The following is a 57,287-nucleotide window of genomic DNA, read 5'->3' on the forward strand; positions in this document are numbered from 1 at the left end:
GGTAGAGAAAGATTATTAGATTTGTATAAAAAAGCCATAAAAGAAAAATTTAGATTTTTCTCTTATGGCGATGCTATGTATATTTCACCAGATTCATTACTGGAGAAAAAATAGATTTAGGCTTTGACTGGTTCTTGAATGATTCCGCTTGGAACTTCAGTAAACATAATTGATGATAAATACCTCTCTGCTAAATCAGGTAGAACAACTACAATTGTCTTCCCAGCGTATTCATCTTGTTCAGCTAATCTAACAGCAGCAGCAGCAGCAGCTCCACAAGATATTCCTACTAATAGACCTTCCTCTTTAGCTAATCTAAGAGCCATCTCTATTGATTCGTCATTTGTTACCTGTTCAACCTTATCAACAATTGATAAGTCAAGGTTCTTAGGAATAAATCCTGCTCCAATTCCTTGAATTTTATGTGGTCCAGATTTAACCTCTTCTCCATTCATTGTCTGTGTAATAACAGGACTATGTGATGGTTCTACCGCTACAGAAGTAATATTTTTGCCCTTCTCTTGCTTAATGTATCTTGAAACTCCTGTAATTGTGCCACCAGTTCCAACTCCTGCAACTAGGACATCAATTTCACCATCGCAATCATCCCAGATTTCTGGTCCAGTAGTTTTGAAATGAATTTCAGGGTTTGCTGGATTATCAAATTGACCTGGCATGAAGTATTGAGAAGGATTACTTTCTGCAATTTCTTTAGCCTTAGCTATTGCTCCAGGCATACCTTTAGAGGCCTCTGTTAAAACAATTTCAGCACCCAACACTGCCATAACCCTTCTTCTTTCAATTGACATGGATTCTGGCATTGTAAGGATGAGTTTATAACCTCTTGCTGAAGCAGTAAAAGCTAGAGCAATTCCTGTATTTCCAGAAGTTGGCTCAACAATAGTTTTGTCTTTTGTAAGCTTCCCACTTTTCTCTGCATCCCAGATCATGTTTGCGCCAATCCTACATTTGACACTATAAGCAGGGTTTCTACCTTCAATTTTTGCAAGTACTGTAGCTTTCGCGTTTTTAGTAACTGATTTTAATTTTACTAATGGAGTGTTTCCAATAGCAAAACTGTTGTCCTCATAAATTTTTGCCATTTATATTATTGAGAAAATATATATTAATATTAACTATTATTCAGAAAAAGAGTATATAAGTTTCTATACGGTAAATACTAGGAATTTAGAAATTATTTAGTGCTTCAGAAAAGCTTTTCCATAATTGATCTTGGTCTTCTAATCCAACTGATACTCTAATAAGGTGCGAGGGTATACCAAAACTTTCAGCCCAATCCAACTCGTCATAATGAGCTAGTAAAACATAAGGACAAACTAGAGTAAATTTTGTACCTAAACTAGGTCCTTTAGATACTTTTAGAGAATCATAAAATTTCTTAGCTTTGTTCAATCCTCCATTTAATTCAAACGATAATAAGCAGCCATATCCTCCATCAGAAGTGAGCAAAGAATTAAAATTTGGACAATTTTCAGGATGGAAAATATTTTTAATCTCGCTATGGGTCTCTAATCTTTTTTTTAATTCTAAACATGCTTTATTTTGTTCAAAAACTCTTTGATTTACATCTCTACTAACCTTCTCTAGATAAACTGTATCTCCATCGGAGAGTGTTGGAAGATTAATCTCGTTTAATGCATTTCTAAATTGATCAATCCATTTGCTTTTTGGATTTAGTATTAATGATCCTGCAAGAATATCACCACTACCTGAAAAAATTTTTGTAAGTGAAGTAAAAACTATATCAGCATGTTCTGGGGAATTTATATTTAAATTTGAACCAATTGTATCGTCAACAATTAAGGGAATATTTAACTTTTTTGCTATTTTCGCAATTTTTTTAATGTTTACACATTTGAGCATTGGATTACTCGGTAGTTCAATAATTAATGCTGATGGATTTATTCTTTTGATTTCTAATTCAATATCAACGCAATTTTCTTCTGTAATTAACTTGGCTCCATGAAAGATATTCATTGGTAATTTAAGTACATCTACATATGGAAAACCAATTTGGAGTGTTGGTTTAGCTGGAAATAATTTATATATGATTTCTAATGATGTATGCAATGCAGACATTCCAGATGAAGTTAAGTGAATATCATTAGAGTTAATTTTTGTAGATTTAGAAATTCTATTTTTTATTCTTTGAGAACATTCATTTACGTAAGATTTTGGAGGGCAATCTTCAAGACCAAGTTCTATAGCAGCAGCCCTTGAAGATATGCCAAGACCAGTATGTTGCCAAAAATATTTTGCATAAATACTTCCTTCTTTTTCAGTTATTAAGAGAGCTATATTATCTCTTTTTTCTATTAATGAGAATTGTTCAGAAGTATTTCTATCAATGTATTTTTTTGCTTTAAAAGCTATGCTTTCATTCGGATATGGCCAGATACTTGTATTGTTGTAGTAATTTTCCTTTTTTATTTTTTCGCATAATCTTTTCACTATGGGGTTTAGCCCGAATCTTGGGTAAATGGACTTTAATAAATTCATGCATTCTTGATTTTTTTCCTCGTAATTTATTACATCATTCCAAGTTGGTAATGCTACAGACACAGCATGAATACTTTCAGGAATAGAATATCCCAACTCTAAATTTTTCCATATAGGGTTTTTAAGTAAATCTCTCAATTTTCAGAATTTATTTAAAGCAAATAATATGTCTGAGATTAAATCGTTTGTTTCTTCACATCCAATCGATAATCTGACAAGAGCATCATTAATCCCTAAAAGATTTTTTGTTTCATCATCAACAGAAGCATGAGTCATTGTTGCGGGGTGACAAATTAAACTTTCAACTCCTCCAAGGCTTTCTGCTAGAGAGAAATATTTGAGAGATTTGCAAAATTTAAAAGTATCCTCTTTTTTAAGATTTAATTTTATGGTGATCATAGAACCTCCAGATCTCATTTGCGATTTTGCTAAATTAAATTGCGGATGTTTTTGATTAAAAGGATAAATTACTTTATTAATTATTTTATGATTCTCTAATTCTTCAGAAATTAATTTTGCACTTTGCGTTTGTTGTTCGATTCTTAAAGGAAGAGTTTTTACTCCTCTCGTAATGAGCCAACTATCAAAAGGAGATGGTTGAAGCCCTAGAGCTTTTTGAGAGAAAAGCATCTTACTATTCCATACCTCATTATTTGTCAGTACTGCTCCACCAAGTGCATCACTATGTCCATTAATGAATTTTGTTGTGCTTACGAGTGATAGTGTTGCACCAAGGTCCAATGGTTTTTGAATAAGTGCCGTAGAAAAGGTATTGTCCACAACTACTGGGATTTGTAGTTTATTCGCTTCATCACAAATCGCCTTAATATCAAGTATCTTCAAAAGTGGATTAGTTGGACTTTCTAGCCATATCAAGGTTGGCTCGAAGTATGAAATCTTTTTGATATTATTTTCGTTTGTAAAATCTGTGTATAAAACTTCTAGTCCAAATTTCTTGAAAACTTTTTCGAACATCCTCACTGTACAACCATAGAGATTTGACTCGCAGAGTATCTTGTCACCTGATTTTAGTGTTGATGAAATTGCAGTTACCGCGCTAATTCCAGATCCAAAAACTGTACAGTATTTAGAATCTTCTATTGATTTAAGGACGCTTTCTAGAATTCTAAAGTTTGGATTGCCTGATCTTGTGTAGTCGAAATTATCTTTATTTCCATGTTTGAAAGTAGATGTAGAAAAAATAGGAGGCATAACGCATCCAGTTTGTTCTGCAAATGTTTCCCCATGGTGAATAGATAAGGTCTTAAAACCTGGCTTTTTTATATTATTTTCCTTATTTCCCATTATTTTTAAAAATAAGAATTAAATTAAATCTCTCTTTTAAAAAATGAGAGATTTAATAATCCAAAGAAAATTAGTATTAAACTTTTCTTGAATAATACTCAACAACTAGTAGTTCGTTTATTTCAAGAGCCACCCACTCTCTATCGCATTTCCCATTTATTTTTCCCGTTAATTTAGGTTTGTCTAAATCAAGATGAGGTGGGACATTTGCTAAACCAGGGAATTCTATATTACCTTCTACAAGTTTTTTGCTTGCTTTGTTTTCTTTAATTCCGATTACATCGCCTGATTTGCATTGATAACCAGCAATATCAAGAACCTTTCCATTAACGGTTACATGGCCATGATTTACTAATTGTCTTGAGCCTGGAATGGTACCTCCAAAACCTAATCTAAAACAAACATTATCAAGTCTGTTTTCTAAAAGTCTTAGTAGGTTAGTTCCTGTAGATCCTTCTTGAGCTCTAGCTTTTTTTACATAACGTACTAGTTGTTTTTCAGAAACTCCATAATTAAACCTAAGTTTCTGCTTTTCTTCTAGACGAATTGCATATTCTGATCGCTTGCGACGGGCTTGGCCGTGCTGACCTGGAGGATTAGACTTCTTTGAAGCTTTCCTGGTGAGACCTGGTAGTTCTCCCAAGCGACGCGTAACCCTTAATCTGGGGCCGCGGTATCTTGACATAATTTTAAATTAAATAGAAATTTGCAATAAATTTGGATAATTGATTAAATTCAATTAAACTAATTACTACTGGAAATATTATTTTACATCATTAAAGTGTTCAAAACTATTAATAAATCAATTACTTCTATACTTCTTTTTATGATTTCGTTTTATCAAAAGTGGTTTTCTCCTTTTTTTGGACCAAGATGCAGATTTATTCCAAGTTGCAGCTCTTATGGATATGAGGCAATTACTAGACATGGTCCTTGGAAGGGAGGGTCGTTAACTTTAAGAAGATTAAGCAGATGTCATCCTTTAACTCCCTGTGGATGTGACCCTGTGCCTGACTAAATGAATGAAAATATTTATTTTTGTTAGGGAGGGATGTTGCCTTTGTGATTCATTAAAAAACAAACTGGCAAAAATAAATCTTAATGAGTTATTCCCTAATCTAGAGGAGCTCATAGAAATTGATATTGATAGGGTCGATTTATATAAAGATAAATATAAAAAATATGATTATGAAGTACCTGTTATTGCTGTTGAAGGAATTAGGTCAGAGGAGATTATAGAATTGCCCCGCATTTCTCCAAGATTAAAAGATGATCAATTAAAGAATTGGTTTCAAAAAAATATTAGTACCATTCTAAAGAAATAATTTTTTTATATGAGATCTATAAAATTACATAAACTTTTAGATTTGGTAGGAATTATTCCTTCATTAGATTTAACCGATCATGAAATCAATAATATTTCTTTTAACTCTAAAGAAGTTCAACAAGGAACTTTATTTTTAGGTATGCCTGGTTTAAATGTTGATGGAGGAAAATATTGTATTGAGGCAATTGAAAATGGCGCGGAGGCTGCCATTATTGGGTCTGCTGCAAAAGAGAAAATTGGATCTATTGATCGAGAAAGGATTTTGGTTATAGAGGATAATTTAGATTATATTTTTGGTCAAATAGTTGCTGAGTTTTGGAATAGGCCTTCAAGAAAACTTAAACTTATTGGTGTTACGGGTACAAATGGAAAAACGACAATTACTTTTTTATTGGAATATCTTTTAAAAAAATCAGGGAAAAAGACTGCATTATTTGGGACCTTGCTCAATAGATGGCCTGGCTTCTCAGAAGTGGCTTCTCATACAACTGATTTCGCCGATAAACTTCAAAAGAAATTAAATGCTGCTGTTGAGGTAGAATCTGAATTCGCAATATTAGAGGTAAGTTCTCATTCTATTGCTCAAAACAGGATATCAGGATGCGAATTCGAGGCAGCTATTTTTACTAATTTAACTCAAGATCATCTTGATTATCACTCAGATATGGAATCATATTTTCAAACAAAAAGAAAATTATTTTTCCCACCTTACTTAAAAGAAAAAGTTGGAATTTGTGTATTAAATCATGATGACCATTGGATATCTAAATTATCATCTGATCTTGAAAAAAGATCTTCATTAGTCTCTACAAAGATTACTGAAAGTGAATTTGAAAATGATGATTTTTTTTTCGTAACAGATAAAAAATTTACTGAAAGTGGTTCCACCTGTATTTTTCATACACCTAGGGAAAAAATTAAACTGTTTGTTCCACTTGTTGGTGAATTTAATTTAATGAATGCAATTCAAGCAATAACAATTTTGTATAAACTTAATTTTTCTTTAAAAGATCTATCAAAGTTAATACAATCTTTCCCTGGTGCTCCTGGGAGAATGGAGAAAATACAAATTGATAATGACGTCGTTTTAAGATCACTTCCAACAGTAATTGTTGATTATGCCCACACTCCTGATGGATTGAAAAAAGTTTTGCAATCAATTAAAAAACTTTGTGAAGGGAAACTCATAACTGTTTTTGGCTGTGGCGGAGATCGAGACCGTAGTAAAAGGCCTTTAATGGGATCAATAGCTGAAGAGTTTTCTGATCAACTTTTTATAACTTCAGATAATCCAAGATCAGAAGAACCCCAAAAGATAGTAAATGATATTTTGATGGGTATAAAAAAAAGAGAAAAAATAACAATTGAGATTGATAGATTTAAAGCAATAAATGAATCTATTAAATTTGCTAATAAAGAAGATATTGTTTTAATTGCAGGAAAAGGACATGAAGACTACCAAATTCTCAAAGATAAAGTTATAAATTTTGATGATAGAAAAATAGCTCATAAATTATTAAAAGAAAAAAATAAATCTCAATAAAATTTCTTAATTAAATAAGAAAGCTCTTTACGCAAATCACAAGAGAAGCTTCTTAGAATCAATGAAGTTATTTTTAATAAAATGAAAGGCTTAGCCTTAGTTGTAGGCGCAGGTGGAATTGGAACACGACTAGCTAAAGATCTGCATGAAAGTGAAAAAGATTTAGATGTTGTTTTGTGTGGAAGAAAAAGTGAATTTAATTCTTTTTGGGAATTAGATATAGAGGATTCTCAATCCCTTTTGCAGTTGAAAAATAAAATATCAAATCATCCTTCAAAATTAAGGCTAGTTGTTAATGCTACAGGTAGACTTCATAGTGATTCTCTTCAACCAGAAAAAAGATTACAAAATCTTGATAAAAAAAATATGATGGAAAGTTTTTCAATAAATGCCTTTTCTCCTATTTTATTAGCTAAAGCGATTGAAGAATTTATACCAAAAGATTTTGATTTTAATTTTGCAAGTATAAGTGCAAGAGTGGGTAGCATTGGAGATAATCAAACTGGAGGTTGGTATTCATATAGAGCTGCAAAATCTGCGCAAAATCAGTTTTTTAAATCTTTAAGTATTGAATGGGCTAGACGTTTCCCAAAGGCTACTATCACATTGCTTCATCCAGGAACAGTAGATACTGATTTATCTAGACCTTTTCATAAATTTGTTCCAGAACATAAATTATTTAGTAAAGAAAAATCCTCCCAATTCTTGATCAATATTATTAAAAATCAATCACCAGAATCTACAGGAAAATTTATTGCATGGGACAACTCGGAGATACCTTGGTAGACTAAAATTTTTTTTATTTCAATAGATCTTTAAGTCAATATTTTTTTTATTTCTTTAGCAAGTAAATTAATCTCAGCTTCTGTAGTCATTTGATGTACGCATGCTCTAAACCATTTTGGATCTTCTAAAACTCTAATCCAAATTTTCTTTTCTCCAAGTTTCTTTACAAATTTATCCTTATCTTTAATATTTTCGATATTCAAACTAACAATCCCATTTAAATATTTTTTTTCTAAAACTAATTCAACACCCTTTAATTGATTTAATTCATCCCAAAGTTTTCCACTTAATTTTCTGATATATTTGTTTTTTTCTTTTTCATGGCAGTCTTTATCCAAAAGATATAATGAATTCCTGAGCCCAGCAAGTAAAGGAATACAAGAGGTAGCTATTTCAAATTTCCTTGCATCATCATGAAAAAGATTATCTGAAGGCTCATAAATGCCTTGTTCTTTTTTTAATGATTTCCAACCAATTATTGTTGGATCTGTTTCATGAATAAATCTATCTGAGACATAAATGGCTCCAAGTCCTTCTGGTCCGCATGCCCATTTATGAGAAGTTATTGAATATAAATCAGAATAAAAAACTTCTTTTTCAATATTTATGTGCCCAAAGGTTTGAGCACCATCAACAAGTAAATAAGAATTTTCTCGATTATTTTTTAATTCGATAGAAATTTGTTTTAAAGGTATTTTATATCCAAAGTTCCATAAAATATGAGACATAATTAGGATCTTAGTCTTACTATTTAGCTTTTTCAAAATCTCTAAAATTATATTTTCGTCGTTTAGATTTTTAATTTTTTGGATTGGCAAAATTTTGAATATTAATTTATTTCTTCTGCAAAATTCTCGACTTGCAGCCACTACTCCAGGATGTTCACAGTCACTTATTAACAACTCTTCTCCCTCTTCTACTTTTATTCCCCAAAAGGGCAAAATCATACCGGAAGAGATATTTTCGGTTAAAGCTACATTCTTTGAATTGACACCTAATTTTTGCGCAATGATTCTTTTTGTGGTCAATATTTCTTTGTAAATAAAAGGCCACATATCATTGGTAAATGGTCCTAAATCTTGGATAATTTCCCAAGTTTTAACTATTGCTTCTAGAGAAGATTTTGGTAATGGTCCTTGACCGCCATAGTTGAAATAATACTTATTTTTTAATGCTGGTATTTGATCTCTTAGATTATTTCTCATGGAAATTTATATTATATTTTTAACTCTTGAATTTTTTTAAATATTGCCCACTAAAGTTACTGTTCTAAATTCAATATCCTCAATTACTTTCCAAGGTTCAACACTCCTTTCTGCAAATTCTAAATTTTTAAATCCTAGTTCTTTAAAATCACTTATAAACTCTGGCTCGTACCATGCTCCACTAATACATCCAGTCCATAGATCATGATCATTTTGCAATCTTAAAGGAACTTTTTTGTTAGAGACGATATCGCTAATGGCAATTCTTCCATTATCGTTTAAAACTCTTTTTATATTATTTAGAAGTTTATTTCTAGATTCTGGACTTACCAAGTTTAAAACGCAATTACTTAAAATAATATCAACTGATTTATCTGCAATTAATGGATTTAAATCTTTATCTAATTCATCAAGTTTTTCAATTGAACCTTCTAGAAATTCTGTATTGTTGAAGCATATATTTTTTGTAACTTCTTTAGAGGCTGATCTAGATAAAGAAAGCATTTCAGGATTCTGATCAACTCCAATAACTTTCCCTTCTTTCCCAACAATTTGGGCACAAATAAAAGCATTTTTGCCACTACCACTTCCAAGATCTAAAACTATATCATTTTTTTTAACATATTTTGTTGGATCACCACATCCATAGTCTCTCTCTATGACCTCTTGAGGAATTGCTTCAAGTAAAACGGGATTAAACCCAACTGGTGTACAAAGACAACTTTCTTTTTCAAGTGCGGCTGAGCCATATCTTTCTTGAATCGAATCTTTATGATCAAACTGATTAGGTGCTTTATTCGATGAGTTTGTATTACAGCAACTTTCAGACATATTTTTAAAAGAACTCTTGATAAATATAGCCAAAAAAAAAAGCCCCTGAAAAAGGGGCTTTTAATTTGTTTAATTAAATTATTTAGTGTAATTAACACCTCTGTAATTTAATTCTGCTTTTTCATTACTAGAAGAAGCGTCATCCATTCTGTTGGTGTATACGTTTCTTCTGTAGGTAAGTTCAACAAGTTGCTTTTTAGCGGCTTCTTTGTTTTGAACGTAGTTTTTACCTCTGTAAGTTAAAGTAGTCATGTTTCGATGTGACAACACGGCCATCCCCCGTTCCATGGTATGACTCGAACTGCGCCCTCAATTGAGGGTGAACGAAAAAGTAGCGATTGCTACCAAATTATTATAAGCTTATTTTCCAAGGGATGTCTAGCTTTTACAAATAGAAACGAAGATTTAATATTTTTTTAATTATTATCTTAGGTAAATTTTTTTATAAATAGTCTCTAAAAAGGATTATGTTTATATTTGGTTTAATCTTCATGTAACTATTTATTTATGACAGGTTTTTTATATTTCTTGGGAAATACTTTAAGGTGGCCAGTTCTAAAGCCAAAAGAATTTTTTTCACTACATGCATATTTTTCAATCATTTATTTGATAACTTTTACTTTGAGTAAATATGATGTAAGCCAATCAAATTTAGTTTTTACTTTAGGAATTCTTGCACCTCTTTTAATCGCTATTGGTCAAGGACTTCCAATTGATTGCCTTGATATGGAATCATCTTTGTTGAAGGAATTAAAAACTAAATAATATATCAGTTTAAAATTTTTATAAAACCTGTACAACTTCACTTATTTCAGGAATCATTTCTTTTAACTTTCTCTCAATTCCCATTTTTAGGGTCATAGTACTACTTGGGCAACTACCACATGCCCCTTGAAGTCTGACTTTGACAATTGGACCATCTATTTCTGCAATCTCTACATTACCTCCATCAGATATTAAAAAAGGTCTTAGCTCGTCAAGCACTTTTTCTACATTTTCGTTTGTCAGCGAGAGTGTTTCAGTACTCATAATTTTGTATTAACTTTATAATAAGCCTAGAAAGAAATTTGATTAATTGCAAAAAAGATAATTTTCTGTTGTGACTTCATTTCAAAATTCCACTAACGATAATAGCTACTTTGACGCAGTCTTAGTAGGAGCAGGGATAATGAGCAGTACTTTAGCCCTCTTGATTTCAGAAGTTTTACCCGATATAAATATTCTTATTGTAGAAAAATTAAATGCTCCAGGAAGTGAAAGTACTGGCGCTTTTAATAATGCAGGTACAGGACATGCTGCTAATTGCGAATTAAACTATACTCCTTTAGATGAAAAAGGGAATATAAAAGTAGATAAAGCGCTCTCAATAAATCGATCCTTTGAAAAATCCATGTCTTTATGGGCCTCTTTGTATGAAGCAGGGAAAATTGATATTAAAAATTTTTTAAAATTTATTCCTCACATTAGCTTTGTGTCTGGTCAGGATAATATTTCTTTTTTAAAAAAAAGATTTCAAAAAATGACCGAAAATTCTGAATTTATTGATATGGAATTTTCTACATCTTTTGATGAAATTTCATCATGGGCTCCTCTAATAACAAAAGATAGGAATCCATTTACTAAAATTGCTGCTACCAAAATAGGTAGAGGAACAGATATTAATTTTGAGGCTCTCACAAAAGAGTATTTGTCATTAGTTTCTTTAAATAAAAATGTTGAAATTAGATACAAAACAGAATTAGTAGATTTAAAGAAAATTGATAAAACAAAATGGGAACTAGAAATTAGTTCAGAGGGTAGAAAAACTTCAATTAGAACTGGCTATGTTTTTCTTGGTGCTGGTGGAAAAACAATTAATTATTTGCAAAAATCGAAAATTCCAGAAGCAAAGAGTTATGGTGGATTTCCTGTTAGTGGGAAATGGCTTATTTGTGAGAAAAAAGATCTAACAGAAAAACATAACTCAAAAGTTTATGGTAAAGCTGATATTGGGTCGCCACCAATGTCTGTGCCTCATTTAGATACCAGATGGATTGATAATAAAAAACTTCTTTTATATGGACCTTTTGCTGGATTTACAACGAAATTTCTAAAGCAAAGTTCATACTTTGACTTATTTAGTTCAATTAAAAAGAATAATGTTTTTTCTATGTTAGACGTTGGTTTCAAGAACAACGATTTAATTAATTACCTAATATCACAATCATTAAAGAACCATAACTCAAGAGTTGAAAATTTAAAGAATATGATGCCATCAGCTAATCCTTCTGATTGGTATTTAAAGAATGCTGGTCAAAGAGTCCAAATAATTAAAAAAACTGAAGGTGGTGGTTCTTTGAAATTTGGAACGGAGATTGTAAATGCATCTGATGGATCATTATCTGCTTTGTTGGGAGCTTCTCCGGGAGCAAGTACTGCGGTTTCAATTATGGTTGAGGTTCTAGAAAAATCTGTTTTATTTTTAAACGATAAGCATAATCTTCAGAAAAAAATAAATGACTTAATTTATCCAGAACTATCAGTCTCTGAAAATTACAGTACCTTCATAAAAGACATTAAAAAAAGAAATAATTCCATTTTTGGTTTCCATCCATAATTCTAATTAGCTAGTATTAAACAAGATGTAATAAGAGGAGAATTTTTCTTTCTATATGACTGATATATCGGTTTCGAAAATTAGAAATTTCTGCATAATCGCTCATATTGACCATGGTAAATCTACCCTTGCAGATAGGTTGCTTCAAGATACTGGTACTGTGCAGCAAAGGGATATGCAAGAACAATTTTTGGACAGTATGGATCTTGAAAGAGAGAGAGGAATTACTATCAAGTTACAGGCCGCTAGGATGAAATATAAAGCTGACGATTCCCAAGAATATGTTTTGAATTTAATAGATACTCCAGGACATGTTGATTTCTCTTATGAGGTTAGTAGATCTCTTCAAGCTTGTGAAGGCGCTTTACTCGTTGTTGATGCAAGTCAAGGAGTAGAAGCTCAAACCTTAGCTAATGTTTATCTTGCCTTAGAAAATAATCTTGAAATAATTCCTGTTTTAAATAAAATTGATTTGCCAGGTGCTGATGCTGAAAAAATAAAACAAGAAATAGAGGAGATTATTGGACTCGATACATCTAATGCAATAAATTGTTCAGCAAAAACTGGAGTTGGTATTAAAGATATTTTGGAAGCAATTGTAAGAAGAATTCCTCATCCTCAAGATGAAATTAAATTACCTACAAAGGCACTGATTTTTGATTCTTATTATGATCCGTACAGAGGAGTTATTGTTTATTTCAGGGTGATATCTGGGTCTCTTAATAAGAGAGAAAAAATATTATTAATGGCAAGTAAAAAAAATTATGAACTAGATGAGATAGGAATAATGGCGCCTGATCAGCAGCAAGTTGATGAATTACATGCAGGAGAAGTTGGTTATTTAGCTGCTTCTATAAAATCAGTTGCTGATGCGAGAGTGGGAGACACGATTACTCTTTTAAATTCACCTGCCAATGATCCTTTGCCTGGTTATAAGACAGCAAATCCTATGGTTTTTTGTGGCTTATTCCCTACTGATGCTGATCAATTCCCAGATTTAAGAGTATCACTTGAAAAATTACAATTATCTGATGCAGCTTTAAAATATGAGCCCGAAACCAGTAGCGCAATGGGCTTCGGATTTAGGTGCGGATTCCTAGGACTTCTTCATATGGAGATTGTTCAAGAAAGATTAGAAAGAGAATATGACTTGGATCTAATCGTAACGGCACCATCAGTTATTTATAAGGTTAATCTAAATCAGCAGGAACATATCCTTATTGATAATCCTTCTACAATTCCTGATCCACAACTTAGAGAATCAATAGAAGAGCCTTATGTGAAAATGGAAATTTATGCACCCAATGAATTCAATGGAACATTAATGGGTTTATGTCAGGAAAGAAGGGGAGTATTCATAGATATGAAATACCTAACAACAGATCGAGTTACTTTGATTTATGAAATTCCATTAGCAGAAGTAGTTACAGATTTCTTTGATCAAATGAAAAGTAGGACCCAAGGTTATGCATCAATGGAATATCACTTGATCGGCTATAGAAAGAATGACCTTGTTAGATTAGATGTTCTAATAAATTCAGAAAGAGCAGATCCATTAACTTCGATTGTTCATAAAGATAAGGCTTATGGAATTGGCAGAAGTTTAGTTGAGAAATTAAAAGAACTTATTCCAAAACAACAATTTAAAATACCTATTCAAGCTTCAATCGGTAGCAGAATTATTGCAAGTGAAAGTATAAGTGCTTTACGAAAAGATGTTTTATCTAAATGTTATGGAGGAGATATTTCTAGGAAAAAGAAACTTTTAAAGAAACAAGCTAAAGGTAAAAAAAGGATGAAGGCAATGGGTAAAGTTGAAGTCCCTCAAGAAGCTTTTATGGCAGTCCTAAAATTAAATCAGTAATTTCTTAAAATTTAAATTTAATAACTATTTTTTTTTTAAGAATTGGGTATATTTCAGTCATATCTCTAAAAAATATTTTGGATATTAACTCAATCAATCGTGTTGGCGCAAATATCAGAAAAGCTGGATTTTTAATTGTACTTTTTTATCTTCTTGTTGTTTTAATAATGAAATTTTTACAGGCTAATAATTTTTTTGGTTATTCATTTTCAATGTTAAGCAATGATATCTTTGCACCTCCTTCGCTTAATCATTTCTGTGGTACAGACAGATTAGGAAGAGATGTTTGCTTAAGAACTTTGCAAGGATCATCTTTAGCGATAGAAGTTGTTTTCTTAGCTATTCTTTTTTCATTAAGTTTGGGTTTGCCATTAGGATTATTAAGTGGTTATTTTGGTGGTTTTTTTGATAAATGTTTATCACTAATAATGGATACTATTTTTTCAATACCTGTAATTTTGCTTTCAGTTGTTGTGGCTTTTGTATTGGGTAAGGGTATCCTTAACGCAGCTTTGGCATTGTCTATTGTTTACTCTCCTCAATATTTTAGATTAATCAGAAATCAGACAATATTGGTTAAATCCGAAACTTATGTGGAGGCAGCTCAAGTTTCAGGAGCTGATGTTAAAACAATTATTTTTAAATATATTCTCCCAAATGTAATAACACCCTTGCCTATTTTGCTTACCCTAAATGCTGCGGATGCTGTCTTGGTATTAGGAAGTTTAGGATTTTTAGGTCTTGGTGTTCCTGCAGATGTCCCAGAGTGGGGAAGTGATTTAAATCTTGCTCTTGCCGCTTTACCTACAGGTATATGGTGGACGGCTTTGTTCCCTGGTTTGGCAATGTTTTTTTTAGTTTTAGGTCTTTCTTTTATAGGAGAGGATCTTGAAGAAATTTTTGATAGTCAAAATTCTGAATAAATTTAGTTATCTGTAATAGGGTCAAGTTCTCCTTGATCATTCAACTTTGGATATTCTTTAGCTGATTTTTTATACACCGCAGCTAATTCTGGGTAACACCATTCAAAAAGTGTTTTTTGATATTCATCTATATTTAACCCTTCTCCATTAGCTGGCAATATACCTTTATTTTTTCTTTGGCGAATAGCTTCAAATAATAATATGGAAGCAGCAACTGAAACATTCAGAGATTGAACCATACCTCTCATAGGTATAAAAATTGATTGATCAACCATTGATATAAGTTCATTACTTAGTCCCCATTTTTCTGCTCCTAAAACAAAACATGTGTTTTGAGAATAATCAAAATTTCTATAATCTACCGATTCACTATTAAGAGTCGTTCCATATAATTTAAAACCCTTATTCTTTAAATCAGATATTGCCGTGATAGTGTTTTCATGATTATTCAGGGTTACCCATTTTTGACTTCCTTGAGCAGTACTATTAAAAGTCTTAACGGCATTAGTTTTGCTAATAAAATTTGCTTCGAAAACTCCCGCTGCATCACATGTCCTTAATATCGCAGATAAATTATGTGGTTTATTGACATCCTCAACTAAAACAGTCAAGTTTTTCATTCTGCAATCTAAAACACTTTTGATTCGTTCAAATCTTCTTGGCAAAATTGACATTTATAATTTTTTTACACTTTTAAATTATATTCAAAAAATTTTGATTACCTATTAAATCTCCTGGTTTATAATATTTTGGTAGTTTGAATTAACTCAATGGCATACATAGAATGGGATTATACAGTAATAACAAGTATGGTAGAAAAACAAGGCTGGAATTTACCTGAGCGAGAATCGGAAGAATGGAATAAATTTAACGATGAATTAGGAGAAAAAATGAGAGGTGTTGGGCTTATTTTTGAAAAATATTGTAAATTTACTCCTGATGTAGGAGAAGGGGTTCATCTTCTAGATGACTAATCATAAATAGTTTTAAACCATTGATGTATCCCTTAGTCAATGGCTTATTAATTTATAAGATAATATAATTTCACTAAATTAGAACTGGCAATTATTAAGGCTTTATAAAGCTTGTACTCTAAAAAAATTTTTTTATTCCACAAAAAAGTTATTTAATTTCTATATTTGAATACAATTATGAAAAATAAATTAACCTTTTTATTCGATGGTGGTTGTCCACTTTGTTTGAGAGAAACAAATTTTCTAAAAAAAAGAGATATCTTAAATCAAATTGCATTTATAGATATTAATATTAAGGATTATGATCCCAGTCTTTTTAATGACATCTCATATTCAGAAGCTATGTCAAACCTGCATGGGATTATGGAAAATGGTGAAATTATTAGGGGACTAGATGTACTTGCATATTCTTATGAATTAGTTGGTTTAGGTTGGGTTTATTATCCCTTGAAGATTAAGCTCTTATCTCCATTATTGAGACTGGTTTACAGATATTGGGCAAAATATAGACTTCAAATTACAGGAAGATCCAAGATTGAAAAACTTTGTACCTCTCAATGTGAACAATAAATATGGAAAGTATCGAAATAGATAGAATAATAGAAATGTGTTGGGAAGATAGAACACCCTTTGAAGCAATTGAGTATCAATTTGGTTTAAAAGAGGAAGATGCTATAAAAATTATGCGTCAAAACCTTAAACCTAAATCCTTTAAAGTCTGGAGAAAGAGAGTTTCGGGAAGAAATACAAAACATATGGCGCTTAAAGATTCAACTAGATTTAAATCTACTCATAAAAGAAAATTATAAATTTTGAAAAATCTTTCTACTAAAACTTGTCCTGTTTGCAATAGGCCGTTTGAGTGGCGTAAAAAATGGAAAAACTGCTGGGATGATGTTATCTACTGTTCAAAAAGATGCAGTAACAGAAAGTCGCAAAGATGAAACAAGTATCAATTATTTTCCCGAATCAACTTTTTAGAGAAAGCCCAATCTTAAAAATAAATTGTGAAATTTTGATTTTGGAAGACTCATTATTTTTTGGAAATGATAAATTTCATAAATTAATTAACCATAAAAACAAATTAGTTTTTCATAGATCATCTATGCTCGCTTATAAAAATTATTTAGAAAAATCTGGCTTTAAAGTTTTATATATTGCAAACAAGAATAATATTTCTACAGTTGACCACTTATCTGAATTTATTAAAGATAAATATCAGAAAATAAATCTCATTGACCCTCATGATTTTTTAATAATGAAGAGGATTAATAATTTTGTTGAAAGTAATAATTTAGCTTTAAATATTTTGGCTTCTCCTATGTTTATGAGCAGTGAAGATATAAAAGAGTTATTTGCATCAAATACAAAAAAACCTCTTATGGGTAGATTTTATGAGAATCAAAGAAAGAGCCAAAAGATATTAGTTAATCCTGATGATACACCTGAAGGTGGAAAATGGAGTTTCGATGCAATGAACAGAAAAAAATTACCAAAAGAAATAAACATACCTGATACACCTAAATTGCAAAAAAATAAATTTGTAGTTAATGCAGAAAGGTCATTAGCCAATAATCATATTGAGTTTATTGGAGAAAGTAATAACTTTTTATATCCAACTAATTTTGATGAGGCAGATCAATGGTTAAATGATTTTTTTAAACATAGATTTTTCTTATTTGGAGATTATGAGGATGCTATTTCTAGAGAAAATTCTTTTTTATGGCATAGTTTACTTTCTCCTCTTTTAAATAGTGGCTTATTAACTCCAGATGTAGTAGTAAATAAAGCATTACTTTTTGCAAAAAATAATAATGTTCCTATTAACTCTTTAGAGGGTTTTATTCGTCAAATTATTGGATGGAGAGAATTTATTTGCCTCGTCTATAAAAAGTATGGAACAAAGATGCGAAAAAGTAATTTTTGGAATTTTGAAGATAAGCCAATTCCAGAATCTTTTTATCAAGGAAATACAGGAATTGAACCAGTAGACGTTGTTATAAAAAATATTATTAAATATGGTTATTGTCACCATATTGAGAGGTTAATGATTATTGGTAACTTCATGCTTCTATGTAGAATTCACCCCAATCAAGTTTATAAATGGTTTATGGAAATGTTTATTGATTCCTATGATTGGGTTATGGTCCCAAATGTTTACGGAATGAGTCAGTTTAGTGATGGAGGTATCTTTTCAACAAAACCATATATATCAAGCTCTAATTATGTAAAAAAAATGTCTAATTTTAAAAGTGGACCCTGGTGTGAAATATGGGATGGCTTATTTTGGAAATTTATTAAAGATAATGAAAGCTTTTTTAGAAAGCAATATCGTCTGGCAATGTTAACGAGAAATCTCGATAAAATGTCAGAGGAGAAATTAAATAATCATCTAAAAACGGCCGATAAATTTTTAAGATATATTCAATAAATTAGGACTTAAAATCTATAGTTAAGTTTGAAAAATTAAAAGAATATTATATTATTACGAAATATTACATCCTAATGCTAAATTAAAAAAACATAAATTCAAAATGAATATTGGAATCCTTTTTTTGAAAAGTAATTTAACTGGTATCATCACTTTTTCTGAATTAGATTGGGTAACTTCCCATCAATCTAATTTTACAAGGTTGGAGGAATCTTTAGCTATTAAGTTAGGAAGAATGCTTGATGCAGGATCTATTAACATAGGTTGCCGTTTGAATTCCTGATTAATTTTTTATTTTATTAATGAAGCATCAAAAAGAGAAAAAATTATTTTTTCGGGAAAGAATTCATTCTTTAAACATCTTTCTTTTTTTAGGATTTAATCTTACACTTATCTCTATATTAGGATTTATTTGGTTAAATAATTCAGTTGAAAAAGTAGTTTAAATTCATAAATTTTTTGTATATTAAAGTTATCTTTAAAAATAAATTATATTTTGAGCATAGGATATCTACAAAGAAAAGCAGCTTGGGAAATTTTATTAAAAGTTAGTTATGGTGATTTTTCTGATCATGCCCTTGAAAAGGTTTTAAGAAATTATCAATTTAATCCTCTTGATATAGCTTTTATTACAGAATTATCTTTTGGATGTATAAGGTATAGAAAATTTCTTGATCTTTGGACGGATCATACATCAAAAATTACTCATAAAAAGCAGCCTCCAAAATTAAGATGGCTTTTACATATAGGTTTATATCAACTATTGAAAATGGATAAAATTCCATTTCCTGCAGCTATTTCTACTACTGTAGAAGTAGCTAAAAAAACAGATTTAAAGGGTTTAGCAGGAACTGTAAATGCCATATTGAGAAATGCATCAAGAAAATTAGAAAAAGAAATTTTTCCAAAATTATCTTCTGATAGAAAAGAAAGAATTTCATATCTTGAATCCTTGCCATTATGGCTTGTGAATGATCTCTATAAATGGGTAGGAAATAATGATGCTGAAAATATCGTTAAGGCATTTAATAAAAAACCTTCAATTGATTTGAGAATTAACAAACTAAAGACTGATATAGATGAATTTTTGAAAGTACTTTATAAGAATAAAATTAATGCTGAACCTATCAAAGAGTTAAATAATGGAATTACTTTAAAATCTAATCCAAGATCTATTAAAAACTTACCGGGATATAGTGATGGACTTTGGACAATTCAAGATAGATCTTCTCAGTGGGTAGCACCTCTTTTGAATCCAAAAGAAGGTGAAAAGATTTTAGATGCTTGTGCAGCGCCAGGAAGTAAGTCTACTCACTTAGCAGAATTAGCAAACGATAGTGCTGAAATACTGGCTGTAGATAGATCAGAAAAAAGATTGAAAATACTTCAATCAAATTTAGACAGGTTAAATTTACAATCTGTAGATACCCTCAAGGCTGATGCAGCGAGTTTGAGTGAATTGAATCCTAAGTTTATATCTTATTTTGATAAGATTTTGTTAGATGCTCCCTGTTCTGGGATTGGAACTTTGTCCAGAAATCCAGATTCTAGATGGTCTTTAAGTAAAGAAAAAATAAAAAGCTTAACTTTATTGCAGGAAAAACTATTAGAAAGTATTTTTCCTCTTCTGAAAAAAGATGGAACTTTAGTTTATTCAACATGTACGATCTGTCCTAATGAAAATAATCTTTTAATTGAGCGATTTATTGAAAAAAATAAAGGTTTAAAATTGGATAGCCAAAAGCAAATTTTACCTCGCCTTGATTATCCTGGAGATGGATTTTATGCGGCGATAATTTCTTATAAAGATTAAAGAATAAAATTTATTTTTTAATTGAGATTTTATAAATTTCAGCTATAAATTTCTTCCATAAATAAGCTGCATTTCCACTAGATAATTGAGATTCTTTATTATCGTCATAACCTATCCAAATACCTGTTGTAATATTATTAAGTGAACCAATAAACCAAAGATCTTTATTGCCATCGGATGTTCCTGTTTTTCCATAAATTTTCTTTCCTTCTATAAAGGCTGCTTTCGAAGTACCCTCTTTTACTGATTTCTCAAGAAGTTTATTTATTTTTTTGGATACTTTAAAATCTAAGATTCTTTTGGAAATAAATTTGTTTTCCCAAATAGATTCATTATTAAATGATTCTAATTTTTCTAAAATACTGGGTCTTTGAATCTCTCCATTATTATTTATTGCAGAATATGCATTTGTAATGTTTAAAAGATTATCTCCATAAGAGCCAATAGCTAATGATGGAAATTCCTTTAATTCTTGTTTATAACCTAGGCCAAATGCATTTGCTAGATTAATAATTTTTTTTAGGCCTATTTTTTTTGCTATTGATATTGGAACGATATTGGATGAACTTTTAAATGATTCAATCAAAGATACTGAACCTTTATATTCTTCTGAAAAATTTTTTGGGCAATAACTTTCCCAGCATCTTGGTAAGTCTTGAAATTTATCACTTAATTTTATCCCTTCTATTAATGCAGCAGTATAAGGAATTATTTTAAAAGTAGAACCTAAAGGTCTTACAGATGAAATAACTCTATTATATTCATTAATTGATGGATTTTTGCTGGTTACCATTGCCCTGATTAGTCCTGTGTTTGATTCAATTGATAACAGAGCAAACTCAATTTCTTTAGGGCCAACATATCTTGAAATTTTTTGGGCTTTTTCTTGCCAATCTTTATTGATAGAAGATTTAATCCTTAAAAACTTATAATCATTTTTATTGTCAATTCTTTTATCTGTTTCCTCAAGAATAAAATTTATTAGTAATTTATCATCTAAAAAATTATCAGCTTTTTGATAATTTAAGTTTATTTTCTCTTTAATAGCCTTATTCTTATTTTCAAGAGAAATATATCCATCAATATACATTGATTCAAGAACTTGATTTCTATTTTTAATAGCTAGTTCTATATTTTGATAAGGTGAATAAATTGATGGAGCTGGAGCTAATCCTGCAATTAATGCGATCTCTGATAATGTCAATTCTTCTATAAGTTTTCCAAAATAAACTTGAGAAGCCTCGTTAACCCCGTATGCTCCTGATCCTAAATAAATATTATTTAAATATAATTTTAAAATTTGATTTTTGTCATATCTAAATTCAAGTATGAGTGATATAAATATTTCTTTGATTTTTCTTTGGAAACTTAAATCATTATTTAGAAAAAGTAATCTAGCAACTTGTTGAGTAATCGTACTTCCTCCCTCTTTAACATAACCACTTCTAATGTTTTGAAAAAGGGCGCGTGAAATACTTTTTAAATCTATTCCATTATGTTTATAAAATCTTTTATCTTCCGAAGATATAAAAGAATGTTTCAGAAAAAATGGAATTTTATTTTTACTATTATCTATTTCAAATTTTCGGCTTAATTTGCTTAGGATCTTATTATCAGAAGATGAAATTATATAAGAATATTTGGTTGGACGAGACCTTTTATTTTTAGATATGTCAAATTTTAATGTAGTAAATATTAGACTATAAATATAAAAAGATATTCCAGAAAAAATTAATATTGGAATTATTAAAACAAAAGATTTGGATTTAATCTTTTGCACCTTAAGCAACTAAAAAACTATGTCCTATCGCTAAAGCCGTAACTAACATTCCAGTTATAAGAAACGGTTGGGCACTTGCTTGATATTTGACATCAAACTTTAGAGGATCTCTTAGTAACCACATATCTTGAAATGTGATTTGTGGAATTACCAATAAAACCAAAATTACAGAGGCTAAGTGTTGCCCAATAATGACTAATACTATAACCATTGCTAATTGAAAAATATCAATCAGCCCTGCACTTATTCTACTTGCATTTTTAATTCCAAATACTACTGGTAAAGAATTCAAGCCTAGCTTGGAGTCTCCTTCAACGCTTTTGAAATCATTGATAACAGCAATACCAAGTCCAGAAAGACTATAAGCAAGTGTTAGTAATGCAGTTATGATAGTTAGTTTTCCAAATAAAGCTTGTCCTGCCCACCAAGGTAAAGCTATATAAGATGCACCTAATGCATAATTTCCAAGCCAACCATTTTGTTTTAATTTTAGAGGTGGAGCAGAATATATATAACTAACAAAAGATCCTCCCAATGCTAAGAGGAAGACGGAAGGAAAGTTGTGCTTAGCGTATAAATCTAATAGAAAAGCAACGATTAAGCCCGCAATAAGTAATACCCAGATTTGTATTTTAACCTCTTTAATTGAAATTTTTCCAGAAGGAATTGGTCTATTTGGCTCATTAATCGCATCAATTTCTTTATCAAAAAAATCATTGATGGTTTGGGTATAACCAGCTAGAAGTGGCCCACTCATTAACATGCACGCCAGTGAAGCTAAAACATTACTAAATGTCCATTCAAAATTCCCACTTGCAGCTGCTCCACAAATAACTCCCCATATCAAAGGGATCCATGTTATGGGTTTCATTAACTGTATGCGGAGTTTCCATATACTTGATGTTTCAGAGGCACCCTTAATACCTAACAGTTGTTTTGGATCATTCACTTTACTCTTTAACCCTTCTCAATTTCTTCTGGGAAAAACCAGTTTTGCTGACCATCCTGAAATTTTGCAGTGATTCCAATACTCCCTCCGTCAGCCATTTTATAGCCTGTTATTACGACTTTAGGATTAGAGGATATTTGATCAATTAATTTCGCTGGTAGTCTATCTTTTACTTTGTTAATGTTAATTTTGATTTTACTACCGATTTTGGGTAAAAATTTTGTTTCAGCCATAAGAGGTAAAATGGAAGCTATTATGCAAGATTAACAGTATTTGGACAATTTTTACTAAAATGGTAGCTCTTCGTTTAATTCCTTGTTTAGATGTCGCCAATGGCAGAGTCGTAAAAGGTGTAAATTTTGTTAACTTGAGAGACTCAGGTGATCCTGTTGAATTGGCTTGTAGGTATTCTGATGAAGGTGCAGATGAATTAGTATTTCTGGATATTAGAGCAAGTGTGGAAAATAGAAATACATTAGTTGACCTAGTCTCTAGGACTGCAAAATCAGTAAAAATCCCTTTTACAGTAGGTGGCGGTATAGATTCTGTTTCTTCTATTAATGATCTTTTAAGAGCAGGAGCAGATAAAGTGAGTTTAAATTCTTCTGCTGTTAGAAATCCTGATTTAATTTCTAAAAGTTCTAAAGAATTTGGTAATCAATGCATCGTGATAGCAATTGATGCTAGAAGAAAACTTAATAAAGTTGATCAATGGGAGGTATATATAAAGGGAGGGAGAGAAAATACTGGAATAGATGTATTGAGTTGGGCAAAGAAAGTTGAGGAATTAGGGGCAGGGGAAATCTTGCTAACTTCTATGGATGGTGATGGCACACAGAATGGATATGATTTGCATTTGACGGCATCTGTTGCGAATGTTGTTAACATCCCAGTAATTGCTTCTGGAGGAGCAGGCTGTCTAGAAGATATCTATGATGTTTTCAAAGAAGGTAGGGCATCTGCAGCACTTTTAGCATCATTACTGCATGATAAGAAACTTACTTTACAAGAAATAAAAACTTTTCTCCTCGAAAAGAAACTCCCCATTAGACCTTATGAATGAAAATTTAAATTTATTCCAAAAAGAAATTATTTTAAAATTTAAAAATGAAATTTACAAAAACTATAGAAGTCAAAAATATATTTAATAAAATTTCCTATAAATATGACTTTTTAAATAATCTATTAAGTTTTGGACTACACAAATTATGGAAAAGGAAATTAGTTAATTTATTAGAACCTTTAAATGGTGAAGATTGGGCTGATTTATGCTGTGGCACTGGAGATTTAGCATTCTTAATTTCTAAGAGAGTAAGTCCAAGGGGCTCAATTACTGGGATTGATAGTGCAAAGAGTATCATAAATATTGCAAAGAAAAAATCAGAGATAAAAAAAAATAAATTTATTAAGTGGGAAATGAAAGATGTTTTAGAAATTGATGATTGTTCAAAAAATTTTGATGGGATTTGTATGTCATATGGATTAAGAAACTTGAATAATGTTGAAGAAGGAATCAAAAAAGTTTTTTATCTTTTGAATGATAAAGGAAGGGCAGGATTCCTAGATTTTAATCACTCATCAACAAATTCTTTATCTAATATTTTCCAGAAAATATATTTGAGGCTTATTGTAGTAACCATTTCGCGGATTTTTAATTTAAGTAAAGAGTACGCATATATTGAAAATAGTATTAGAAATTTTCCAAAGAAAAATGAGCTTATAAAAATTGCTAAGGAAGTTGGATTTAAAAAAGCTGAATATAGAACTATTTTTTTTGGTCAAATGGGAATATTAATTTTAGCTAAATAAAGAATTTACTTATTTATTTTTTCTCCAACAAAAAGAACACTTTCCCCAACGTTTGATTTCGCCTTCGGGAGTTGGGGAATTACATAGATTACAAATTATCATGTTATTTTGATTGATTCTACTTGGATGTTTAGCCCAAACTATCTTTTCATTAGTAGTTTTAATATTTTTATTTTTAAGTTCATAATTTTGTATTATTTTTATTTCATTCAAAGTTATTCCAATCTTTTCAATTCTCTCTTTTAATTTATGCTTGTTATAGATTAGTGCTTGGCGCCACTGTGGATTATTTACTGCAATTGTAAGTATTTTTTTTTCAATATTTAATGGTTTGCATTCTTGAAATAATTCAGAACCGATTAATTCTTTCCAGTTTTCGTTGATTTTAGAAAGTTGATCTAAGTCCCCCCATGATTTTTTGAAATTATCAAGACAATTTTTTAATGGAAGTGGATTCCTTCTATTCACTATTGGCAAATACTTTTTATCCAATTTGTAAAATTTACTTATTAAGACTAAAGTTAATCTAATCTTCAAAAAGATGCTTGCTGTTTTAATAAAGAATTTGTGAAAGTTTTTGGATCTGCAGCTAAGACAGTTTTTTATTTAAAAAAAATTCAGGGTCAATATCCAAGTTGGAGACTTCAGTACAAAATAAAATGCAAAAGCACTGAAAATGAATTAACAAACTGGCTTGGATATTCTGAAATAAAGAGAAACCAGCCAGTAGCAATAATAGCAAGAGAACAGTTCTCAGGTTTTGGCCAAAACTCAAAAACTTGGGTTTCTCCAAAAGGAGGGATTTGGTTAAGTGCAGCTTACCCAATATTTTCAAAAGAATTTACAAGCCAAATTTTTAATTTGTCTTTAGGAATTAAGATATGTGAAATGCTTAGAAAAGAGAATATAAATGTTTGTTTGAAATGGCCAAATGATATTTTCTTTGGTTCGAAAAAGTTGATTGGATTTTTACCAAGGGTGATAACTAGAGGCAAGGAAATTATTTATGTAAGAATAGGTCTTGGCATGAATGTTTTAAATTACACTCCATCAGAAGGTATTTCATTATCAAAAGTACTTCAAACTAAGAATATTAATCAACATTATTGGACAGCTAAAGTTCTTAAATCTTTTCATGATTCAGTTGAATGTAATAACAAAAGAGAATATGTGATCAAATCGGCAAATAAGTTCCTCAATAAAAGATTTTTACCAAGTGGTTTTTGTCCTAATACATGGGAAATTAAAGATATTGATTCGAATGGGAATTTAAGAATTGCAAATGAAACTCAACTGAAAGTAATTAGAAGGTTCTGAATTTAATTAACTTTTAATTCAACTATTCTTCCATCCTTAAATTTGGCTATTTTTTTTGCACGATTTGCAACTTCATCTTCATGCGTAACTAAAACTATAGTTATTCCAGATTCATGCAGTTTGTCAAAAAGATCTAGTACATCTTCAGTTGTTTTTGAATCTAGTGCTCCAGTGGGTTCGTCGGCTAATAATATTGCAGGGTTATTGATTATAGCCCTTGCAATTGCCACTCGTTGTTGCTGCCCTCCTGATAATTGGTTAGGGCGATTATTCATTCTTTCAGAAAGGCCAACTTTTTTTAAGGCATTCTTACCTCGCTCTAATCTTTGCTCAGGCTCAATACCAGCATAAATCATCGGTAAAATTACGTTCTCAAGTGCTGTTGCGTCTGAAAGAAGATGAAATTGTTGAAAAACGAAACCTAATTTTTGGTTACGTATCTCCGCTAGCTCATCATCAGATAATTTCTCAACAGGGGTACCATTTAATTTATAAACCCCTTCAGATGGTCTATCTAGACATCCAATAATATTCATTGCTGTACTTTTACCTGAGCCACTTGCTCCCATTACAGCCAAATAGTCACCTTTAAAAATTTCTAAGTTTATGCTGTCTAAGGCTTTAACAGTTAGATCATCTTTCCCGTAAGTTTTAGATATTTTTTCTAAAGTTGCGACTTTCTTAGACATTTATTAAAAAAATCTTTAGGAAATATTGTTTGTTATAGCAATAATATCTTGTAAAAAAGGAGTTGCTGAAACTGCTGTATTAGCTAATTTAAAAAGAGGGTTAGAAAGGATTCCTCCAAGAGCTGTTACCGCCACGCAAGTATAAAGTGCAATTCTTAAGGGAGGTAATCCTACAATTCCCCAATTAATTTCAGGATATGATTTGACTATTTCAGAAGCTTCCTGTGGTTCTTTAACTACCATCATTTTTATCACTGAAATGTAGTAATAAATAGAAATAACTGAAGTTACTAGTCCAACGATTACTAATAGATATTGATGATTAGCCCAACCAGCAAAGAATAAATATATCTTTCCAAAAAATCCCAACATTGGAGGTAAACCTCCAAGAGAAAGAAGACAAAGACTTAATCCAAGTGTAATCAGAGGATCTTTTTGGTAAAGTCCTGAGTAATCAAGAATTCTGTCAGAACCAGTTCTTAGAGAGAAAAGTATTACACACGAAAAAGCACCTAAATTCATAAACAAATATGCAGCTAAATATAAAACAGCCGCTGATAAACCATCTTGAGTTCCAGATACTATTCCAATCATTACAAATCCAGCTTGTCCAATAGAACTGTAAGCTAACATCCTTTTCATTGAGGTTTGGGCAAGGGCTACAACATTTCCTAGAGCCATGCTCAATATGGCTAATATAGTAAATAAAAGTTTCCATTCTTCATCGAAAGAAGAAAAAGTAGTGCTCAATATTCTTATCGCAAATGCAAACCCTGCTGTCTTTGAACCAACGGATAAAAAAGCTACTACAGGTGTAGGTGATCCCTCATAAACATCAGGAGTCCATTGATGAAAAGGAACGGCAGCGATTTTAAATGCAACAGTTGACAAGACAAATACAAGAGCTAAAGAAGTAATGAATGATGGCTTGTTTATAATCTCTAAACCAATTGTTGCTAAGTTTGTTGAACCACTTAATCCATAAAGAAAGGATGAGCCATATAAATAGACTGCAGCAGCAGCTGACCCAACAAGCAAATATTTTAAAGCTGCTTCTGAGCTTCTCGGATCTCTTTTGAGATAACCAGAGAGTAAATAACTCGCTACAGATAAAGTCTCCAGAGATATGAATACACTGATAAGGTCAGTAGATCCACACAAAAGCATTGCTCCAAGAGTTGCAGAAAGAACTATCGCTGCGAATTCGCCAATAGGACTTCCACTTTGTTCTGTATAACGCCAACTTATAAGTAAAGAAACTAAAGTTGATAATGATATTATTGCTCTAAATGCGATTGCTAAATTATCTGAATTAAAGGAACCAAGAAATGCTGTATTGACTGGATTAGTCCATTGCAAGGCCAGACTAAAAAGAGAGCTGCCAATTGAAAGATAGCAAATCATTGGTGCCCACTTTGATGCAGTTTTTTCACCTGCTAAATCAACCAGAAGAGTCCCAACAATACTAAGTAAGATAAAAGCCTCTGGAATAATGGCTTGAGCATTTAAATTAATTGTAAAGATTTCGTTGGGCACTTTATTAAATTGGATTAAATTAGATGTTTGATTGTAAGGGTCAAAGAGTTAATCTTAATTTGATTATAATTTGTGGGTATGATTTTTGAAATTTTAAGAGAAATTACTTGAAAAACCTTCAAATAATCATAATATGCCCTAACTGAACAAAAACACCAATTTTTGAAATAAACCTTGGATCACACACTTGTTATTGTTGAAAGTCCCACCAAAGCAAAAACTATAAGAAAGTTTTTGCCTTCTAATTATGAAGTGCTTGCTTCAATGGGGCACGTAAGAGATCTTCCAAAAGGAGCCGCCGAAATCCCTGCTGCAGTTAAAAAGGAAAAATGGTCAAGGATAGGAGTTAATACAACAGAAGATTTTGAACCACTTTATATAGTTCCAAAAGATAAGAAAAAGGTTGTTAAAGAGTTGAAAGATGCATTGAAAGGTGCGACCCAATTATTACTGGCAACTGATGAAGATAGAGAGGGAGAGAGTATTAGCTGGCATCTTCTGCAAATTCTTAAGCCTAAAATACCAACTAAGAGAATGGTTTTTCATGAAATTACAAAAAAGGCAATTAATAAAGCTTTAGATCAAACAAGAGAACTTGATATGGAACTTGTTCAGGCTCAAGAAACTAGAAGAATTTTGGACAGGCTTTTTGGATATGAATTATCTCCTTTACTTTGGAAGAAGGTAGCCCCCCGATTATCTGCTGGTCGTGTTCAATCAGTTTCTGTAAGACTTCTTGTTAGAAGAGAGAGAGAAAGAAGATCCTTTAAAAAAGCTAGTTACTGGGGGATTAAAGCTTCCCTTGTAAAAGATAATGTTACTTTCGAAACTAAATTATTTAGCTTAAACGGTCAAAGAATTTCTAATGGTTCCGATTTCGATGAACAGACCGGCAAATTAAAACAAGGAAATAAATCTTTAATAATTGGAGAAGAAAAGGTAAATGATTTATTGAAGACTTTTTCTTCTGAGGATTGGTTAGTCTCAAAAATAGAAAAAAAACCATCCACTCGTAAGCCAGTTCCTCCATTCACAACTAGTACATTGCAACAAGAATCAAACAGGAAACTTCGTTTGTCTGCAAGAGAAACTATGAGATGTGCACAAGGTCTATATGAGAGAGGTTTCATAACATATATGAGGACTGACTCGGTTCATCTTTCAGAACAAGCCATAAGAGCTGCTAGAGAATGTGTGAGTTCCATGTATGGAAAAGAATATTTATCTAAATCACCAAGACAATTTAATTCAACTGCAAGAAATGCCCAAGAAGCACACGAAGCTATCAGGCCGGCAGGTGAGGTATTTAAAACACCAAAGGAAACTAACCTAACTGGTAGAGACTTATCTCTTTACGATTTAATTTGGAAAAGAACTGTAGCTAGTCAAATGGCGGAAGCTAGGCTAACAATGATTAATGCTGAAATTAGTGTGGGGGATGGATTATTTAAATCCAGCGGGAAAAGTATTGATTTCGCAGGATTCTTCAGAGCTTATGTCGAGGGAAGTGATGACCCAAGTTCATCTCTTGAACAACAAGAAATTATGCTCCCAAACTTAAAAACTGGAACATGTCTTGAAATTACTAATAAGGAATCTACTTTTCATGAAACTAAACCACCTGCAAGATATACAGAGGCTGCACTAGTCAAAGTTCTTGAAAAAGAAGGGATTGGAAGACCTTCTACCTATGCAAGCATTATTGGGACAATTGTTGATAGAGGTTATGCAAATATATCTTCCAATACTTTAGCTCCAACTTTCACAGCTTTTGCTGTTACCGCTCTATTAGAAGAACATTTCCCTGATCTAGTTGATACTACTTTTACTGCAAAAATGGAATCTTCATTGGATGAAATATCTTCAGGTAATCTTGAGTGGCTACCATACCTCGAGACTTTCTATAAAGGTAAAAATGGTCTGGAGGTGAAAGTTCAGAAAACAGAGGGTGATATTGATGGTAAAGCTTATAGACAAGTTGACTTCGAAGACCTTCCTTGCGTAGTCAGAATAGGCTCTAACGGTCCTTGGCTAGAGGGTACAAAAATTGATGAATCTGGGAATGAAATTCAGGCGAAAGGTAATCTTCCAATGGATATTACTCCTGGAGATTTAGACATAAAGCAAGTTGATCAAATTTTAAGTGGCCCATCAGATCTTGGAACTGATCCAAAAACTGGGGAAAAAGTCTTTTTAAGATTTGGCCCTTATGGACCTTACGTACAATTGGGAAATAATGATCAAGATAAAGCTAAACCAAGAAGAGCTTCATTACCTAAAGAGTTGAAAACTGATGATCTAACTCTAGATGATGCACTAGTACTTTTAAGTTTGCCTAGATTGTTAGGAGTTCATCCTGAAGGAGGTGTAGTTGAGGCTGATAGAGGAAGATTTGGACCTTATATTAAATGGATTAAAAATGAAAATGAATCTGAAAACAGATCATTAAAGAAAGAGGATGATGTTTTTACAGTTGATATAAAACGAGCATTAGAAATTCTTGCGATGCCAAAAATGGGTAGAGGTGGTCAAGAGGTACTTAAAGACTTTGGAAAACCGAAAGAATTTAAAGAAAAAATCCAAATATTAAATGGAAGATATGGGATTTATTTAAAATGTGGCAAAACTAATGTTTCGATTGCTAAAGATACTGACTTAGAAAAATTCTCCATAGATGATGCTGTATTTCTTCTAGAAGAAAAACTAAAAGATAAAAAAGGATCTGTTTTAAAAAAAACAAAAATAAGTAATAAAAAAACTACAAGGAAAAAGAAAAGTTAGAAAAAAATATGATTTTAAAAAAAAAAGAAATTTTTTTAGTAATTTTTTTAATTTTATTGCAATCATGCTCTGGAGGGAGGATTGGAAACTTTCTTGAAAGTAGTTTTAAAGATTTAGAAAAAATAAGCCAAGAAGAAGAATTACAAAAGAATTTATTAAATAAAAGAACTGTAGTAAAAGAAAACAAAGAAATTGATGATAAAAAAAATAAAAAAATTAAAAAAGTAGAAAAGCCAAAAAATGTTCTAGAAAATAAAAAGTATATAAACTTAGTAAAAGAAAACAAAGAAATTGATGATAAAAAAAATAAAAAAATTAAAAAAGTAGAAAAGCCAAAAAATGTTCTAGAAAATAAAAAAGATAAAAATTTAGAAAAATTGCAAAAACAAAAAAATAATAAAATTAAGAATTCTTTAAAAAAAAGAAGAGATGAGCTTCAATCTTACAAAATAATATTCATCTTAAAAGATGTAGATCCAAAAGATCCTACTGAAGATTTAACTAACATATTGAGGAATTCTGAGGTAAATTTTGAAATAGAAAAGATTGAACGTATTTTAGATTCAAAAAATAAAACTATTAATAAAAATTAATCACAAATATTCACCAAAAAGATGAAAATAACAACAAAAACTGAAGCATTAAATATTGTAGAGACCTCATATCTAGCATCTCTTTCTTCATTATTATGGGTCGCCTTATATTACTTGCCAATTGGTGGAGCCTTATTAAGGTTGATTTTACCCCTTCCAATGATACTCTTGCACTTAAGAAGAGGAACTAAAACTGCATTGGAAGGACTCTTAATACAATTTCTAGTTCTATTAATAATTATGGGTCCTGTTAGAGGAACATTATTTTTATTTCCTTATGGGATTTTGGCTTTTTGGTTGGGCTGGTGTTGGTTTAAAGAAAAGACTTGGAGACTAAGTTTAACCATAGGAGTTGTTATTGGAACCCTCGGTTTCTTCTTACGTGTAATAGCATTATCTACGTTGGTTGGAGATAATCTTTGGGTTTTAATTACGAGGGCAAGTTATGGACTAATAGAAAAATTATTGGGATTATTTAATTTGCCTTTTTCTCCATCAATTTTAAGTATCCAATTAGTTGCAATTTTATTAATAATTTTTCAAGAAATAGTTTATGTTTTAACGGTACATATAGTTGCCTATTCTCTTTTTCCAAGATTTAAATTAACTATCCCAGATCCTCCAAGATTATTAAATAGTCTAGTTGATTTAGATCATTCATAAAAAATAAGAATGTATAGTACAGAATTAGGAATAAAAATTTTCGGTATTGAATCCAATAAAAAAACACAACTTAACAGAATAAAGATACTGAAAAAGAATATAAATAATTTTAAAATATTTCTTGTAATTGCAGGCACTAATACATCTCAAATTTCTGGAATTTCGGCTGCAGGTATTAATGCAAAATCTAGAAAAATAACTGCGCTCGCAGATGCCGAATTCTTACTTAAGGGTGCTTCAAAAGATAATAAATATAAATTGCCTCTCCTCAATGCAGGAGTAACTCCGTCCCTAATAAGTCACGTTTGTTCAAAGCTTATAAATGTTTGTCCAGTTATTGTTCCTTTGGGAATAGGATCAAAACCTTACTTTAATCATTTGGTTGTAGAAGATCTTGATTTAGGACCATCAAATTGTATTACTACTGGTAAATCCATGCCCAAAGATAGAGTTATAAATCTCTATGAAAGAGGTCTTGAGATAGGAAAATCCTCAAAACAACCCATCTTAATTTCTGAATCTGTACCAGGTGGTACCACAACTGCTCAGGCAGTAATGGAAGCTTTCGGTTTGCGGGTGTCTAAATTAGTAGGCAGTAGTTTATTTAAAGCTCCAAGAGAACTTAGAAGAAAAGTAGTTCAAAAAGGACTTTTAAATGCAAATCTAAAGACTGATTTTGACTCTTTTGATGTTGTTGCATCAGTGGGAGATCCTTTCCAAGCTTTCTCAATGGGTTTATTAATTGGTTCAAGGTTAGCAAACCAACCTGTCATATTGTCTGGTGGAAGTCAAATGTTGGCAGTAATTTTGCTTGTATTAGAATTCCTAGGTACAAAAAATAAAAATGACTTTATTGAGGATGTTTTTATTGCTACAACTGGCTGGCTGTTAAAAGATAATTCTCTAAGTGACTTGTTAAATTTAATTAATCAGAAATATGATGTCAACTTATTAGGTTTAGCAAGCCCTTTAAATTTTAAATCGTCAATATGCAAAGAATTGAAGGATTATGAAATGGGTCATGTAAAAGAAGGTGTAGGTGCTGGTGGAATATCATTACTTGCTTTCTTAAATGGATTTAAAAATGACGAAATAGTTTCATTGTGTCAACAAAATCTGGAAATGATGAAAGGTCTAGGTCAAATTTCTTTAGAGAAGGATTACTGAATGTTTTCAAAATTTTCAACCAGAAGAGAATTTTTAAATTGTGGTAAACTTTCTCTTTTATTTCTCTTAAGTTCTTGCACTAATCTTCCAAATAAAGTAAAGATTGCACTACAAAATTCTTTTTATCCACAATCTTTTAAAGATGCGATTCCAAAAGATTGGAAGCAGGAAAAAATTAATTTTGAAAGTATCCAGATACAAAAAAATAGAAACACAATTTTGAATTCTGACTTTACATTAATAAATGATGGATGGGTTAATAGTATAAATTTGGCGGAATTCGAAAAAATAAATCAATATCCATTAATCGAAAATCTGGATAAGAGATCGATAGATTTTTTAAGAAGTTTTAATGAAAATCAAAGGAGTAAATTATTTCCTATTGGCGTAGTTCCTTACACAATTATTATTAAAAATAATAAAGAATTAATAAATTCAGCCAGAACTTCTTGGGATTTCCTTCTTTCTAAAAAATTAACGGGTAAAATTATTTTCCCACAAAGTCCCAGAATAATATTGTCAATTGCTAAAAAAATTAATTCATCTAATTCTTTAAAAAAACTCAAAAGCCAAGCAATGTTATTTGATGATAAAAATATGCTCAATTGGTTGATTAATTCTGATGCTTGCGTCGCAATAGTTCCTTATAGCCTATGCTCAAAATATTTAAAAATAGATACAAGGCTTTCTTTAGTTTTCCCAAGCCAAGGAGTACCTTTGATGTGGCATTTTCTACTTAGTCGATCAAATCTAAATAATGCAATATTAATTGAATGGATTAAATCTTTAGAAAATAAATCAATAGTAGATAAATTAGTAAGTCAGGGTTGGTATCTACCATTCAATAATGATTATTTACAAAGTAAATATAAATCTGAGATGTTTTCCATCTCAGGCCCTTCTGAGAAATGTTGGGAAAATAGTTGGTCTTTCCCTGTCCTAACAAATGAACAAAGAATTAATCTTAAAAATTTCTGGAATAAGTCTTTAACCCCATAATCTTTTTTTAGGAGTTTCAATTAATAAGTTATGGGTTTGGCTTAATAAATTTGGTATATCTAATTTAGTAGGACATTTAGGAACACATTCATTACACTCTTGACAAAATGAGGAATTTTTTTCTTCCCACCAGTGTCCAGCTTTTCCTATTAGATTGTATCTTTCTTTTGAAAATTCTAATTGGCCATAACCAATAGATATATTTCTTAAACGAAGTATTTCTGGAATAGGTATTTCATTTGGGCATGGAAGACAACATCTGCATTGTTCACATTTGCTTGAGTTTAATCTTTCATTAGCTACTTTCTCAATTGTATTTAGGGCGTTTTTTTCAAGATTTGTGAGCTTCTGAGAGGAGTTTCTAAGTTTATTCGCAAACTCAAAATCTTTTTTGTTTGTGGCTCCCAAGGATAAAGTTGTAATGCCTTTTGCTAACAGAAATCTATACGCTAACTCTAATGGATGAAAAGGCTTAGAGGCCTCTAACAAAACATCACTTGGAGAATATAATCTTCCGCCTTTATCAGCAGGCGATATTGCTAATACTCCCATACCTTTTTTTATGGCTTGCTCTGCCAAAGTAATTTTAGATTGATCTAAATAATGTAAATGAAGACTACAAAAACTAAAAACTTCACAGTTAATTGCTTCTTTTATGAGTGAATAACTTCCGTGTGAACTAAAACCAACTTGATCAACTAATTCCTTCTCAAGTATCCATGATATGAATTTCTTACCCTCTCCATTTAGAACCCAATCTAGATGTTGTTTTAAATTGAGTCCATGTATGGCAAGATTATTAATTTTCTTGCGATTTAAATTTTTAAGAGAATTTTTAAAATTATTTTTTAAAGTGTCAAAATCACCCTTTGGTAAAACTTTGGTAGTAATCACCCAGTTTTTTTCGGGGATGTTGTTTTCTAATGCTAGTTTTTTTATTGAATTTCCAATGAGTGATTCAGCATCACCATATGAAGGTGCTGTTTCTATGTGGTTAATTCCTGCATAATATGCATTTTTTATTATGCTATACATTTTTTCGAGACTTTCAGTTGCTCGCATTGTCCCTAAAGTGAATAAGCTCACTTTTGCCCCTCTACCAAATGATCTTTTTTGTGAATTAATAATCATCTAAATATGATCAATTTCTTTTTAATTACTCTTTAATTTATTTATAGTTGAAAATGCTTTAAAGTAAATTAAAGTAAATACAAAATTTTGCAAAAATATTTTTCTTAAATCTATGTTCACAGGAATAATTCAATCAATTGGGGAACTAAAACAAGAAAAAAATATTTTAGAAATTGAAATTCTAGATAATTTATTTGATATGGCAATCGGTGACAGCATAGCTGTTGATGGAATTTGTTTGACAGTTAAAGAGATTTTTCAAAATAAATTTACTGTTGATGTTAGTGAAGAAACATTAAAAAAAACAACTTTAGGAGTAAAGTCGAACCTGAATCAGATTGTTAATTTGGAGCCCGCTCTTAGGTTGTCTGACCGTCTAGGAGGGCATATAGTCAGTGGACATGTTGATGGCCTTGGAACAGTTGAGAATATAGAGAAATTAGAAAAATCCTGGCTTTTATCTATAAAGTGGAAAAATAATAATTTTTCGAAATATGTAGTTAACAAAGGCAGTATTTGTGTAAATGGTATAAGTCTTACAATTGCAAAATATGAGCAGGAAGGAGAAATATTTACTATCGCGATTATTCCTCATACTTGGCATAAAACTAATCTGAATAAATTAAATGTGGGGGATAGCGTAAACCTTGAGGCGGATGCACTAATTAAATATGTAGAGAAATTACTTTTATTTAATAAAAATAATAATCAAGATTTATCTTCAAAAAATATTTCTTCGGAGTGGCTTAAAGAAAACGGTTGGTAAAATATATTTTTTAATTTAATGGAATCAGATTAATTGTTTTTGACTCTTTTTTAAGATCGATTTTAAATTCTTGACCAGGTTCTATACCTAATTTTTTGGTGTAGGCATGACCAATTAATAGATTTCCATTGCCGTGAACTTTAGTTTTGAATTCTGTATGTCTGCCTCTTGAAGCTCTATTACCATTTTTCCTCTGACGACTATTTCCTATTTTGTAACCCTTAGCTTCGATAAGCGCCCTATAAAAACTTTTTCTTAAGATTCTTCCGCTAGGACCTACGTAACCACAACCTTTTGCTATCTCATCTTCAGATTTTTTACTTAATAATTTTGCTTTTTCGAGAAGTTCTTTTCCTTCTAGCATTATCTGACAAATTTCTAATTATATATTCTTACTAAAAAGGAGAACTGTGGCAATATAAATTAATAAAAAATATATTTAATTTTTTAATTTAGTTTTTTATAAAAGATACAAGATAATAAATAAAATAACCCATATTCCATCTACAAAGTGCCAGTACAATTCAACAGCTTCCAATGGGAACATATTTTTACTACTTAATCTTCCGCCATTGATTCTCGATTGCCAAGCAATAATTAAAATCATTAAAGTGCCTAAAGTGACATGTAATCCATGAAAACCAGTAAGAGCATAAAAAGTACTTGCAAATAAATTATCAGTTAATCCAAAAGGTAAATGAAAATATTCAAATAATTGACATATTAAAAATATAATTCCAAGAAAAGCAGTAAAAAATAACCATTTTTGGGAATCAGATTTTTTATCTTTTAAAAGTGCTTTGCCTGCTTTATGGAAAGTTGCACTACTAACAAGTAACAAAATTGTATTGAGTGTAGGTATTGGTAGTTCTAATTCATAAATAGCACCATCAGGTAATGGATTTACTGCTTTATAAGTTAAATAAGCAGCAAAGAATCCAGCAAAAGTCATTCCGTCTGCAATTAGGAAAGTTATAAGACCAAACATTCTGAAGTCTTCATGTGTTTCATTAACTTCAGAATTATTTTTTTGAATTTCTTTTGAGCTATCTAGAGTTGTCATATGTTTTTATTTTTGTTCAGAAAATTCTTTACCATAACCATAAGGTTCTTCAACTAATGGAGCTTCTCCTTCCCAATTTTCAACTGGAGGTGGAGAAGAAGTCAGCCATTCAGGTGTAAGAGCATTCCATGGATTATCTCCAGCATCTTTGCCATTTCTCACACTAAGGAATATATTAATTAAAAAGGGAATTGTACTTATAGCCATCAAAAGAGCCCCAAGGCTACTAATTTGATTAACGAACTGGAATTGAGGATCATATTCTGCAACTCTTCTTGGCATTCCATTTAAACCAAGCCAATGTTGAGGAGCAAAGCACAAGTTAAATCCAATAAAGGTAACGATAAAATGTAAAATTCCTAATTTTTCATTGAGCATTTTTCCAGTTACTTTGGGGAACCAATGATAAATTGAAGAGAAAATAATAAAAACAGTCCCTCCATATACTATGTAATGAAAATGGGCTACAACGAAATAGGTATCATGTACGTGAATATCGAAAGGTACCTGTGCCAAAGCAACTCCTGTAATACCTCCAAAAACAAAATTTATAATAAATCCACATGAGAATAACATTGCACTATTGATGGATATCCTACCTCCCCATAATGTTGCAACCCAATTGAAAAATTTTATCCCTGTTGGAACTGCAATAAATGCTGTCGCGATAGTAAAGAACAATCTCATCCAAGGAGGCGTTCCACTAGTAAACATGTGATGGGCCCAAACAACTAAACCTAAAACTACTATTCCCATTATTGAAAAAACCATTGTTGTATATCCAAAAAGTGGTTTTCTAGCATGTACAGGAAGTATTTCGCTAACTAAACCAAAGGCAGGAAGAACCATAATGTATACAGCTGGATGAGAATAAAACCAAAATAAATGCTGATAAACTACGACATTACCACCTAAAACAGGATTGAAAAAACCTGTATTAGCGATGATATCGAAGCTAAGTAGAATTAAAGTGCCTGCTAAAACAGGAGTTGATAAAACAACTAATAGACTTGTCCCAAGCATTGCCCAACAATACATTGGCAATTGCATAAGTTTTAATCCTGGCCTTCTTAATTTGATAATGGTCGCGATAAAGTTTATTCCACCAAATATGGAACTGCCTCCAAGTAATAGAACGCTCAGAATCCAAATAATTTGTCCCGATTGAGGAGTAGTTATGCTCAGAGGTGGATAAGCCGTCCATCCAGCCTGAGCAGCACCCTCAACAAAATAGCTTGCTACCAGCATCAAACCTGAAGGAGGAATTAACCAAAAAGCTACTGCATTTAATCTTGGGAATGCCATATCTCTCGCACCTACATAAAATGGAATTAAATAATTTCCAAAAGCACCATTAACTACAGGCACTATCCAAAGGAATATCATTATTGTTCCGTGTAAAGTTAAAACTTGGTTATAAACATCTCTCGGCATAAAATCAGACATTGGACTGGCTAGTTCAATTCTTATAGCACTCGCTAAGGTTCCTCCTATTAAATAGAATAGAAAACCGCAAACTAAGTATTGTATTCCAATTACTTTATGATCAAGGCTAAAACTAAAGTATCTAAGCCAGCCTTTAGGTTGAAGACTTTCATTATTAGTTTTTTGTGGATCAATTGATATTGTCATAAATTCACCTCTGGTTTTTTATTTTTGTTAAACCATTCGTTGTAATCAGATTCTTCTTCAACAATTATGGAAGCTCTCATACCACCATGATATGGGCCACATAATTCTGCGCAAATTATGGGATATTTTCCTACTTTTGTAGGAGTGAAATTTAGAATAGTGGGTTGTCCAGGAATAATATCCTGTTTAATTCTGAACTCTGGTACCCAAAAAGCATGAATGACATCTTTGGATTCCATTTTCATTGATACTTTTTGATCAACAGGAACGTGTAGTTCGCCTGATATAAAATTGCCCTTGGGATAATTGAATAGAAATGCAAATTGCATAGCCGAAACTTCAATTGATAAATTATTTATTGCTATTTCATTATCAGAAACTTGACTTATTCCAGCCCATATTTTTTCAGTATTAGAACTCATCATTTCGTGGTTATGATTTAGTTCTTTCATCCCTCCCATTCGATCATAGATGTTGTAGCTATATAAACCTATTAATAAAACAATTATTGAAGGGATAATTGTCCATACAATTTCTAAGCTTAAATTTCCCTCTAAAGCTATACCATCGCCTATCTGATCATTTCTTTTCCTAAACTTAAATAAGCTATAAATAACAGCTATTGTCATTCCTATAAAAATAATTAATCCAATAATGAAAAGAATTTTAAAAAGCTCATCGTAAATTGGTGCATTAATACTCGCTTCCTCTGGGAGCAAATTTACATTAAAACCAATCCAAAAAGATATAGAAAAAACGAGGGAAATAATTAGTATTAAATAAATGTTTTTATTTAACAATTGATTTATAATAATTTGTATATATATCCTCAACATATTCAATTTTTTTAATCCTGCATCATTTGTTAAAAGAAAATTATTTAAATTCACAACTTCTTAAGATTTATGAAATAAAAGTCGTATTATTTATAACTTTTTAGAGTTAATTGTCAGGGAAAAAAGATTAAGTTAGTAAATTATTTTTTAAATTAAACATATTAATTTTTAATTAATGTTTGGTTTTTGAATCTAATTTATTATGCAAAATATATTAGGTTTATCCATTTGATTAATACCCAATTATATAAATCAAAATATCTGACAATTTTTAAAAGATTAGGAAGCCATAGTGTATTTGCACTCATCGCACTAATCGTAATTGGAGGGGCTACGAGAGTCATGGAGGCTGGACTTGCTTGTCCAGATTGGCCATTATGTTATGGATCTTTTTTGCCTTTTAATCATATGAACCTAAGAGTATTTCTAGAGTGGTTTCATCGTCTAGATGCTTTTCTGGTTGGAATATTAATTCTTTTTAAATTTGCCCTTTCAATTATTTGGAAAAATAAAATTCCAAATTGGTTACCTAAAACTTATTCATTACTACTTTTTCTAGTTATTGTCCAAGGATCTTTTGGAGCTTTAACAGTAATAAACCTGCTTGATTCATATACTGTCACTGGACATCTTTTAATAGCTTTTCTACTTCTTATCACAACAATTTCAATAAATCAAAATTTAGAAAATGACGAAATAGAAGAGCCATTAATTTGGTGGAGATTATTATTGTTTGTTCCTCTTTTACTTACTCTTATTCAATCTTTTATTGGAGTAAGGCTTTCATCAACCTGGTCAGCACATATTTGCTTATCTTTTAATAAACAATGCCTAATTCTAAATACTCATAAATTATTTGCTTTTCCAATTGTTTTTTCAATTCTATTGATTATTGCCACTGCAATTTATAAGAGAGGTTTGCTTACTGAAAATTGGAAATATCTCTCAGCACTTATTTTTCTCTTGTTTTCCCAAATTGCTTTGGGTGTTTTAAGTATTAAAACAAATTTAAATGAACCCATTTTTATTATCGGTCATCAACTTAACGCCTCTTTATTTATTGCGATATTAACAACATTAATTTTTAGAAATCCTTTTACCAAAAAAGGTCTAAACCACTCCCTAAATTCCCAAATGGTCGGTATCAATTCATGAACAGTAGTAACTTAGAAAACTTGAACTATAAATCTTCAATTAGGGATGAAGTTGTACCTTCAAGAAAAAGATTAACTTTGCCGCCTTGGCTTGAAGTGGCAAAACCCAGATTAATCCCACTTTTACTAGCAACAACTTTGGGAGGAATGGCTTTAACAGAGGAATGGCCTTTGTCTTCACCGAAACTTATCTGTACTTTAGGAGGCGGAGCTTTGGCAGCAGCAGCTGCTGGAGCTCTTAATTGCTTGTGGGAAATGGAATTAGATAAGAGGATGACAAGAACTAGCAAAAGAGCCTTGCCAGCAGGTAAGTTGTCATCTGAGACTGTATTTTTAGCTGCAGTATCATGTACTTTGGCAGCTTCGATGCTTTTAATAAGCGGTGTAAATTATTTAGCTGCGGGACTTACACTTCTCGGTTTATTTAGCTACGTAATTTTATATACAGTTATTTTGAAACCTCGTACAACAAAAAATATTGTTTTCGGAGGAGTTGCTGGTGCAATACCACCTTTAGTTGGAGCATCTGCTGCCACAGGGCATGTAGGACTTAGTGGTTGGTGGTTGTTTGGTTTAGTAATGTTATGGACTCCAGCTCATTTCTGGGCACTTGCAATTTTGTTGAAGGATGATTACGCATCTGTTGGTATTCCTATGCTCCCTTCTGTTAAAGGATCTGTTTTTACTGCTAAAGCGATTTCTCGTTACGGATGGGCAACAGTTTTAATGAGTATTATGGGAGTTTTTGCTTTGCCTGAAGGGGGGCTCTTATACGGAATTATGTTATTGCCATTTAATGGAAGACTTTTGCAACTAATAAATGAATTAAAGAAATCTCCTGATGATCTTTCAAGAGCAAAGTCTCTTTTTAGGTGGTCTATTCTCTATATGTTTGGTATTTGTCTTTTGTTATTAATTTCAAGAACCCAACTATCCGTAGAATTTGAGCAGCAATCAATGCAAATATTTTTCTCTATAGTATCAATGCTTAGTAATTAAATTAGCTGTAAAATGTTATTTAAGTAAATAGTTAGTTTGATGAATTATATAAAAGTTAAAGGGCTCTCAAAATCTTATTCAGATATCAAGGCATTAAAAAATTTATCTATGGAAATTGAAGCTGGCACATTATTCGGAATACTAGGTCCAAATGGTGCTGGCAAATCAACACTAATAAAAATACTCGCTACTTTAATAGAGCCTGATAGTGGAGAAGTTTTTATAAATAATATTAATCTGATGAAAAATTCAAGGAAAATTAGAGAATTAATTGGTTATGTTGCCCAAGACATTGCACTTGATAAAATATTAACTGGACGAGAGCTTTTAGATTTTCAATCAGATTTATATCACATCAACAAAAACAAAAAATTTGAAAGGATAAAGAAATTAATAGATCAATTAGAAATGAATGATTGGATTGATCGTAAGTGCGGAACTTATTCAGGGGGAATGAAAAGAAGAATAGATCTGGCAGCTGGACTTTTACATTTGCCCCAAGTATTAATATTGGATGAACCTACAGTTGGTTTAGATATTGAAAGTAGAAATATTATATGGCAACTTTTGAAAGACTTGAGAAATAATGGAATGACTATTATTTTAAGCAGTCACTATCTAGATGAAATAGATAAATTGGCAGACAGATTAGTAATAATTGATGATGGAAGAGTTATAGCACAAGGGGCTCCTTCAGAACTCAAAAATAAATTAGGAGGAGATAGAGTAACTTTAAAAGTTAAAGAATTTAGTAATCAGGAAGAAGCAAAAAATATATGTCAAATTTTGTCTTCAATAGATGGAATTAGTCAGATTATAATAAATGAAGCTCAAGGTTTCTCGATAAATTTTGTAGCAGATAAGGAAAAAGATTTACTTACTAAGCTCAAAGTGGAATTAGCCTTCTCAAAGTTTGAAATTTTTTCTCTTACCCAAAGTCAGCCAAGCTTGGATGATGTATATCTTCAGGCAACTGGGAAAACATTATTGGATGCCGAAATTTCTATGGCAGGGAAAAGAGACCTTAAAAAAGAATCAAAGCAATCAATGCGATAAAAAAACTTTTGTTTAACTAACTATAATGAACACTAATGACTTCTAATTATGGAATTAAAACAGTATAATTTATTTTTTTTATATCAAGAAACATTTGCCTTAACAAAGAGATTATTTATCCAACTAAAAAGAAGACCATCAACTCTTTTGGCTGGAATATTACAACCCATAATTTGGCTTTTTTTATTTGGAGCACTATTCTCTAAGGCTCCTGAAGGTTTTTTACCAGGAGTTGATTCTTATGGGAATTTTTTAGGAGCAGGACTTATTGTTTTTACTGCTTTTAGCGGAGCCCTTAACTCAGGTCTTCCTTTAATGTTTGATAGAGAGTTTGGATTTCTTAATAGATTACTTGTGGCTCCTTTAACCAGTAGATTATCCATAGTTTTATCTTCTTTCTTTTACATAACAATCCTGAGCTTTGTTCAGAGTTTTGTAATAATGATTGTTTCATCCTTTTTGGGTTATGGATGGCCCAACTTATATGGTTTAGGAATTGTATTTACAACTCTCATTCTATTAGTTCTTTTTGTGACATCGATCAGTTTATGTTTAGCGTTTGTTTTGCCGGGGCATATTGAATTAATCGCTCTTATATTTGTAATAAACTTACCTCTTCTTTTTGCAAGCACTGCTTTAGCTCCAATATCTTTCATGCCAAATTGGCTTGGGTGGTTAGCTTCATTAAATCCATTGACTTTTGCGATTGAACCTATTAGGACTGCCTATACACAAACTATGGATTTAGAATTAGTGGCTTTACATGCCCCTTATGGTGATTTAACTTGTAAGAGTTGTATCTCGATTTTATTTTCTTTAACAGTTTTTTCCTTGATTATTATTAGACCTCTGTTAAATAGAAAGTTAAACTAAATAATTCATGCTTTTAAAAATTCATCTAATAGAAGTTTTTAAAAAGGCCTCTTTAGAAAATAATTTTTTGCTTAAAGAAAATATTGTTCTTAAGTGGGTCCATAGATTTGGGATTGATTCTTTAAATGATTTATTAATTCATACTCCAGTACTAAAGGAAAATCAGCATGAAGAGGAAAATCAAGAACAAATTAAACTTGAATTATTAAAAAAGTCAAAAAATATAGAAGAAACAAAGTCGAAATCAAATGTCTTAGAAACTTTCAGCAGTAATGGAATATTTAGCAAAAATCAAGATTCTAATAAAATAAAACAACTTACTGATACCCAAAAATTACCACTGCCTAATATTAAAAATTTAAGAAAGTGGATTAATAAAGATAAAAAAGCTAGTTAGATTTTTACATCATACCTGGCATACCCATGCCGCCCATGCCTGGCATGCCCATGCCGCCCATTCCTGGCATACCCATGCCACCCATACCTGGCATACCCATGCCGCCCATTCCTGGCATACCCATGCCACCCATTCCTCCCATAGGATCTCCACCTGGTCCTCCAGGGGCTGCAACTTCAGGTTCTGGAATGTCAGCAATCGCAACTTCTGTTGTAAGAAGCATAGCTGCAATAGATACTGAATCTTGAAGAGCTAATCTTATTACTTTGGTTGGATCTAATATCCCTGACTCTTTTAAATCCTCATATTTCCCTGAATTAGCATTAAAGCCTTTGTTAAGCCTTTTAATTTCAGAAACAACTACATCGCCATTAAAACCCGCATTTTTTGCTATTTGTTTAGTAGGTTCTAAAAGGGCTTCTTTTACTATATTTATCCCTGTTCTCAAATCATCAGATGATTTTTGACTTAAATTGAAAAGTTCATCTGATATTTCTATTAAAGTTTGTCCTCCTCCAGAAACAACACCTTCTTCAACAGCAGCTTTTGTAGCATTAAGGGAATCTTCTATTCTCAACTTTTTGTACTTCATCTCTGTTTCTGTTGCAGCTCCTACTTTTATAAGAGCCACACCTCCTGCAAGTTTGGCTATCCTTTCATTGATTTTATCCTGATCATATTCTGATTCTGTAATCTCGACTTCTCTCTTTAATTTCTCTACTCGCGCTTTAACTAGATCCTTAGTGTCTTCGAAGGCAACAATTGTAGTTTTATCCTTTGTGATAGTTATTTTTTTTGATTTACCTAAATCATTAATCGATACTTGATCTAGTGTCATTGATTTATCTTCACTAATTAACTTAGCCCCTGTAAGAATTGCAATATCTTCAAGGGCAGCTTTTCTTCTCTCACCAAATAATGGAGCTCTTACGGAAGCTACATTCAAAACCCCACTATTCTTATTCAATACAAGAGTTGTTAATGCTTCTCCTTCTATATCTTCAGCAAGAATTAGAAAAGGTGAGCCTGATTTCTGAATTTCTTCTAATATTGGAACTAAGTTGGCTAACGTTGAAATTTTCTGGTCAGTAATTAATATTTTGGGGTTTTCAAGTTCACAAACTTGTCTTTCTTGGTCTGTTACAAAATACGGAGAACTATATCCTCTATCAAAAGACATTCCTTCAGTTATGTCTAATTCTGTATCTAATGATTGAGATTCTTCAACAGTTATTACACCATCTGAAGTAACGATATCCATGGCCTTTGAAATTATAGATCCTATTTCTTCATCACCGCCTGCACTAACTGTTGCAACTTTTTGGATATCAGAACCACTTAATGAAATACTTTTGGAACTTAATTTTTCTAAAACAAAAGCTAAACCTACCTCCATACCTTTTTTTAACTCCACAGGACTGGCACCAGAAGCAATATTTTTTAATCCTTCCTGAACCATCTTTTGAGTCAAAATGGTTGCTGTTGTTGTTCCATCACCAGCACTCTCTTTTGTCTTGGATGCAACTTGTTCTATTAACTTCGCACCTAAATTAGAAATAGGGTTTTCAATCTCAATCTCTTTAGCAACTGTAGATCCATCTCTAACTATATCTGGCGAACCAAATTTTCTCTCTATTACAACGTTTTTTGCCTTCGGTCCAATAGTAACCTTTACTGCATTAGCTACGAAATTTACACCTTTTTCTAGCGCTTCTCTTGATTTATTAGAAAAACTTAACTGTTTTGCCATGTTTACTGGATCTTTTATCTTATTCTAATCTCCCATAGAATCATTTTTAAGGGATATTTAATTAAGTGGGGAAAGCCGAATTTCTTTTTAAAAAGACATACAAATTAATTCAAATAAGAGTATCTTTAATATATGGATGAAACGAATAATCTTATTTTTACTCTTACCGCAATCTTCGCGATTGCTATGACACTGATATACTTTCCTCTAAGATTTTTCTTGACATTAACTGCTAGAAGTCGAAGACTAAAACTATTACAAAAAATTAGAAGGTTAAGAGATGAATTGGGCCAACCTTACGAAAGTACATAATTAAATACTCATACCCCCGTCAATACTAATTGTTTGTCCTGTAATATAACTTCCTGCATTACTTGAAACTAAGAATGACACTAAGGTTGCAATTTGAGTACAACTTCCTAATTTCCCTAAAGGAATAACTTTAAGAATCTCTTCAGTATTAAGTTTTTCAGTCATCTCTGTTTCTATGAAACCGGGAGCTATTGCATTTACGTTTATACCTCTTGAAGCAAATTCTTTAGCGCAAGTTTTGGTGAATCCAATAACTCCAGCTTTCGCTGCAGAATAATTTGCTTGACCGGGATTCCCAATTATTCCAACAACAGATGAAATATTTACGATACTACCACTTCTTTTTTTCATCATAAATTTTGAAGCATATTTTGTACAAAGAAAAACTCCTTTTAAGTTTGTATTTAGTACGTCATCCCATTGTTCCGATTTCATTCTCATTAATAGTCCATCTCTAGTAATGCCGGCATTGTTAATGAGGATATCAATGGAACCATTGATTTTTATGATTTCTTCAAAAGCTGAACTGACAGAATCCTCTTTTGAAACATCAAATTTTAATTTATGAGCTTTACCTCCCGAATTTTTTATTGAATTTACGACTTCTTCAGCTTTTTCATCGGATGAAGAGTAATTAATAAAAACTTCTGCTCCTAAGCGGCTTAGTTCTAAAGCAATTTCTTTACCAATTCCTCTGCTAGCTCCAGTGATTAAAGCAACTTTGCCTGATAATGAATCTGTTTTGGACATTGTGAAATTTTATAATTTTCAATCGTAGTACTATTTGTGTAAAGATATTGTTTTTATTTATAATTGTCTAGAAAATATTAAGACCTTTTATCGTGCACTTTTTAATACCAGCTGCAGGCAGTGGTAGCAGAATGAAAGCTGGAAAAAATAAATTACTTATTGATTTAGAAGGAGAGTCCTTGATTTATTGGACACTTAAAGCTGTATTTTCTGCAAGCGCAACAAACTGGGTTGGAATAATTGGGCAACCGAAAGATAAAGAATTATTATTAAATTCAGCAAAGAACTTTGCCCAAAAAGTTCATTGGATTAATGGTGGAGATACCAGACAAATTTCAGTTTTTAATGGTTTAAATGCATTGCCAAAAGATGCTAAAAAAGTTTTAATTCATGATGGTGCTCGATGTCTAATTAATCCTGAATTGATAGACCAATGCGCCAATCAATTAGATAAAAATGAAGCTGTTATTTTGGCTACTAAGGTAACTGACACAATAAAGATTGTTGATAATGAAGGTTTAATTAAAGAAACACCAGATAGAAATTATTTATGGGCAGCTCAAACTCCTCAGGGCTTTTTAGTAGATAGCTTAAAAAAAGCCCATACTATGGCAATTGATAAAAACTGGGAAGTGACAGATGATGCCTCACTATTTGAAATGCTTAATTGGAAAGTAAAGATTATTGAGGGTGATTATTCAAACATAAAAATTACATCCCCTATAGATTTGAAAATAGCAAAACTTTTTTTTAAGAATTCTTAGTCAAAAAGGGATTTCAACACTAAGGATGCCATTATCACCATTTAATGTGGCTTCATAACCTAAAGGAATACAAGCATTTCCCGATATATGGCCAATGGGGAGGTCAAAAATAATGGGAAAATTAAATTCTTTCAGTCTTTCAATAATGCAGCTTTTTAGTAAATCTTTCCATTCAGAGTCGCAGCAATCATTAGAAAAACTTCCAAATCCAATACCTGCAATATCAGTAAGTGTTTTAGTCATTCTAAGGTAAGTCAACATACGATCGATTTTATAAATATCTTCGTTAATATCTTCAAAAATTATTATTTTCCCTATGCAATCTGGAAAGTGATTAGTACCAATTAAGAAAGTGGCAATAGTTAAGTTAGAAACTATAATTTCTCCTTTAGCTTTACCTCCTCTTAAAGGAGTCCCTTTTATATCCTCAACATATCCTTCAAAAAGTAAATTTCTTAATCTCTCAAGACTCCACTCTGGCTCTTTGAAAAGACTTGCAACCATGGGCCCATGAATAGAACCAATAAATCCTTGAGAATATTTAGATAGTAATAAAGAACATGTATCTGAGAATCCAAGCATTAATCCATTCCCCCAAGAAGGGTTTTTTTCTAATATTCTTGATGAACCCCAGCCTCCTTTTGCAAAAATGATTAGCTTACTATTTTGTGCTTTTTCAAGTTCTTTAAATCTAGTTAGATCATCTCCTGCAAAATAACCATATCTTTTTGATAGAGAATTATTTTGATTAATTTTCAAGCCCCAGTTTTTTAAGATTTCTATGCCTTTTTTAAGATTTTCTTCATCATCAATAAAGGAGCCTGGAGCCAAAATATCAACTTGATCTCCTTTTTTTAATCTAATAACCATATTTAGAATTTATGAGGCAATAATAATTCCCAATAAAAGTGCTCCTCCATAAATTGATTGTTTTTTGAAGTGATTACCAATGTTTTTAATAGATTGCTTTTTCTCAGGAAATACTCCTAATATATCTTTCTGCATTAAGATTGAAGTTATTATCCAAATTGGCCAAAATATAAAATCCATTTGATTAATTAATCCACATGATGCGAGAAAAACAGAGGTTAAAAAATAACAAATTTGAATAGTTATTTTTGTATTGTTCTGTAAGTTAACAGCTGAACTATTTATTCCAATTTCGATATCATATTTTTTATCTGCTAAAGCATAAACCGTGTCAAAACCAAAAGTCCAGAAAATGGTAGCTAGCCAGCAAAATAATAAAACAACACTATTCAAATTCCCTTCATTTGCTGCCCAAGGAATTAAGACTGCAAAACCCCAGCATATAGACAATATTAATTGAGGATACTTAAACCACCTTTTGGCAGAAGGATAAATTAAAATGATTGGCAAAGCTAAAAAAGCAAGTTTAATGGAAAGGATCATGCCAGGTTCTGGTAGTGACAAGGTTAAAAAGAAACTACATAAAATTAAAAGGAAAAGAATTACATAAGCCGTTTTGAGACTGATTTTATTTGCAGCTAGAGGTCTATGTTTAGTCCTAACAACTTTTTGATCAATTTTTTTATCCCAAATATCATTAACCACGCAGCCTAATCCACTTACTAATAGTCCTCCAAGTATTATTCTTAACAACATTAAAAATGTTGGATTAGCCCCTGGCGTTAAATATAAACTCCATCCAGCAGGAATAAGTAAGATCATTCTGCCAGTGGGCTTATCCCACCTTAGTAATTCAAAAAAAGTGGTTAATTTAATTGCTTGATTTTTATTTTGCATATTACCATTGTATATTTCATAACTTTAAATAATCTTAATAGGATTCAGTGATTTCTATTATTTAATAATCAATATTGAGTATATTTATTAATGGATTAAAGATATGTTGTGCATCTTATAGAAATCAATGATAAAGAAAAAAGATTCAAGATATTTTCAAGAAAAGCAAACTTTAGTAGCCTCAATCGATATTGGGACTAACTCTACACATCTTTTAGTGGCAGAAATTAATCAAGATTTAAAATCATTTTCAATAAAATTCACTGATAAGTCAACTACTCGTCTTGGAGAAAGAGATGAAGAGGGAAATCTTACTGAAGAATCAATCCAAAGGGCCTTAGTTACTCTTAAGCGATTTAAGGAATATTGTAAAAGTAATGGAGTAAATCAAATAGTAACAGCAGCAACAAGCGCAGTTAGGGAAGCTCCAAATGGTCAAGATTTTGTTAGAAGAGTTCTTGATGAAACTGATATTAAAATAGAATTGATAAGTGGATCAGAGGAAGCCAGGTTAATTTATCTTGGGGTCCTATCTGGTATGGCTTTTGAAGATCAGTCTTATGTAATCATTGATATAGGAGGAGGATCTACAGAATTAATACTTGCAGATAAAAGAGATGCAATAGCTCTTACAAGTGCAAAAGTTGGTGCGGTAAGACTTAAGAATGATTTTTTAAATAAAGATCCTATAAATATAGAAAGATCGAATTTCCTAACAACTTTTATTCAAGGATCTTTAGAACCATCCGTTCGAAAAATAAAAAGTAGATCTAATGGAAATAAGCCTTTATCTATGATTGCAACAAGTGGGACTGCAACTTCATTAGGAAATCTGATTTTAGATGATTTAGGAGAATCTAAACAAAAGATGCATGGGTATAAATTTAATAGGGAAAATTTACAGAATGTTTTGGGAAAACTAATTAAAATGCCAGTTTCGCAAATCAAGAAAATACCTTCATTAAGTGAGAGAAGAGCAGAAATAATTATTCCAGGGGCATTGATATTAAATACTTCAATGGAGATGTTGAACTTTAATGAATTAACTATAAGTGAAAGGTCATTAAGAGAAGGGTTGGTTGTTGATTGGATGCTTCGTAAAGGGATAATAAAAAACGAATTAAATATTCAAAGTAATATTAGAAAAACAACTGTAGTTCATCAGGCCAGTAAGTTTGGAGTTGATAAGAAAAGATCTGAGAAAGTTATCGATATTGCCTTTCAAATCTATGATCAAACTAAAAATATCCTTCATACTGATAATGACTCTAAAGCTAAAGAATTTCTGTGGGCAGCTTCTAATCTTTATAATTGTGGGAAATACGTAAATATTGGTTCTTATCACAAGCACTCTTGGTACTTAATAAAAAATTGCGAGTTGTTAGGATATTCTGAGGCAGAAACAAATATTATTGCTTCTATCGCCAGATACCATAGAAAGACTTTACCCAAGAAAAGGCATGAGTCTTGGCAAAATTTAATATCTAAAGAGGATAAAACACTAGTTCTTGAAATGTCGTTAATTTTGAGACTAGCAGCATCGCTTGATCAAAGACCTGATAAGGTTATCTCCTCAGTTCAAATAAAATTGCAGGGAAATATTATTAAATTCGAACTTGTACCTTTAAATAGAAATCATGATCTTCTCCTTGAAAAATGGAACTTAAGATTATGCGGTAATGTAATAAAAGATCTAAAGAATTTGGATTTAAAAGTTATTTAGTTTTTTTGATAAGTTCTTGTTTTGGAGTTTGATTCTGAAAAGGCTCTGAAAATAAATTGAAAATTAAGGACGAGGCGATTAGTCCGAGAAATCCTGAAATTAAAATAAATATTCCGAACCCTACTGGATACTGATTCTTAGATTGTTCCGATTTATGATTTTTTTGTGAGACTTCTTCGACTATTTCTTCAATTTTTACCTCTTTCTTATCTGTCTTGAATTCATCTATTATGAATTTAGTATCAAGTTTTAGCTTCTGTGAAATCCTACGAACCATTGCTTTGACAAATACTTTTTCAGGTAGCTTTTCTTCATTTCCTTCTTCGATGGCTATAAGTTGATGGACTCCGATTTTTAAATCAGAAGCCAATTCTTCTATAGATTGATCTTGACTAATCCTTGCCTCTTTAATAAAGTTTCCAATTCTCTTTAAAGAGGAATTTTCTCTTTTATTATTGTCTTTCGAAACAGATTTAATATCTTTCAAAGCAAGTAAATTTTTTACTAATTATAGTGATTAATATTTTTCTATCAACTTTAAGATTATTTATTTCTAAAGAGATGCCTATAAGATGGATTATAAAGATTAGATCTGTTCTGAGAATTCTTAATTGCAGGGCTAATTATATAAATAGTTGTTCTAATTAATTTTTTTTCAATAGAAAATTTTTCCATATCTTTTAATTCTATTAATGATGTCCAACCATCATCCCAAGATACTCTGAATCCAACAATCACTTTAGTCTCTGGAGGATAAAATTCTAGTAAAGTTTCTTGAGACCTTTTTACATGCCTAGCACTTAGATAAAGACACAAAGAGGAATTGTGTTTCGCAAGATCTTTTAGAGATTCTTTATCGGGCATACCTGTTCTTCCTCCCGCTCTAGTTAAAATTATTGTTTGCGTTACGTCAGGTATAGTCAACTCAGCCTCATGATATGCAGCAGCGACTTGAAAAGCACTAACACCAGGAACAACTTCGATTTCAATTTCTTCTTTTTTTAAAATTTCGATTTGTTCTCTAATTGCTCCAAAAAGACAAGGGTCTCCATCATGCAACCTTATAACAGTTTTACCTGATTGAAATTTTTCTATCATAATTGACGTGATTTGCTCCAAGGTAAGCGAACTAGTTTTTATTTTTTCAGAACCTTCTTTAGAAAAATCTAAAATCTTTTTAGGGATTAGAGAGTCTGTCCAAATAATGACATCTGCAATTTTTATCTTTTTTAAAGCTTTTAGTGTTAATAACTCTGGATCGCCTGGACCAACTCCAATAAAGGATATTTTTTTATCCATTCTTTCTATTTTTACCACTATATGTTCTTAATTTTAAAAAAAATATTCCAATTAATCCAGAAGAAAATAGAAAAATACTTATAAATTGAGCCATTCTTATACCGCCACTACAGTAAGGGGGAAGTCCACCAATACATAGTGGGTCAGTTCTTAAACTTTCAATCCAGAATCTTCCAAAGCTATAACTTATTAAATAAAGACAGCTAATAAAGCCAGGCCTAAAAAAATCTGATTTATTCTGTTTATTAAAGATAAAAATAAGCAGGATGAAAATCAAAAGATTCCACAATGACTCATAGAGAAAAGTAGGATGAAAAAATTCGTAATTAATAAATTCTAAAGGCCTATTTTGGATAGGTATAAATAATTTCCAAGGCAAATTTGTCGGAACCCCAAAGGCTTCATTATTGAAAAAATTGCCCCACCTTCCTATGGATTGTCCAAGAATAATCGAGGGTATTAATACATCTATATAAGTTTTTAAATGAATATTTTTCGACTTGCAGAAATAGATAATAGATAATAATCCTCCAATTAGACCTCCATGGATTGCTATGCCTCCTTCCCAAACTGCCAGAAAAGAAGGTATTTGAATTGTGTTATTGAATAGTTCTAAAGAAGTAAAAAAGTTATCTCCACTATATTGCCGCCACTCAAAGATTACGTAATAAGCTCTAGCTCCAATTATTGAAAAGATTATTAATAATGGAAGTATTTCACTTATGTAGTCTGGGTTAATATTCCTTGCCTGTGCAAGTTTTTTAGAGATAAATAGGCCTATTAAGACTGAAATTGAAATAAGCAAACCATACCATCTAATAGTTATAAATCCTAAATCTAAAAAAGTGTCTCCTGGAGATTGTATAAAAGCTTGCAATGTAAGCATCTAAAGAAAGTTAAATACCCTCTGCTGCCTGCACTTTTTCTACTTGTTTTTTCTTTAACACTAAAAGTATTTGTGTTAGACCTACACCAATAAAGAATGCAATCAATCCAATTACTCTATAAGGGCTCTGAAGTACAACTTCAGCATCTAATTGCCCAAAGCCGCCAACGTTTGGATCATTAGTAAGAGGGTCACCTGCATTGATTTTGTCTTGTGCTTTTACAATAAGTTGAGGACCAACAGGTACTGCTTCAGTTGTTATCTCACCATTCTCGTTTTCTATATTGACCTTATAGCTACCATCCTCAATTGTGTCAATTGAATTAATAGTTCCTGAGGTGGAAGAGGTAAATACTAGGTTATTGCTTTTTTCTCCAGTTGGGTAAACCTGACCTCTACCTCTATTGCCTCCGATATGTAATGAGTATTTACCATAGTGATATTCTTTATTGGTGGATGGATCAGGGGAAAGTACAGGAAAAACGATTTCTTTATTGGTATCGCCAGGCAACGGTCCAACAATGATGATATTATCTTTCTCTTCACTGTAATTTGTGAAATATACCCCTTCTGTTTCCTCTTTAATTTCTTCGGTCCATCTTTCTTGTGGAGCAAGTTTGAAGCCATTAGGCAGCATTACAACAGCACCAACTTGTAATGGAACTTCAGAACCATCCGCCCCAATCTCTTTTAAGTCATTTTTGTAAGGTATTTTAACAACAGCTTTGAAAACACTATCGGCACCAACAGATTGTGGAACTTCTGCAATAGTGGGCATCTGAGCTAGATGACAATTAGCACAGACTATCTTTCCTGTGGCTTCTCTTGGGGATTCGTAGTTTTGCTGAGCCCAAAATGGATAAGCAAAAGTGGTCTTAGGATAAAATACAATGCTCGAAATGAAGAGCAGAGTGAAGATGAATAAAGTTGTTTTTTTCATGATTTGATTTTTAAGATCATTCATTTTTTTATGCCCACCAAGGATTTTCATTAGTTCTAAAGTCAGTTTCTGACCATTGTTTTACAAGAACAGAATCATCTTCAATATCGACATGAGCTAGAGCTAAAGATAAAGGAGCAGGACCTCTGACTACCTTCCCATTTGTATCGTATTGACTGCCATGACAAGGACATATAAATTTGTTAGCGCCACTATCCCATGGGACAACGCAACCTAAATGAGTACAAATTGCATTTAAACCAAATTCTCCTATTTCCCCACCCTCATTAACTATTAAATAAGTTGGATCTCCTTTTAGACCCTGCACTAGGCTTCTGTCTCCTGCTTGATGGGTAGCCAACCAACCTGTCTTGGTTACTGGATTCCCTAATTCATCTTTAGCAGAAGTTCCACCACCGCCACCTCCTGCTCTTAAAGGCATGAAATAATTAGCTACGGGGTAGAGGGCTCCTAAAGCTACACCAGTTGCAGTACCAAATGTAAGAAGATTCATAAATTGCCTTCGACCCATTGAAGGGACATCATTGGAACTTAATTGAGTCATTCGCTACTTGGTTCTGTTATTTAATATTTATTATGGATCAAATTGCTTAATTTCTGTTGCAAATAGATAGGACTTTTAATAATTTAAAGTAAAAGTTTAGGAAGTCTTAATTAGTTGATTCAAATGAACCCATTACTAGTAGATGAAGTTATTCATTATTTGGTTCATCGCTGGGGAAAAAAATATGACTTTAAACTCTTTAGAAGAGGAAAATTTGTCTATTTTCAAATGATGTGGGGATTCCTTGGACAGGAATCATTTCCTCTAAGTGAAGTTGAATATAAAAAATCGATAGCTGATAAAATCGAGATTTTAAATAGAGGTGGATACTCAGAGGAGGTAAGGGAATGGCTAAAGAAAGTCAATGCTAGGCCAAGGTTAGGTAGAGCTGTCAGCTTGCAATTAAATGTTAATGAGAAGATGAAAGAGTTTTTGACTTGAGATTTTCTGATAAGTAAGTCAATCCAGTACCCACAAAAAATAAAAACACAATCGATATAGAAAGTAATGACATTGTCAATGGGTCTGTTGAAGGGGTAATAACTGCAGATAAGATTGCGGAGGAGATTACAACTATTTTCCAATTCGAAATCATTTTCTCTGTAGTAATTATTCCAAGAGAACCAAGAATAAATTGTAATACTGGTAATTGAAAAGCTAATGCAGTGCTAGACATTAATAAGAGAACGAAATCAAAATATCTCTCTATCGACCATGTTGGTTCAACAATGTCAGCACCGAAAGTAATAAAGAAATTTATGGCTGCAGGAACTAATATCCACCATGAAAAAATTAATCCCAAAAAAAATAGAAGACCTGAACCAAAAACTGCTGGCAAGATAAGGCTTTTTTCTCGTTTTGTTAATCCAGGTGAAATGAACAGTATTATTTGATAGAAAATATAAGGCATAGAAACTATTAATCCGCTGTAACCTGCAACTTTAATAGCGACAAATAAAAACTCTCCTGGAGCAAGTTGTAATAAATGAATATCACCAGCTGGAATTTCTAAAAAAGATATTAATGGCTTTATAATTAGAAAACTAATGAATATTGAAATAAGTATTGAGTAAATTGAGTTTAGTATTCTTTGACGAAGCTCTTCTAAATGATCACTAAAAGTCATCGTATCTAAAAATTTATTTTCACTCTGACCTGTACCTTTCATTATTGTTTAATAAAGACTTTTAAGAAAAAGGTTTAAAATTATTTTAGCCAAAGTCCAATTTTATTTTTTGAAAAATTTAATTATTTGCTTAATTTCGGATTAGTTGGATCTGGTAATAAGAAAGGAGGGGCATCATTTAAAGATGATTCGCCATAAGTTTCATATTCTCTATACCCACCCATTTTCCCATTTGTTTTCATTAGAGCACTAACGAAGGCAAGTAATAAGAAAACAGTAGGAGCTCCAATTATTAATGCAGCGCCAAATAGATATCCAACAATAAATTCTGGGAAACTATGATTTCCTAAAAATTCATGAGTACCCAAAAGAAAATCAAACATTTAGATTTAAAAATTTTTTTTATTATAAACTAAATTACTGTTTTAAGATTTTTTTTTATGTAATCTTCTCCTCTTGTAGGATTTCCCCAAATGATTTCTACATTTTTAAAGGAAACGCATCCAGGTCCTCCTTTTTTTATTTTTTGCAAATCTTTAATCTTTACTAAATTAATTGGAACTTTAATGTTTCTTTTTGCCTTACTAAATAAAGCAGCCAGATCTGCAGCAATTTGAAGATCTTGTTCAGATGCTGATTGAGATGAAGACTTTAAAACCACATGACTTCCTGGTGACTCCTGTGCATGAAACCATAGATCGCCCTTTTTTGAAAACTTAAAGCTTATTAAATCATTTTGCCTCATATTTCTTCCTACCTGAAGCTTCAATCCTGTAGGAGTATTAAATTGAATTGGTGAAGATTGTATCTCAGATGAACTTTTCTTATCTTCTCGTTGCCTCTTTAGATGAATATTAAACTCGTTACAAATTTCTTCCATAATTTCTTCTAATAGTTTAATTTTTACAATCATATCTTCATGATTTAAAGAATTTAGATTTTCTAGAAGTGTAGTGAATTCATCTAATCTATCCAAATTGGTTTTGTAAATATTTAGTCTTTCTTTTATTAATTCGCTAGATCTTTTTAGCTTTTTTGATTTCTTATATAGTTTTTGTCCTCTAATAATATCTTGTTTTTTGATTTCATTTGTTGTG

The 57,287-nt window shown here is 31.5% G+C and carries 66 protein-coding genes (2 of these 66 only partly in view); 34 read left to right on the forward strand and 32 right to left on the reverse strand.

Annotated elements, in window-relative coordinates:
• Positions 1-114: the 3' end of a tRNA preQ1(34) S-adenosylmethionine ribosyltransferase-isomerase QueA gene (gene queA, locus EU96_RS04245; protein ID WP_032526715.1), read on the forward strand. It extends 1,011 nt beyond the left edge of the window; the window shows 114 of its 1,125 coding nt (coding positions 1,012-1,125); the start codon falls outside the window, past its left edge; its stop codon occupies positions 112-114.
• Positions 115-116: 2 nt separating this feature from the next.
• On the opposite strand, the gene cysK is transcribed toward queA, so the two are convergent.
• The 4 genes from cysK to rpsD all read right to left on the reverse strand — a co-directional run bounded on the left by cysK (position 117) and on the right by rpsD (position 4,510).
• Positions 117-1,103 carry a cysteine synthase A gene (gene cysK / locus EU96_RS04240; protein WP_002805805.1) on the reverse strand — a complete coding sequence of 329 codons (987 nt, stop codon included), beginning with the start codon at positions 1,101-1,103 and terminating at the stop codon, positions 117-119.
• A gap of 85 nt (positions 1,104-1,188) precedes the next feature.
• Entirely contained in the window at positions 1,189-2,658 is a 1,470-nt protein-coding gene (locus EU96_RS04235; RefSeq protein ID WP_032526716.1) for a PLP-dependent transferase, read from the reverse strand.
• A 3-nt stretch (positions 2,659-2,661) separates the two neighbouring features.
• Complete coding sequence (locus EU96_RS04230) at positions 2,662-3,825, reverse strand: trans-sulfuration enzyme family protein (RefSeq protein ID WP_032526717.1); 1,164 nt, start codon at positions 3,823-3,825, stop codon at positions 2,662-2,664.
• A 76-nt stretch (positions 3,826-3,901) separates the two neighbouring features.
• Entirely contained in the window at positions 3,902-4,510 is a 609-nt protein-coding gene (gene rpsD / locus EU96_RS04225; RefSeq protein ID WP_011817920.1) for a 30S ribosomal protein S4, read from the reverse strand.
• 96 nt (positions 4,511-4,606) lie between these two features.
• On the opposite strand from rpsD, the gene yidD reads away from it, so the two are divergent.
• From yidD to EU96_RS04205, 4 genes are all read left to right on the forward strand, one after another.
• Positions 4,607-4,843, forward strand: a complete 237-nt coding sequence (yidD, locus tag EU96_RS04220; RefSeq protein WP_032526718.1) for a membrane protein insertion efficiency factor YidD — start codon at positions 4,607-4,609, stop codon at positions 4,841-4,843.
• A 4-nt stretch (positions 4,844-4,847) separates the two neighbouring features.
• Positions 4,848-5,150: a glutaredoxin family protein gene (locus EU96_RS04215; protein WP_032526720.1), complete on the forward strand. Its 303-nt coding sequence runs from the start codon at positions 4,848-4,850 to the stop codon at positions 5,148-5,150.
• Positions 5,151-5,159: 9 nt separating this feature from the next.
• A complete protein-coding gene (locus EU96_RS04210; protein ID WP_032526721.1) occupies positions 5,160-6,695 on the forward strand; it encodes a UDP-N-acetylmuramoyl-L-alanyl-D-glutamate--2,6-diaminopimelate ligase in 1,536 nt (511 codons plus the stop codon).
• A gap of 81 nt (positions 6,696-6,776) precedes the next feature.
• Positions 6,777-7,481: an SDR family NAD(P)-dependent oxidoreductase gene (locus EU96_RS04205; protein ID WP_032526722.1), complete on the forward strand. Its 705-nt coding sequence runs from the start codon at positions 6,777-6,779 to the stop codon at positions 7,479-7,481.
• 29 nt (positions 7,482-7,510) lie between these two features.
• On the opposite strand, the gene EU96_RS04200 is transcribed toward EU96_RS04205, so the two are convergent.
• The 3 genes from EU96_RS04200 to EU96_RS09810 all read right to left on the reverse strand — a co-directional run bounded on the left by EU96_RS04200 (position 7,511) and on the right by EU96_RS09810 (position 9,769).
• Positions 7,511-8,686: an aminotransferase class V-fold PLP-dependent enzyme gene (locus EU96_RS04200; protein WP_032526723.1), complete on the reverse strand. Its 1,176-nt coding sequence runs from the start codon at positions 8,684-8,686 to the stop codon at positions 7,511-7,513.
• Between the two features lie 36 nt (positions 8,687-8,722).
• Entirely contained in the window at positions 8,723-9,517 is a 795-nt protein-coding gene (locus EU96_RS04195) for a methyltransferase domain-containing protein (protein ID WP_032526724.1), read from the reverse strand.
• A gap of 78 nt (positions 9,518-9,595) precedes the next feature.
• Positions 9,596-9,769, reverse strand: coding sequence for a DUF4278 domain-containing protein (locus EU96_RS09810; protein WP_071813219.1), 174 nt, complete (start codon positions 9,767-9,769; stop codon positions 9,596-9,598).
• Positions 9,770-10,024: 255 nt separating this feature from the next.
• Here EU96_RS09810 and EU96_RS04190 point away from each other — a divergent pair, with 255 nt between their 5' ends.
• Complete coding sequence (locus EU96_RS04190; protein WP_011375974.1) at positions 10,025-10,282, forward strand: hypothetical protein; 258 nt, start codon at positions 10,025-10,027, stop codon at positions 10,280-10,282.
• A gap of 18 nt (positions 10,283-10,300) precedes the next feature.
• On the opposite strand, the gene EU96_RS04185 is transcribed toward EU96_RS04190, so the two are convergent.
• Entirely contained in the window at positions 10,301-10,546 is a 246-nt protein-coding gene (locus EU96_RS04185; protein WP_002805305.1) for a NifU family protein, read from the reverse strand.
• A gap of 70 nt (positions 10,547-10,616) precedes the next feature.
• Here EU96_RS04185 and EU96_RS04180 point away from each other — a divergent pair, with 70 nt between their 5' ends.
• The 3 genes from EU96_RS04180 to EU96_RS04170 all read left to right on the forward strand — a co-directional run bounded on the left by EU96_RS04180 (position 10,617) and on the right by EU96_RS04170 (position 14,900).
• Positions 10,617-12,113, forward strand: a complete 1,497-nt coding sequence (locus EU96_RS04180) for a malate:quinone oxidoreductase (protein WP_032526725.1) — start codon at positions 10,617-10,619, stop codon at positions 12,111-12,113.
• Positions 12,114-12,168: 55 nt separating this feature from the next.
• Positions 12,169-13,977, forward strand: a complete 1,809-nt coding sequence (gene lepA / locus EU96_RS04175) for a translation elongation factor 4 (RefSeq protein ID WP_032526726.1) — start codon at positions 12,169-12,171, stop codon at positions 13,975-13,977.
• 167 nt (positions 13,978-14,144) lie between these two features.
• Complete coding sequence (locus EU96_RS04170) at positions 14,145-14,900, forward strand: ABC transporter permease (RefSeq protein ID WP_032527005.1); 756 nt, start codon at positions 14,145-14,147, stop codon at positions 14,898-14,900.
• A 2-nt stretch (positions 14,901-14,902) separates the two neighbouring features.
• On the opposite strand, the gene trmH is transcribed toward EU96_RS04170, so the two are convergent.
• Entirely contained in the window at positions 14,903-15,574 is a 672-nt protein-coding gene (trmH, locus tag EU96_RS04165) for a tRNA (guanosine(18)-2'-O)-methyltransferase TrmH (RefSeq protein ID WP_032526727.1), read from the reverse strand.
• Positions 15,575-15,670: 96 nt separating this feature from the next.
• On the opposite strand from trmH, the gene EU96_RS04160 reads away from it, so the two are divergent.
• From EU96_RS04160 to EU96_RS04135, 7 genes are all read left to right on the forward strand, one after another.
• Positions 15,671-15,874, forward strand: coding sequence for a hypothetical protein (locus EU96_RS04160; protein WP_032526728.1), 204 nt, complete (start codon positions 15,671-15,673; stop codon positions 15,872-15,874).
• A 177-nt stretch (positions 15,875-16,051) separates the two neighbouring features.
• On the forward strand, positions 16,052-16,444 hold the full coding sequence (locus EU96_RS04155; RefSeq protein WP_032526729.1) for a thiol-disulfide oxidoreductase DCC family protein: 393 nt from the start codon (positions 16,052-16,054) through the stop codon (positions 16,442-16,444).
• Between the two features lie 2 nt (positions 16,445-16,446).
• Positions 16,447-16,683 (forward strand): TIGR03643 family protein, encoded by a 237-nt coding sequence (locus EU96_RS04150; protein WP_032526730.1) that lies wholly within the window; start codon positions 16,447-16,449, stop codon positions 16,681-16,683.
• Between the two features lie 3 nt (positions 16,684-16,686).
• Complete coding sequence (locus tag EU96_RS09815) at positions 16,687-16,818, forward strand: DUF2256 domain-containing protein (protein ID WP_071813202.1); 132 nt, start codon at positions 16,687-16,689, stop codon at positions 16,816-16,818.
• Complete coding sequence (locus EU96_RS04145) at positions 16,815-18,305, forward strand: cryptochrome/photolyase family protein (protein ID WP_032526731.1); 1,491 nt, start codon at positions 16,815-16,817, stop codon at positions 18,303-18,305. The genes EU96_RS09815 and EU96_RS04145 overlap by 4 nt, the downstream gene beginning before the upstream one ends.
• Positions 18,306-18,408: 103 nt before the next feature.
• On the forward strand, positions 18,409-18,588 hold the full coding sequence (locus tag EU96_RS04140) for a hypothetical protein (RefSeq protein ID WP_032526732.1): 180 nt from the start codon (positions 18,409-18,411) through the stop codon (positions 18,586-18,588).
• A 213-nt stretch (positions 18,589-18,801) separates the two neighbouring features.
• The gene (locus EU96_RS04135; protein ID WP_032526733.1) at positions 18,802-20,118 is read left to right on the forward strand and encodes a 16S rRNA (cytosine(967)-C(5))-methyltransferase; all 1,317 of its coding nucleotides are present in this window, start codon (positions 18,802-18,804) and stop codon (positions 20,116-20,118) included.
• Between the two features lie 10 nt (positions 20,119-20,128).
• Here the strand turns inward: EU96_RS04135 and EU96_RS04130 are convergent, their stop codons facing one another.
• From EU96_RS04130 to petP, 3 genes are read right to left on the reverse strand one after another with little or no spacing between them, the layout of a single operon-like run.
• Positions 20,129-21,898 carry a transglycosylase domain-containing protein gene (locus tag EU96_RS04130; protein WP_032526734.1) on the reverse strand — a complete coding sequence of 590 codons (1,770 nt, stop codon included), beginning with the start codon at positions 21,896-21,898 and terminating at the stop codon, positions 20,129-20,131.
• 1 nt (position 21,899) lies between these two features.
• Positions 21,900-22,847 (reverse strand): chlorophyll synthase ChlG, encoded by a 948-nt coding sequence (gene chlG, locus EU96_RS04125; RefSeq protein ID WP_032526735.1) that lies wholly within the window; start codon positions 22,845-22,847, stop codon positions 21,900-21,902.
• A gap of 8 nt (positions 22,848-22,855) precedes the next feature.
• Positions 22,856-23,080, reverse strand: coding sequence for a cytochrome b6f subunit PetP (petP, locus tag EU96_RS04120; protein ID WP_032526737.1), 225 nt, complete (start codon positions 23,078-23,080; stop codon positions 22,856-22,858).
• A gap of 59 nt (positions 23,081-23,139) precedes the next feature.
• Between petP and hisF the strand changes: the two genes are divergently transcribed.
• Both hisF and ubiE read left to right on the forward strand, forming a co-directional pair.
• Positions 23,140-23,910, forward strand: coding sequence for an imidazole glycerol phosphate synthase subunit HisF (hisF, locus tag EU96_RS04115; RefSeq protein WP_032526738.1), 771 nt, complete (start codon positions 23,140-23,142; stop codon positions 23,908-23,910).
• A gap of 44 nt (positions 23,911-23,954) precedes the next feature.
• A complete protein-coding gene (gene ubiE, locus EU96_RS04110; protein ID WP_032526739.1) occupies positions 23,955-24,656 on the forward strand; it encodes a bifunctional demethylmenaquinone methyltransferase/2-methoxy-6-polyprenyl-1,4-benzoquinol methylase UbiE in 702 nt (233 codons plus the stop codon).
• Positions 24,657-24,665: 9 nt separating this feature from the next.
• On the opposite strand, the gene EU96_RS04105 is transcribed toward ubiE, so the two are convergent.
• On the reverse strand, positions 24,666-25,148 hold the full coding sequence (locus tag EU96_RS04105; protein ID WP_241434570.1) for a DUF721 domain-containing protein: 483 nt from the start codon (positions 25,146-25,148) through the stop codon (positions 24,666-24,668).
• 75 nt (positions 25,149-25,223) lie between these two features.
• Between EU96_RS04105 and EU96_RS04100 the strand changes: the two genes are divergently transcribed.
• Positions 25,224-25,973, forward strand: coding sequence for a biotin--[acetyl-CoA-carboxylase] ligase (locus tag EU96_RS04100; protein WP_032526740.1), 750 nt, complete (start codon positions 25,224-25,226; stop codon positions 25,971-25,973).
• Positions 25,974-25,975: 2 nt separating this feature from the next.
• On the opposite strand, the gene EU96_RS04095 is transcribed toward EU96_RS04100, so the two are convergent.
• Positions 25,976-26,662 carry an ABC transporter ATP-binding protein gene (locus EU96_RS04095; protein WP_032526741.1) on the reverse strand — a complete coding sequence of 229 codons (687 nt, stop codon included), beginning with the start codon at positions 26,660-26,662 and terminating at the stop codon, positions 25,976-25,978.
• 15 nt (positions 26,663-26,677) lie between these two features.
• Positions 26,678-28,198, reverse strand: coding sequence for an NAD(P)H-quinone oxidoreductase subunit N (locus tag EU96_RS04090; RefSeq protein WP_032526742.1), 1,521 nt, complete (start codon positions 28,196-28,198; stop codon positions 26,678-26,680).
• A gap of 174 nt (positions 28,199-28,372) precedes the next feature.
• Here EU96_RS04090 and topA point away from each other — a divergent pair, with 174 nt between their 5' ends.
• The 5 genes from topA to EU96_RS04065 are packed head-to-tail and all read left to right on the forward strand — an operon-like array spanning position 28,373 to position 34,401.
• Positions 28,373-30,979: a type I DNA topoisomerase gene (gene topA, locus EU96_RS04085; RefSeq protein ID WP_032526743.1), complete on the forward strand. Its 2,607-nt coding sequence runs from the start codon at positions 28,373-28,375 to the stop codon at positions 30,977-30,979.
• A gap of 8 nt (positions 30,980-30,987) precedes the next feature.
• On the forward strand, positions 30,988-31,572 hold the full coding sequence (locus EU96_RS04080) for a hypothetical protein (protein ID WP_032526744.1): 585 nt from the start codon (positions 30,988-30,990) through the stop codon (positions 31,570-31,572).
• 21 nt (positions 31,573-31,593) lie between these two features.
• Positions 31,594-32,235 (forward strand): DUF2232 domain-containing protein, encoded by a 642-nt coding sequence (locus tag EU96_RS04075; protein ID WP_032526745.1) that lies wholly within the window; start codon positions 31,594-31,596, stop codon positions 32,233-32,235.
• Positions 32,236-32,244: 9 nt separating this feature from the next.
• A complete protein-coding gene (locus EU96_RS04070) occupies positions 32,245-33,402 on the forward strand; it encodes a nicotinate-nucleotide--dimethylbenzimidazole phosphoribosyltransferase (RefSeq protein WP_032526746.1) in 1,158 nt (385 codons plus the stop codon).
• Entirely contained in the window at positions 33,403-34,401 is a 999-nt protein-coding gene (locus EU96_RS04065) for a hypothetical protein (RefSeq protein ID WP_032526747.1), read from the forward strand.
• On the opposite strand, the gene EU96_RS04060 is transcribed toward EU96_RS04065, so the two are convergent.
• On the reverse strand, positions 34,390-35,532 hold the full coding sequence (locus EU96_RS04060; RefSeq protein WP_032526748.1) for an aldo/keto reductase: 1,143 nt from the start codon (positions 35,530-35,532) through the stop codon (positions 34,390-34,392). The genes EU96_RS04065 and EU96_RS04060 overlap by 12 nt on opposite strands.
• Positions 35,533-35,644: 112 nt before the next feature.
• On the opposite strand from EU96_RS04060, the gene EU96_RS04055 reads away from it, so the two are divergent.
• Positions 35,645-36,298, forward strand: coding sequence for a riboflavin synthase (locus EU96_RS04055; protein WP_032526749.1), 654 nt, complete (start codon positions 35,645-35,647; stop codon positions 36,296-36,298).
• A 10-nt stretch (positions 36,299-36,308) separates the two neighbouring features.
• Here EU96_RS04055 and EU96_RS04050 read toward each other — a convergent pair whose 3' ends face one another.
• The 4 genes from EU96_RS04050 to coxB form a co-directional block, all read right to left on the reverse strand.
• Positions 36,309-36,662: an AbrB family transcriptional regulator gene (locus EU96_RS04050; RefSeq protein WP_032526750.1), complete on the reverse strand. Its 354-nt coding sequence runs from the start codon at positions 36,660-36,662 to the stop codon at positions 36,309-36,311.
• 96 nt (positions 36,663-36,758) lie between these two features.
• The gene (locus EU96_RS04045) at positions 36,759-37,361 is read right to left on the reverse strand and encodes a cytochrome c oxidase subunit 3 (protein ID WP_032526751.1); all 603 of its coding nucleotides are present in this window, start codon (positions 37,359-37,361) and stop codon (positions 36,759-36,761) included.
• A gap of 6 nt (positions 37,362-37,367) precedes the next feature.
• Entirely contained in the window at positions 37,368-38,993 is a 1,626-nt protein-coding gene (gene ctaD / locus EU96_RS04040; protein ID WP_032526752.1) for a cytochrome c oxidase subunit I, read from the reverse strand.
• On the reverse strand, positions 38,990-39,793 hold the full coding sequence (coxB, locus tag EU96_RS04035) for a cytochrome c oxidase subunit II (RefSeq protein ID WP_032527007.1): 804 nt from the start codon (positions 39,791-39,793) through the stop codon (positions 38,990-38,992). Before coxB ends, ctaD begins: the two co-directional genes overlap by 4 nt.
• Before the next feature lie 264 nt (positions 39,794-40,057).
• Here coxB and EU96_RS04030 point away from each other — a divergent pair, with 264 nt between their 5' ends.
• Genes EU96_RS04030 through EU96_RS04010 form a run of 5 tightly spaced genes read left to right on the forward strand, consistent with a single transcriptional unit; the run spans position 40,058 to position 44,308 of the window.
• Positions 40,058-40,984, forward strand: coding sequence for a COX15/CtaA family protein (locus EU96_RS04030; protein WP_032527008.1), 927 nt, complete (start codon positions 40,058-40,060; stop codon positions 40,982-40,984).
• Complete coding sequence (locus EU96_RS04025) at positions 40,981-41,982, forward strand: heme o synthase (RefSeq protein WP_032526753.1); 1,002 nt, start codon at positions 40,981-40,983, stop codon at positions 41,980-41,982. Before EU96_RS04030 ends, EU96_RS04025 begins: the two co-directional genes overlap by 4 nt.
• Positions 41,983-42,021: 39 nt before the next feature.
• Complete coding sequence (locus EU96_RS04020) at positions 42,022-43,038, forward strand: ABC transporter ATP-binding protein (protein ID WP_032526754.1); 1,017 nt, start codon at positions 42,022-42,024, stop codon at positions 43,036-43,038.
• Positions 43,039-43,086: 48 nt separating this feature from the next.
• Entirely contained in the window at positions 43,087-43,911 is an 825-nt protein-coding gene (locus tag EU96_RS04015) for an ABC transporter permease (RefSeq protein ID WP_032526755.1), read from the forward strand.
• Positions 43,912-43,918: 7 nt separating this feature from the next.
• On the forward strand, positions 43,919-44,308 hold the full coding sequence (locus tag EU96_RS04010) for a hypothetical protein (protein ID WP_032526756.1): 390 nt from the start codon (positions 43,919-43,921) through the stop codon (positions 44,306-44,308).
• Between the two features lie 4 nt (positions 44,309-44,312).
• On the opposite strand, the gene groL is transcribed toward EU96_RS04010, so the two are convergent.
• Positions 44,313-46,058: a chaperonin GroEL gene (gene groL, locus EU96_RS04005; protein ID WP_032526757.1), complete on the reverse strand. Its 1,746-nt coding sequence runs from the start codon at positions 46,056-46,058 to the stop codon at positions 44,313-44,315.
• 132 nt (positions 46,059-46,190) lie between these two features.
• On the opposite strand from groL, the gene EU96_RS10550 reads away from it, so the two are divergent.
• The gene (locus EU96_RS10550) at positions 46,191-46,370 is read left to right on the forward strand and encodes a hypothetical protein (RefSeq protein ID WP_032526758.1); all 180 of its coding nucleotides are present in this window, start codon (positions 46,191-46,193) and stop codon (positions 46,368-46,370) included.
• Here EU96_RS10550 and fabG read toward each other — a convergent pair whose 3' ends face one another.
• A complete protein-coding gene (gene fabG, locus EU96_RS03995; RefSeq protein ID WP_032526759.1) occupies positions 46,371-47,120 on the reverse strand; it encodes a 3-oxoacyl-[acyl-carrier-protein] reductase in 750 nt (249 codons plus the stop codon).
• A gap of 92 nt (positions 47,121-47,212) precedes the next feature.
• Between fabG and ispD the strand changes: the two genes are divergently transcribed.
• Positions 47,213-47,884, forward strand: coding sequence for a 2-C-methyl-D-erythritol 4-phosphate cytidylyltransferase (gene ispD, locus EU96_RS03990; protein WP_032526760.1), 672 nt, complete (start codon positions 47,213-47,215; stop codon positions 47,882-47,884).
• Here ispD and EU96_RS03985 read toward each other — a convergent pair whose 3' ends face one another.
• Together EU96_RS03985 and EU96_RS03980 are read right to left on the reverse strand one after the other, a co-directional pair.
• The gene (locus EU96_RS03985) at positions 47,885-48,754 is read right to left on the reverse strand and encodes an LD-carboxypeptidase (RefSeq protein ID WP_032526761.1); all 870 of its coding nucleotides are present in this window, start codon (positions 48,752-48,754) and stop codon (positions 47,885-47,887) included.
• Positions 48,755-48,763: 9 nt separating this feature from the next.
• Positions 48,764-49,651 carry a 4-hydroxybenzoate polyprenyltransferase gene (locus EU96_RS03980; RefSeq protein WP_032526762.1) on the reverse strand — a complete coding sequence of 296 codons (888 nt, stop codon included), beginning with the start codon at positions 49,649-49,651 and terminating at the stop codon, positions 48,764-48,766.
• A 127-nt stretch (positions 49,652-49,778) separates the two neighbouring features.
• Between EU96_RS03980 and EU96_RS03975 the strand changes: the two genes are divergently transcribed.
• The gene (locus EU96_RS03975; RefSeq protein WP_032526763.1) at positions 49,779-51,374 is read left to right on the forward strand and encodes a Ppx/GppA phosphatase family protein; all 1,596 of its coding nucleotides are present in this window, start codon (positions 49,779-49,781) and stop codon (positions 51,372-51,374) included.
• Here the strand turns inward: EU96_RS03975 and EU96_RS03970 are convergent.
• The 5 genes from EU96_RS03970 to petC are packed head-to-tail and all read right to left on the reverse strand — an operon-like array spanning position 51,367 to position 55,064.
• Positions 51,367-51,861 carry a helix-turn-helix domain-containing protein gene (locus tag EU96_RS03970; protein ID WP_032526764.1) on the reverse strand — a complete coding sequence of 165 codons (495 nt, stop codon included), beginning with the start codon at positions 51,859-51,861 and terminating at the stop codon, positions 51,367-51,369. The two genes, EU96_RS03975 and EU96_RS03970, sit on opposite strands and share 8 nt — an antisense overlap.
• Positions 51,862-51,917: 56 nt before the next feature.
• A complete protein-coding gene (gene cobM / locus EU96_RS03965; RefSeq protein ID WP_032527009.1) occupies positions 51,918-52,673 on the reverse strand; it encodes a precorrin-4 C(11)-methyltransferase in 756 nt (251 codons plus the stop codon).
• Positions 52,666-53,559: a prolipoprotein diacylglyceryl transferase gene (gene lgt / locus EU96_RS03960; protein WP_032526765.1), complete on the reverse strand. Its 894-nt coding sequence runs from the start codon at positions 53,557-53,559 to the stop codon at positions 52,666-52,668. Before lgt ends, cobM begins: the two co-directional genes overlap by 8 nt.
• A gap of 10 nt (positions 53,560-53,569) precedes the next feature.
• Positions 53,570-54,499 (reverse strand): cytochrome f, encoded by a 930-nt coding sequence (gene petA / locus EU96_RS03955; protein WP_241434574.1) that lies wholly within the window; start codon positions 54,497-54,499, stop codon positions 53,570-53,572.
• Between the two features lie 28 nt (positions 54,500-54,527).
• On the reverse strand, positions 54,528-55,064 hold the full coding sequence (gene petC / locus EU96_RS03950) for a cytochrome b6-f complex iron-sulfur subunit (RefSeq protein ID WP_032526766.1): 537 nt from the start codon (positions 55,062-55,064) through the stop codon (positions 54,528-54,530).
• Between the two features lie 123 nt (positions 55,065-55,187).
• On the opposite strand from petC, the gene EU96_RS0109225 reads away from it, so the two are divergent.
• A complete protein-coding gene (locus tag EU96_RS0109225; RefSeq protein ID WP_032527011.1) occupies positions 55,188-55,505 on the forward strand; it encodes a DUF3067 family protein in 318 nt (105 codons plus the stop codon).
• Here EU96_RS0109225 and tatC read toward each other — a convergent pair.
• From tatC to EU96_RS03935, 3 genes are all read right to left on the reverse strand, one after another.
• Complete coding sequence (gene tatC, locus EU96_RS03945; protein ID WP_032526767.1) at positions 55,474-56,232, reverse strand: twin-arginine translocase subunit TatC; 759 nt, start codon at positions 56,230-56,232, stop codon at positions 55,474-55,476. The genes EU96_RS0109225 and tatC overlap by 32 nt on opposite strands.
• Before the next feature lie 80 nt (positions 56,233-56,312).
• A complete protein-coding gene (locus EU96_RS03940) occupies positions 56,313-56,573 on the reverse strand; it encodes a hypothetical protein (protein WP_011376025.1) in 261 nt (86 codons plus the stop codon).
• A gap of 29 nt (positions 56,574-56,602) precedes the next feature.
• A protein-coding gene (locus EU96_RS03935) for an NFACT RNA binding domain-containing protein (protein ID WP_032527013.1) crosses the window boundary here: on the reverse strand, positions 56,603-57,287 show its end. Its footprint extends 1,016 nt past the window's final position; 685 of the gene's 1,701 nt are visible here — the last part of the coding sequence; its start codon lies off the right edge, out of view; it ends in the stop codon at positions 56,603-56,605.

Origin of the sequence: Prochlorococcus marinus str. MIT 9302 (assembly GCF_000759975.1) — a bacterium.
In the GTDB taxonomy this organism is placed as follows: domain Bacteria; phylum Cyanobacteriota; class Cyanobacteriia; order PCC-6307; family Cyanobiaceae; genus Prochlorococcus_A; species Prochlorococcus_A marinus_M.

Bases quoted from the DNA above. Each gene is read 5' to 3' on its own strand.
- cysK (WP_002805805.1), bottom strand. From the start codon at position 1,103: ATGGCAAAAATTTATGAGGACAACAGTTTTGCTATTGGAAACACTCCA.
- EU96_RS04230 (WP_032526717.1), bottom strand. From the start codon at position 3,825: ATGGGAAATAAGGAAAATAATATAAAAAAGCCAGGTTTTAAGACCTTA.
- rpsD (WP_011817920.1), bottom strand. From the start codon at position 4,510: ATGTCAAGATACCGCGGCCCCAGATTAAGGGTTACGCGTCGCTTGGGA.
- EU96_RS04215 (WP_032526720.1), top strand. From the start codon at position 4,848: ATGAAAATATTTATTTTTGTTAGGGAGGGATGTTGCCTTTGTGATTCA.
- EU96_RS04210 (WP_032526721.1), top strand. From the start codon at position 5,160: ATGAGATCTATAAAATTACATAAACTTTTAGATTTGGTAGGAATTATT.
- EU96_RS04205 (WP_032526722.1), top strand. From the start codon at position 6,777: ATGAAAGGCTTAGCCTTAGTTGTAGGCGCAGGTGGAATTGGAACACGA.
- EU96_RS04200 (WP_032526723.1), bottom strand. From the start codon at position 8,686: ATGAGAAATAATCTAAGAGATCAAATACCAGCATTAAAAAATAAGTAT.
- EU96_RS04195 (WP_032526724.1), bottom strand. From the start codon at position 9,517: ATGTCTGAAAGTTGCTGTAATACAAACTCATCGAATAAAGCACCTAAT.
- EU96_RS09810 (WP_071813219.1), bottom strand. From the start codon at position 9,769: ATGACTACTTTAACTTACAGAGGTAAAAACTACGTTCAAAACAAAGAA.
- EU96_RS04190 (WP_011375974.1), top strand. From the start codon at position 10,025: ATGACAGGTTTTTTATATTTCTTGGGAAATACTTTAAGGTGGCCAGTT.
- EU96_RS04185 (WP_002805305.1), bottom strand. From the start codon at position 10,546: ATGAGTACTGAAACACTCTCGCTGACAAACGAAAATGTAGAAAAAGTG.
- lepA (WP_032526726.1), top strand. From the start codon at position 12,169: ATGACTGATATATCGGTTTCGAAAATTAGAAATTTCTGCATAATCGCT.
- EU96_RS04170 (WP_032527005.1), top strand. From the start codon at position 14,145: ATGAAATTTTTACAGGCTAATAATTTTTTTGGTTATTCATTTTCAATG.
- trmH (WP_032526727.1), bottom strand. From the start codon at position 15,574: ATGTCAATTTTGCCAAGAAGATTTGAACGAATCAAAAGTGTTTTAGAT.
- EU96_RS04160 (WP_032526728.1), top strand. From the start codon at position 15,671: ATGGCATACATAGAATGGGATTATACAGTAATAACAAGTATGGTAGAA.
- EU96_RS04155 (WP_032526729.1), top strand. From the start codon at position 16,052: ATGAAAAATAAATTAACCTTTTTATTCGATGGTGGTTGTCCACTTTGT.
- EU96_RS04150 (WP_032526730.1), top strand. From the start codon at position 16,447: ATGGAAAGTATCGAAATAGATAGAATAATAGAAATGTGTTGGGAAGAT.
- EU96_RS04145 (WP_032526731.1), top strand. From the start codon at position 16,815: ATGAAACAAGTATCAATTATTTTCCCGAATCAACTTTTTAGAGAAAGC.
- EU96_RS04140 (WP_032526732.1), top strand. From the start codon at position 18,409: ATGAATATTGGAATCCTTTTTTTGAAAAGTAATTTAACTGGTATCATC.
- petP (WP_032526737.1), bottom strand. From the start codon at position 23,080: ATGGCTGAAACAAAATTTTTACCCAAAATCGGTAGTAAAATCAAAATT.
- hisF (WP_032526738.1), top strand. From the start codon at position 23,140: ATGGTAGCTCTTCGTTTAATTCCTTGTTTAGATGTCGCCAATGGCAGA.
- ubiE (WP_032526739.1), top strand. From the start codon at position 23,955: ATGAAATTTACAAAAACTATAGAAGTCAAAAATATATTTAATAAAATT.
- EU96_RS04095 (WP_032526741.1), bottom strand. From the start codon at position 26,662: ATGTCTAAGAAAGTCGCAACTTTAGAAAAAATATCTAAAACTTACGGG.
- EU96_RS04080 (WP_032526744.1), top strand. From the start codon at position 30,988: ATGATTTTAAAAAAAAAAGAAATTTTTTTAGTAATTTTTTTAATTTTA.
- EU96_RS04075 (WP_032526745.1), top strand. From the start codon at position 31,594: ATGAAAATAACAACAAAAACTGAAGCATTAAATATTGTAGAGACCTCA.
- EU96_RS04070 (WP_032526746.1), top strand. From the start codon at position 32,245: ATGTATAGTACAGAATTAGGAATAAAAATTTTCGGTATTGAATCCAAT.
- EU96_RS04065 (WP_032526747.1), top strand. From the start codon at position 33,403: ATGTTTTCAAAATTTTCAACCAGAAGAGAATTTTTAAATTGTGGTAAA.
- EU96_RS04060 (WP_032526748.1), bottom strand. From the start codon at position 35,532: ATGATTATTAATTCACAAAAAAGATCATTTGGTAGAGGGGCAAAAGTG.
- EU96_RS04055 (WP_032526749.1), top strand. From the start codon at position 35,645: ATGTTCACAGGAATAATTCAATCAATTGGGGAACTAAAACAAGAAAAA.
- EU96_RS04050 (WP_032526750.1), bottom strand. From the start codon at position 36,662: ATGCTAGAAGGAAAAGAACTTCTCGAAAAAGCAAAATTATTAAGTAAA.
- EU96_RS04045 (WP_032526751.1), bottom strand. From the start codon at position 37,361: ATGACAACTCTAGATAGCTCAAAAGAAATTCAAAAAAATAATTCTGAA.
- ctaD (WP_032526752.1), bottom strand. From the start codon at position 38,993: ATGACAATATCAATTGATCCACAAAAAACTAATAATGAAAGTCTTCAA.
- EU96_RS04025 (WP_032526753.1), top strand. From the start codon at position 40,981: ATGAACAGTAGTAACTTAGAAAACTTGAACTATAAATCTTCAATTAGG.
- EU96_RS04020 (WP_032526754.1), top strand. From the start codon at position 42,022: ATGAATTATATAAAAGTTAAAGGGCTCTCAAAATCTTATTCAGATATC.
- EU96_RS04015 (WP_032526755.1), top strand. From the start codon at position 43,087: ATGGAATTAAAACAGTATAATTTATTTTTTTTATATCAAGAAACATTT.
- EU96_RS04010 (WP_032526756.1), top strand. From the start codon at position 43,919: ATGCTTTTAAAAATTCATCTAATAGAAGTTTTTAAAAAGGCCTCTTTA.
- groL (WP_032526757.1), bottom strand. From the start codon at position 46,058: ATGGCAAAACAGTTAAGTTTTTCTAATAAATCAAGAGAAGCGCTAGAA.
- EU96_RS10550 (WP_032526758.1), top strand. From the start codon at position 46,191: ATGGATGAAACGAATAATCTTATTTTTACTCTTACCGCAATCTTCGCG.
- fabG (WP_032526759.1), bottom strand. From the start codon at position 47,120: ATGTCCAAAACAGATTCATTATCAGGCAAAGTTGCTTTAATCACTGGA.
- EU96_RS03985 (WP_032526761.1), bottom strand. From the start codon at position 48,754: ATGGTTATTAGATTAAAAAAAGGAGATCAAGTTGATATTTTGGCTCCA.
- EU96_RS03980 (WP_032526762.1), bottom strand. From the start codon at position 49,651: ATGCAAAATAAAAATCAAGCAATTAAATTAACCACTTTTTTTGAATTA.
- EU96_RS03975 (WP_032526763.1), top strand. From the start codon at position 49,779: ATGATAAAGAAAAAAGATTCAAGATATTTTCAAGAAAAGCAAACTTTA.
- cobM (WP_032527009.1), bottom strand. From the start codon at position 52,673: ATGGATAAAAAAATATCCTTTATTGGAGTTGGTCCAGGCGATCCAGAG.
- lgt (WP_032526765.1), bottom strand. From the start codon at position 53,559: ATGCTTACATTGCAAGCTTTTATACAATCTCCAGGAGACACTTTTTTA.
- petA (WP_241434574.1), bottom strand. From the start codon at position 54,499: ATGAAAAAAACAACTTTATTCATCTTCACTCTGCTCTTCATTTCGAGC.
- petC (WP_032526766.1), bottom strand. From the start codon at position 55,064: ATGACTCAATTAAGTTCCAATGATGTCCCTTCAATGGGTCGAAGGCAA.
- EU96_RS0109225 (WP_032527011.1), top strand. From the start codon at position 55,188: ATGAACCCATTACTAGTAGATGAAGTTATTCATTATTTGGTTCATCGC.
- tatC (WP_032526767.1), bottom strand. From the start codon at position 56,232: ATGAAAGGTACAGGTCAGAGTGAAAATAAATTTTTAGATACGATGACT.
- EU96_RS03940 (WP_011376025.1), bottom strand. From the start codon at position 56,573: ATGTTTGATTTTCTTTTGGGTACTCATGAATTTTTAGGAAATCATAGT.